At 72.8% G+C, this 57,181-nt stretch carries 44 protein-coding genes (2 of these 44 cut by a window edge); 16 read left to right on the top strand and 28 right to left on the bottom strand.

What is annotated here, in order from left to right; translation table 11 throughout:
• The 3 genes from P2H44_RS14495 to hisD form a co-directional block, all read right to left on the bottom strand.
• Positions 1-1,661, bottom strand: the 5' portion of a protein-coding gene (locus tag P2H44_RS14495; protein WP_275764493.1) for an AMP-binding protein. Its footprint begins 7 nt before the window's first position; the window shows 1,661 of its 1,668 coding nt (coding positions 1-1,661); its start codon is at positions 1,659-1,661; its stop codon lies beyond the left edge, outside the window.
• A gap of 202 nt (positions 1,662-1,863) precedes the next feature.
• A complete protein-coding gene (locus P2H44_RS14490) occupies positions 1,864-3,087 on the bottom strand; it encodes an aminotransferase class V-fold PLP-dependent enzyme (protein ID WP_275764492.1) in 1,224 nt (407 codons plus the stop codon).
• 8 nt (positions 3,088-3,095) lie between these two features.
• Positions 3,096-4,418, bottom strand: coding sequence for a histidinol dehydrogenase (gene hisD / locus P2H44_RS14485; RefSeq protein ID WP_275764491.1), 1,323 nt, complete (start codon positions 4,416-4,418; stop codon positions 3,096-3,098).
• Between the two features lie 191 nt (positions 4,419-4,609).
• On the opposite strand from hisD, the gene P2H44_RS14480 reads away from it, so the two are divergent.
• Positions 4,610-5,794 (top strand): serine hydrolase domain-containing protein, encoded by a 1,185-nt coding sequence (locus P2H44_RS14480; RefSeq protein ID WP_275764490.1) that lies wholly within the window; start codon positions 4,610-4,612, stop codon positions 5,792-5,794.
• A 376-nt stretch (positions 5,795-6,170) separates the two neighbouring features.
• Here P2H44_RS14480 and P2H44_RS14475 read toward each other — a convergent pair whose 3' ends face one another.
• The 4 genes from P2H44_RS14475 to P2H44_RS14460 form a co-directional block, all read right to left on the bottom strand.
• Positions 6,171-7,001 carry an enoyl-CoA hydratase gene (locus tag P2H44_RS14475; protein ID WP_275764488.1) on the bottom strand — a complete coding sequence of 277 codons (831 nt, stop codon included), beginning with the start codon at positions 6,999-7,001 and terminating at the stop codon, positions 6,171-6,173.
• Positions 6,998-8,179 (bottom strand): CaiB/BaiF CoA transferase family protein, encoded by a 1,182-nt coding sequence (locus P2H44_RS14470; protein WP_275764486.1) that lies wholly within the window; start codon positions 8,177-8,179, stop codon positions 6,998-7,000. The genes P2H44_RS14475 and P2H44_RS14470 overlap by 4 nt, the downstream gene beginning before the upstream one ends.
• Before the next feature lie 326 nt (positions 8,180-8,505).
• The gene (locus tag P2H44_RS14465) at positions 8,506-9,729 is read right to left on the bottom strand and encodes a CaiB/BaiF CoA transferase family protein (protein ID WP_275764484.1); all 1,224 of its coding nucleotides are present in this window, start codon (positions 9,727-9,729) and stop codon (positions 8,506-8,508) included.
• 5 nt (positions 9,730-9,734) lie between these two features.
• On the bottom strand, positions 9,735-11,471 hold the full coding sequence (locus P2H44_RS14460) for an acyl-CoA dehydrogenase family protein (RefSeq protein WP_275764482.1): 1,737 nt from the start codon (positions 11,469-11,471) through the stop codon (positions 9,735-9,737).
• Between the two features lie 134 nt (positions 11,472-11,605).
• Here P2H44_RS14460 and P2H44_RS14455 point away from each other — a divergent pair, with 134 nt between their 5' ends.
• Positions 11,606-12,514 carry a LysR family transcriptional regulator gene (locus P2H44_RS14455; RefSeq protein ID WP_275764480.1) on the top strand — a complete coding sequence of 303 codons (909 nt, stop codon included), beginning with the start codon at positions 11,606-11,608 and terminating at the stop codon, positions 12,512-12,514.
• A gap of 199 nt (positions 12,515-12,713) precedes the next feature.
• Here the strand turns inward: P2H44_RS14455 and P2H44_RS14450 are convergent, their stop codons facing one another.
• The 4 genes from P2H44_RS14450 to P2H44_RS14435 form a co-directional block, all read right to left on the bottom strand.
• Entirely contained in the window at positions 12,714-13,871 is a 1,158-nt protein-coding gene (locus tag P2H44_RS14450) for an acyl-CoA dehydrogenase family protein (RefSeq protein ID WP_275764479.1), read from the bottom strand.
• A gap of 14 nt (positions 13,872-13,885) precedes the next feature.
• Positions 13,886-15,079: an acyl-CoA dehydrogenase family protein gene (locus P2H44_RS14445; protein ID WP_275764478.1), complete on the bottom strand. Its 1,194-nt coding sequence runs from the start codon at positions 15,077-15,079 to the stop codon at positions 13,886-13,888.
• Positions 15,080-15,100: 21 nt separating this feature from the next.
• Positions 15,101-15,838, bottom strand: coding sequence for an enoyl-CoA hydratase/isomerase family protein (locus P2H44_RS14440; RefSeq protein ID WP_275764477.1), 738 nt, complete (start codon positions 15,836-15,838; stop codon positions 15,101-15,103).
• Positions 15,839-16,201: 363 nt separating this feature from the next.
• Positions 16,202-16,681 (bottom strand): Lrp/AsnC family transcriptional regulator, encoded by a 480-nt coding sequence (locus tag P2H44_RS14435; protein WP_275764602.1) that lies wholly within the window; start codon positions 16,679-16,681, stop codon positions 16,202-16,204.
• Positions 16,682-16,799: 118 nt separating this feature from the next.
• Between P2H44_RS14435 and P2H44_RS14430 the strand changes: the two genes are divergently transcribed.
• Entirely contained in the window at positions 16,800-19,184 is a 2,385-nt protein-coding gene (locus P2H44_RS14430; protein ID WP_275764475.1) for a transketolase, read from the top strand.
• Positions 19,185-19,202: 18 nt separating this feature from the next.
• Here P2H44_RS14430 and P2H44_RS14425 read toward each other — a convergent pair whose 3' ends face one another.
• The 4 genes from P2H44_RS14425 to P2H44_RS14410 all read right to left on the bottom strand — a co-directional run bounded on the left by P2H44_RS14425 (position 19,203) and on the right by P2H44_RS14410 (position 25,084).
• Positions 19,203-21,116 (bottom strand): calcium-binding protein, encoded by a 1,914-nt coding sequence (locus P2H44_RS14425; RefSeq protein WP_275764473.1) that lies wholly within the window; start codon positions 21,114-21,116, stop codon positions 19,203-19,205.
• A gap of 200 nt (positions 21,117-21,316) precedes the next feature.
• Positions 21,317-23,578: a xanthine dehydrogenase family protein molybdopterin-binding subunit gene (locus tag P2H44_RS14420; RefSeq protein WP_275764471.1), complete on the bottom strand. Its 2,262-nt coding sequence runs from the start codon at positions 23,576-23,578 to the stop codon at positions 21,317-21,319.
• Complete coding sequence (locus tag P2H44_RS14415; protein WP_275764468.1) at positions 23,571-24,581, bottom strand: FAD binding domain-containing protein; 1,011 nt, start codon at positions 24,579-24,581, stop codon at positions 23,571-23,573. Before P2H44_RS14415 ends, P2H44_RS14420 begins: the two co-directional genes overlap by 8 nt.
• Complete coding sequence (locus P2H44_RS14410) at positions 24,578-25,084, bottom strand: (2Fe-2S)-binding protein (protein WP_275764466.1); 507 nt, start codon at positions 25,082-25,084, stop codon at positions 24,578-24,580. The genes P2H44_RS14415 and P2H44_RS14410 overlap by 4 nt, the downstream gene beginning before the upstream one ends.
• Positions 25,085-25,346: 262 nt before the next feature.
• On the opposite strand from P2H44_RS14410, the gene P2H44_RS14405 reads away from it, so the two are divergent.
• The gene (locus P2H44_RS14405; RefSeq protein WP_275764464.1) at positions 25,347-25,988 is read left to right on the top strand and encodes a TetR/AcrR family transcriptional regulator; all 642 of its coding nucleotides are present in this window, start codon (positions 25,347-25,349) and stop codon (positions 25,986-25,988) included.
• A gap of 73 nt (positions 25,989-26,061) precedes the next feature.
• Here the strand turns inward: P2H44_RS14405 and P2H44_RS14400 are convergent, their stop codons facing one another.
• From P2H44_RS14400 to P2H44_RS14370, 7 genes are all read right to left on the bottom strand, one after another.
• A complete protein-coding gene (locus tag P2H44_RS14400; RefSeq protein ID WP_275764462.1) occupies positions 26,062-26,856 on the bottom strand; it encodes a hypothetical protein in 795 nt (264 codons plus the stop codon).
• 35 nt (positions 26,857-26,891) lie between these two features.
• Positions 26,892-27,458 carry a c-type cytochrome gene (locus P2H44_RS14395; RefSeq protein WP_275764460.1) on the bottom strand — a complete coding sequence of 189 codons (567 nt, stop codon included), beginning with the start codon at positions 27,456-27,458 and terminating at the stop codon, positions 26,892-26,894.
• A 51-nt stretch (positions 27,459-27,509) separates the two neighbouring features.
• On the bottom strand, positions 27,510-28,910 hold the full coding sequence (locus P2H44_RS14390) for an FAD-binding oxidoreductase (protein WP_275764458.1): 1,401 nt from the start codon (positions 28,908-28,910) through the stop codon (positions 27,510-27,512).
• Between the two features lie 223 nt (positions 28,911-29,133).
• The gene (locus tag P2H44_RS14385; protein WP_275764456.1) at positions 29,134-30,627 is read right to left on the bottom strand and encodes a GAF domain-containing protein; all 1,494 of its coding nucleotides are present in this window, start codon (positions 30,625-30,627) and stop codon (positions 29,134-29,136) included.
• Positions 30,624-31,127 carry a hypothetical protein gene (locus P2H44_RS14380; protein WP_275764454.1) on the bottom strand — a complete coding sequence of 168 codons (504 nt, stop codon included), beginning with the start codon at positions 31,125-31,127 and terminating at the stop codon, positions 30,624-30,626. The genes P2H44_RS14385 and P2H44_RS14380 overlap by 4 nt, the downstream gene beginning before the upstream one ends.
• Positions 31,128-31,301: 174 nt before the next feature.
• Entirely contained in the window at positions 31,302-33,398 is a 2,097-nt protein-coding gene (locus P2H44_RS14375) for an acetate--CoA ligase family protein (RefSeq protein WP_275764452.1), read from the bottom strand.
• Positions 33,395-34,576: an acyl-CoA dehydrogenase family protein gene (locus P2H44_RS14370; protein ID WP_275764451.1), complete on the bottom strand. Its 1,182-nt coding sequence runs from the start codon at positions 34,574-34,576 to the stop codon at positions 33,395-33,397. Before P2H44_RS14370 ends, P2H44_RS14375 begins: the two co-directional genes overlap by 4 nt.
• A gap of 107 nt (positions 34,577-34,683) precedes the next feature.
• Here P2H44_RS14370 and P2H44_RS14365 point away from each other — a divergent pair, with 107 nt between their 5' ends.
• The 4 genes from P2H44_RS14365 to P2H44_RS14350 all read left to right on the top strand — a co-directional run bounded on the left by P2H44_RS14365 (position 34,684) and on the right by P2H44_RS14350 (position 37,778).
• Positions 34,684-35,619 carry a LysR substrate-binding domain-containing protein gene (locus tag P2H44_RS14365; protein WP_275764450.1) on the top strand — a complete coding sequence of 312 codons (936 nt, stop codon included), beginning with the start codon at positions 34,684-34,686 and terminating at the stop codon, positions 35,617-35,619.
• A 151-nt stretch (positions 35,620-35,770) separates the two neighbouring features.
• Positions 35,771-36,148 (top strand): hypothetical protein, encoded by a 378-nt coding sequence (locus P2H44_RS14360; protein ID WP_275764448.1) that lies wholly within the window; start codon positions 35,771-35,773, stop codon positions 36,146-36,148.
• Positions 36,145-36,984 (top strand): alpha/beta fold hydrolase, encoded by an 840-nt coding sequence (locus tag P2H44_RS14355; protein WP_275764446.1) that lies wholly within the window; start codon positions 36,145-36,147, stop codon positions 36,982-36,984. The genes P2H44_RS14360 and P2H44_RS14355 overlap by 4 nt, the downstream gene beginning before the upstream one ends.
• Positions 36,985-37,004: 20 nt before the next feature.
• Positions 37,005-37,778: an SDR family NAD(P)-dependent oxidoreductase gene (locus tag P2H44_RS14350; RefSeq protein WP_275764443.1), complete on the top strand. Its 774-nt coding sequence runs from the start codon at positions 37,005-37,007 to the stop codon at positions 37,776-37,778.
• 230 nt (positions 37,779-38,008) lie between these two features.
• On the opposite strand, the gene P2H44_RS14345 is transcribed toward P2H44_RS14350, so the two are convergent.
• The 5 genes from P2H44_RS14345 to P2H44_RS14325 form a co-directional block, all read right to left on the bottom strand.
• On the bottom strand, positions 38,009-39,133 hold the full coding sequence (locus P2H44_RS14345) for a M20/M25/M40 family metallo-hydrolase (protein WP_275764442.1): 1,125 nt from the start codon (positions 39,131-39,133) through the stop codon (positions 38,009-38,011).
• 122 nt (positions 39,134-39,255) lie between these two features.
• On the bottom strand, positions 39,256-40,950 hold the full coding sequence (locus P2H44_RS14340) for a dipeptide ABC transporter ATP-binding protein (protein WP_275764440.1): 1,695 nt from the start codon (positions 40,948-40,950) through the stop codon (positions 39,256-39,258).
• The gene (locus tag P2H44_RS14335; protein ID WP_275764601.1) at positions 40,947-41,792 is read right to left on the bottom strand and encodes an ABC transporter permease; all 846 of its coding nucleotides are present in this window, start codon (positions 41,790-41,792) and stop codon (positions 40,947-40,949) included. Before P2H44_RS14335 ends, P2H44_RS14340 begins: the two co-directional genes overlap by 4 nt.
• Before the next feature lie 47 nt (positions 41,793-41,839).
• On the bottom strand, positions 41,840-42,784 hold the full coding sequence (locus P2H44_RS14330; RefSeq protein WP_275764438.1) for an ABC transporter permease: 945 nt from the start codon (positions 42,782-42,784) through the stop codon (positions 41,840-41,842).
• Between the two features lie 144 nt (positions 42,785-42,928).
• The gene (locus tag P2H44_RS14325; RefSeq protein WP_275764437.1) at positions 42,929-44,548 is read right to left on the bottom strand and encodes an ABC transporter substrate-binding protein; all 1,620 of its coding nucleotides are present in this window, start codon (positions 44,546-44,548) and stop codon (positions 42,929-42,931) included.
• Between the two features lie 250 nt (positions 44,549-44,798).
• On the opposite strand from P2H44_RS14325, the gene P2H44_RS14320 reads away from it, so the two are divergent.
• From P2H44_RS14320 to P2H44_RS14285, 8 genes are all read left to right on the top strand, one after another.
• The gene (locus P2H44_RS14320; protein ID WP_275764435.1) at positions 44,799-46,106 is read left to right on the top strand and encodes an ArgE/DapE family deacylase; all 1,308 of its coding nucleotides are present in this window, start codon (positions 44,799-44,801) and stop codon (positions 46,104-46,106) included.
• Positions 46,106-47,611, top strand: coding sequence for a M81 family metallopeptidase (locus tag P2H44_RS14315; RefSeq protein ID WP_275764434.1), 1,506 nt, complete (start codon positions 46,106-46,108; stop codon positions 47,609-47,611). Before P2H44_RS14320 ends, P2H44_RS14315 begins: the two co-directional genes overlap by 1 nt.
• 640 nt (positions 47,612-48,251) lie before the next feature.
• Positions 48,252-49,328: an ABC transporter ATP-binding protein gene (locus tag P2H44_RS14310; protein ID WP_275764433.1), complete on the top strand. Its 1,077-nt coding sequence runs from the start codon at positions 48,252-48,254 to the stop codon at positions 49,326-49,328.
• A gap of 5 nt (positions 49,329-49,333) precedes the next feature.
• Positions 49,334-50,272, top strand: coding sequence for an ABC transporter permease (locus P2H44_RS14305; protein WP_275764432.1), 939 nt, complete (start codon positions 49,334-49,336; stop codon positions 50,270-50,272).
• Positions 50,265-51,068 carry an ABC transporter permease gene (locus P2H44_RS14300; protein ID WP_275764431.1) on the top strand — a complete coding sequence of 268 codons (804 nt, stop codon included), beginning with the start codon at positions 50,265-50,267 and terminating at the stop codon, positions 51,066-51,068. The genes P2H44_RS14305 and P2H44_RS14300 overlap by 8 nt, the downstream gene beginning before the upstream one ends.
• A 41-nt stretch (positions 51,069-51,109) precedes the next feature.
• A complete protein-coding gene (locus tag P2H44_RS14295; RefSeq protein ID WP_275764430.1) occupies positions 51,110-52,138 on the top strand; it encodes an ABC transporter substrate-binding protein in 1,029 nt (342 codons plus the stop codon).
• A gap of 68 nt (positions 52,139-52,206) precedes the next feature.
• Positions 52,207-52,572 carry a hypothetical protein gene (locus tag P2H44_RS14290; RefSeq protein WP_275764429.1) on the top strand — a complete coding sequence of 122 codons (366 nt, stop codon included), beginning with the start codon at positions 52,207-52,209 and terminating at the stop codon, positions 52,570-52,572.
• 175 nt (positions 52,573-52,747) lie between these two features.
• The gene (locus tag P2H44_RS14285) at positions 52,748-54,367 is read left to right on the top strand and encodes an amidohydrolase (protein WP_462976296.1); all 1,620 of its coding nucleotides are present in this window, start codon (positions 52,748-52,750) and stop codon (positions 54,365-54,367) included.
• A 120-nt stretch (positions 54,368-54,487) separates the two neighbouring features.
• Here the strand turns inward: P2H44_RS14285 and P2H44_RS14280 are convergent, their stop codons facing one another.
• A protein-coding gene (locus P2H44_RS14280) for a calcium-binding protein (protein ID WP_275764426.1) crosses the window boundary here: on the bottom strand, positions 54,488-57,181 show its 3' portion. The gene runs 666 nt beyond the window's last position; 2,694 of the gene's 3,360 nt are visible here — the last part of the coding sequence; its start codon lies beyond the right edge, outside the window — the gene reads right to left on this strand; its stop codon occupies positions 54,488-54,490.

Below are 57,181 nucleotides of genomic sequence, written 5' to 3'. Positions count from 1 at the left end.
GCGAAGCGTTCGCCCTTCACCTGGATCCCCGCCGCCTCGCGGTCCCAGGCGCCCGCCGCGCCTTCCGCGCGCAGCTCGGTCTTCATCACCTTGGCGCTGGGGGTCTTGGGCAGGTCCGGCATCACGCGGATGTAGCGGGGGACCATGAAGTAGGCCATGCGCGCGCGGAGGAACGCCAGCAGCGCCTCGGGGTCGATCTCGCGCCCCGCGACCGGCGAGACCACCACCATCACGTCGTCCTCGCCATGCTCGCTGGGCACGGCGACGGCGGCGGCTTCGTTCACGTCGGGGTGGGCCAGCACCTCGACCTCCACCTCGAAGGACGAGATGTTCTCCCCCCGCCTGCGGATCGCGTCCTTCATCCGGTCGACGAAGAAGAAGTTCCCCTCCGCGTCCTGGCGGAAGGCGTCGCCGGTGTGGAACCAGCCGTTGCGCCAGGCCTTCGCGGTCGCCTCGGGGTTCTTGTAGTAGCCGGAGTTCATCGCCCAGGGCCGGTCGGTGCGCACCAGCATCTCGCCCACGGTTCCGCGCGGCACCTCGCAGTCGTTCTCGTCCACCAGGCGCACCTCGACATGGGCGCGGGGCTTGCCGCAGGCGCCCACGGCCGAGGGATTGGCCTCCGAGACGATGGGGGAGCTGATCTCGGTCATGTTGAAGATGGTGCGGATCTCGATCCCGAAGCGTTCGCCGAAGGTCGCCGCCTCCTCTCCCAGCGGCACCACGAGCGCGAGGCGCAGCGGGTTGTCGGCGTCGTCGGGCGCGGGGGGCCGCTTGATGAGGAAGGTCGCCATCACGCCCAGCAGGAAGCACACGGTCGAGCCGGTGCGCCGGACCGAGTCCCAGAAGGTCGCCGTGTCGAAGCGGTCGACCATGGCGAGCGAGCCGCCGCGGGCCAGCATCACGTACATCGGCCCCATGCCGCCGATATGGAACATCGGCGCGTTGATCAGGTAGCGGTCGTCCTCGCCCACGAAGGGCCAGGTCTCGGGCCCGGCGTTGGAGAAGATGTGCAGGTAGCTCGCGAGCACCCCCTTGGAGGGGCCGGTGGTGCCCGAGGTGTAGATGATCGCCATCGGGTCCCAGGGCTGGATCGGGCGCCCGGGCGCCGCCAGCTCGCCCTCCTGCGGGAGCAGGGCGTCCTCGTAGCGCAAGGAGGGCAGGACCGTCTCGGCGTCCGGGCCCAGGATCACCAGCCGCTCCAGCTTCGCGGTCGCGACCTCCGACAGGCGGGGGGCGAGGTCGCCGTGCACGACGGCGAGGCGGGCGTCGGAGACCTCGACCACGTGCTCCAGCAGCTTGCCGCGATAGGCGGTGTTGATGGGCACGTAGACGGCGCCGAGGTAGTTGATCGCGAAGTAGATCCTGAGCTGCTCGCGCCCGTTGGGGGCGAAGACCAGCACGTGGTCGCCCTGCGCGACGCCCAGCGACTGGAGGCCCAGCGCGGTCTGCACCACGCGGTCGCGGAAGGCGCGGTAGCTCCAGCTCTCGCCGTCGTCGTCGAAGACCACGAAGGTCTTGTCCCCGCGCTCGCGCGCCCAGCGGTCGATCAGGTCGCGGGTCACCACCCGGTCGATGGGCGGGATGCGCGGGTCGGCGGGCTGGGCCGCCTTCGGCGCGGGCTGCACGGCGATGCGGGCGGGCGCGGGGGTCGCGTCGTCCATGAAGATCCTCCCAGGGTCTCGCCCGTCTGCCGCGCGTCTTCGGAGGCGCGCGCGCGGGCCGTTGCCGACGAGTGAACCTGTCGGACGGCTGGAAAGCAACGCCCGGATGGAGGGCGCGCGCGAGCCGACGCCCGGACCGCGGGCGCTTCGGCGACGCCCGGTCGGCGGGCGCTTGCTGGCGCCCGGTCGACGGGCGGTCCCCTCAGACCGCCGCGCGCGCCCCCAGACGGCGGCCGAGCGCCTCGGCCAGCCGGTCCACGTCCTGCGCGTCCGCGTAGGGCGGGGCCGAGACGCGCAGGATCGCGCGGCCCAGGAAGGGCTGGAGGTAGACGACGATCCCCTCGGCCAGCAGCCCCTCGCGCAGGACGGCGACCTCGGCGGGGTCTGGCGAGACCAGCGCCGGGGGCATCAGGAAGGAGAGCATCCGCATTCCCGGCTCGAGCGGCGAGACCGGGACGGCCCCCAGCGCGCCCAGCGCCTCGCGCGCGGCGCCGAGCAGCATCGCGGCATGCAGGGCGGCGCCCTCCTGCCCCATCCGCTCGGCGAACTCGGCGCCCGCGGGGGCCGAGAGCCAGGCGGAGTAGTCGCGCGTGCCCAGGTAGTCGAAGGCGTCGGGGAAGCCGCTTTCGAGGAAATGGCTGACCGTGGGCGGCGAGAGGCGGGCCGCGGCCTCCTCCGAGGCGTAGAAGACCGCCGTCCCCCGCGGAGCGTAGAGCCACTTGTGGGCGTTGGAGACGTACCAGTCGGCGCCCATCGCGGCGGGGCGCGCCGGCAGGTGGCCCAGCGCATGGGCCCCGTCGACCAGCGTCGCGATCCCGCGGGCGCGCAGCTCGGGGACCAGCGCCTCGACCGGCCAGCGCAGCGCGCTGGCCGAGGAGATGTGGTCCAGCACCGCCAGCCGGGTGCGGGGCGTGACGGCGGCCATCAGGCGCTCGGCGGCCTCCTCCGGCGTCGTGGGCATCGGCACGTCGGCCACCACCGGCACGGCCCCGGTGCGCCGGGCGAGCGCCGCCACGGCGAGGCGGACGGCGGGGTACTGGTGGGAGGAGATCAGCACCTCGTCCCCCGGCTTCAGCTCCGCCGAGGCCAGCGCGGCGGTGACCCCGGCCGAGGCGTTCTCGACCAGCGCCAGCCGCTCCGCCGGCGTCTCCAGCAGCCCAGCGAAGACGCGGGCGACCTGCCGAAGGGGAGCGCCGGGTCCGCGGCGCTGCATCTCGGCGAAGAACAGGTCGGGCTCAGCCTCCATCCGCCGGCGATGCGCCTTCTGCCGGACCGCCACCGTCCAGGGCACGGCGCCGTAGGAACCGTGGTTGAGGAAGGCCGTCCCCTCCCGCAGCGCCCACAGCGGCCGCAGCGCGCGGCCGTAGACCCTGGGGCGAGGCGGAAGGGCCGCCGCATCGTCCGGCGTCCCGTGGGCAAGGGTCATGGCCGCCCTCAGCCCTCGACCGGCTCGGCCGCCGCGCCGAAGGGCACGTTGCGTTTGCCGTAGCGGCGCACGCGGACGTTGCACTGCTCGGCATGGGCGACGAAGCCCTCGAGCATGCACAGCCGCGAGCCGTATTCGCCGATCATCGCCGCCGCCTCGTCGGTCAGCACCTTCTGGTAGGAGTGGGTCTTGAGGAACTTGCCGACCCACAGCCCGCCCGTGTAGCGGCCGGCCTTCTTGGTGGGCAGCGTGTGGTTGGTGCCGATGACCTTGTCGCCGTTCGCCACGTTGGTGCGCGCGCCCAGGAACAGGGCGCCGTAGCTCCTCATGTTCTCCAGGAACCAGTCGTCGCGGTCGGTCATCACCTGCACATGCTCGGAGGCGACCTCCTCGGCGGCGGCCAGCATCTCCTCGTAGGTGTCGCACAGGATCACCTCGCCGTAGTCGCGCCAGGAGGCGGCGGCGGTCTCGGCCGTGGGCAGGATCTTCAGCAGGCGCTCGATCTCGGCCATCGTCCCCTCGGCCAGCGCGCGGGAGTTGGTGATCAGCACGCAGGGCGAGTTGTAGCCGTGCTCGGCCTGCCCCAGCAGGTCGGTGGCGCACAGTTCGGCGTCGGCGCCGTGCTCGTCGGCGATCACCAGCGTCTCGGTGGGGCCGGCGAAGAGGTCGATGCCCACCCGCCCGAACAGCTGCCGCTTGGCCTCGGCCACGAAGGCGTTGCCGGGGCCGACGAGCATGTGCACCGGCTCGATCGTCTCGGTGCCCAGCGCCATGGCGCCGACGGCCTGGATGCCGCCCAGCACGTAGATCTCATGCGCGCCGCCCAGGTGCATGGCGGCGATCACCGCGGGGTTCGGCTCGCCCTTGAACGGCGGCGTGCAGGCGATGATGCGGGGCACGCCCGCGACCGAGGCGGTGGCGACCGACATGTGCGCCGAGGCGACCATCGGGAACTTGCCGCCGGGCACGTAGCAGCCCACCGACTGCACGGGGATGTTCTTGTGGCCCAGGATCACGCCGGGGATCGGCTCGACCTCGACGTCGGTCATCGAGGCGCGCTGGGCCTGCGCGAAGCCGCGGACCTGGGCCTGGGCGAACTTCAGATCCTCCATGTCGCGGGGGGAGACGCGCGACATCAGCCCCTCGATGTCGGAGGGCGAGAGGCGGAAGGCGGGCGGGGAGTAGTTGTCGAACTTCTCCGACAGCTCGCGCACGGCGGCGTCGCCGCGCGTCTCGATCTCGGCCAGCGTCGCCTCGACCGCGGCGCGGACCTTCGCGTCGTCGTCCTGGCGCTCGGCGGCGGAACGGGCGGTCTTGAGGTGGGTGATCACGGGGCGGTCTCCTCGGGCAGGCCTGGCGGGCGGCCGTCTGCGCGGCCGACCCTGCAAGGGATAGAGCGGTTGCGCGCGCCGGTCGATGATCCTGCGCCCCGATCCTGCGCGTTGATCCTCTCTCCGGGCGCGGTCTATGCAGGAGGCCGAACGCCCGGCCGCCAAGAGCATGGGCGAGCCGGGAGGATTTCATGACCGACGCCGCCGCCCCGATCCACGGCCATTGCGCCCCCGGCTTCGAGCCGGTGCGCGACGCCTTCGCCCGCAACTTCGCCGAGCGGGGCGAGGTCGGCGCCTCGGTCTGCGTCACGGTGAAGGGCGAGACGGTCGTGGACCTGTGGGGCGGCCTCGCCGATCCCGCCGCGGGCCGGGCGTGGGAGCGGGACACGGTCTGCGTGGTCTTCTCCTGCACCAAGGCCGCCACCGCGCTGGCCGCCCACCGGCTGGTCGAAAGGGGCCTGCTGGACCTCGACGCCCCCGCCGCCGACCTGTGGCCGGAGTTCGCGGCCGCCGGCAAGGGCGGGGCGACGCTGCGGATGATGCTCGACCACACCGTCGGCCTGCCCGCGCTGCGCGAGAAGGTGAAGCCCGACTGCCTGCTGGACCCCGACTACATGGTCGAGCGCCTCGCCGCCGAGACGCCCTTCTGGGAACCCGGCGAGCGCACCGGCTACCACGCCCTGACCTACGGTTTCCTGATCGGCGAGATGATCCGGCGCGCGACCGGCAAGTCCCTCGGCCAGGTCTTCGCCGAGGAGGTGGCCGGCCCCCTCGGCCTCGACTTCCACATCGGCCTGCCCGCGTCGGAGGAGCCGCGGGTGGCGCCGATGATCCTGTTCCGCCCGCCCAGGGACGCGCCCGAGACCGCCTTCTCGCGCGAAGCGAAGACGCCGGGCACGATCCCCAACCTGTTCCTGTTCAACCACGGGACCTGGGCGAGCGGCGGGGTGAACACGCCCGAGGGCCGCGCCGCCGAGATCGGCGCCGCCAGCGGCGTCGCCAACGCCCGCGCGCTGGCGGGCATGTTCGCCCCCCTGGCCTCGTCGGCCGGCCCCCGCCTGCTGGCGCCCGAGACCGCGGCCGCCTTCGCCCAGGCCAGCTCCGCCGGCCACCTCGACGCGACGCTGAAGATCCCGACCCGCTTCGGCCCCGGCTTCATGCTTGCGATGGACAACCGGGCGCGCGGCCTCGACAGCCTGGTGATCGGCCCGCGCGCCTTCGGCCATGTCGGCGCGGGCGGCAGCCTCGGCTTCGCCGACCCGGATCTCGAGATGTCCTTCGGCTACGCGATGACGAAGATGGGCCCCGGCCTGCTCCTGAACCCGCGCGGCCAGTCCCTCGTCGACGCCGCCCGCGCCTGCGCCCGCGCCGCCTGATGCCGCCCGCCCGGCGATCCCGCCCGCCGCCCGCCCCACGCGCCCCGGCGCGATGCGCGGAGGTCCTCGCAAAGCGCCTGTTCTTCGGAGCCGTCTCTCGCTGATGCCGTAAAGAGCGACTCGTTCGCCGGGGTCCAGGATCGCGAAGCGACCCCGCGCTTGCGCGGGGCTTGTCCTTGACCCCGGCGGGCGAGTCGCTCAGGCATCTTCAGCGAGAGACGGATCCGAAGGACAGGCGCGGCCCCCTGTTCTTTGGTGAGTCAGGAGCCCGCCGGAGGCTCCCGCCCTTCGCAAACAAAGGCGCGCCCCCAGCCGCAGGCCCAAGCCCGCCCGCAGGGCGCCCCCTCTCCCCCTCGCCCGGAACGCCTGCCCCGTCTCAGCGCCCCTGGAACTTCGGCGCCCGCTTCTCCTTGAACGCCGCGCGCCCCTCCGCGTAGTCGGCGCTGTCGAAGCAGGTCTGCACCGCCGCGTCGATCGCCTGGATGTCGGCGGGGTCGTCGCTCGCCGTGGCGCCGCGGATCGCCATCTTGGCGGCCTTCATCGTCAGCGGCGCGTTGCCCGCGATGGCGGCGAGGTAGCGCGCGGCCGCCTCGTCGAAGTCCTCCATCGGCAGGACGCGGTTGATCAGGCCGATGCGCAGGGCCTCCTCGGCGTCGTACTGTCGGGCGGTGAAGAAGATCTCGGCCGCGTGGGAGGGGCCGACCAGGTCCACCAGCGTCTTCACCCCCGGATAGCGGTAGCCCAGCCCCAGCTTCGCGGCGGGGATGGCGAAGCGGCTGTTGGCGTCGGCGATGCGCAGGTCGCAGCCCAGCGCGGTGCCCAGCCCTCCGCCCACGCACCAGGTGCGGATCACGGCGACGGTGGGCAGCGGGCAGCCCGAGATCGCCTCGCCCGCCGCGCGGCCGGCCTGGTCGTAGGCGGCGACCTGCTCGGGCGTCGAGCGCAGGCGGGCGAACTCGGTGATGTCGGCGCCCGAGACGAAGCTCGCCTCGCCCTCGCCCCGGATCGCCACCACGCGCACGGACGGGTCGGCGGTCAGCTGCGCCATCGCGCCGGGGATCTGGCGCCACATGTTGAGGGTCAGCGCGTTGCGGCGGCGGGGGTTGGAGACGATCATCCAGCCCACGCCGTCCTCGACGCGGACGATGATCTGCGGCGTGTAGCCGTCGGCCTCGGGGATCGGCTCGGGCATGGGGACGGCGGTCATGTGATCTTGCGCTCCTTGAGGTCGGCGATCTCTTGGGGGGCGAGGCCCAGCTCTTCCAGCAGGGCCTCGGAATGCTCGCCGGCCTCTGGCGCGGGGGCGCGCAGCACCGGCTCTGCGCCCGACATCTTCACGGGCTGGTTCAGGACCTTCAGGGGGCCGCGGGTCGGGTGCTCGACCTCGCCCACCAGCCCCATGGCCTGGACCTGGGGGTCGGCGAAGACCTGGTCGACGGCGTTGATCGGCCCGCAGGGGATGCCGGCGGCGAGCAGGGCGTCGGTCCACTCGGCGATGGTCCGCGTGGCGGTGATCCCGCCGATGAGGGCGTTGAGCGCGGGGCGGTTGCGCAGCCGGTCCTTGGGCGTCGCGTAGTCGGGATGGTCGACGAGGTCCGGCCGGCCGATCACGTCGCAGAAGTCGCGCCACATGCGCGCGCCGGTGACGGCGATGTTCAGGGCGCCGTCGGCGGCGGGGTAGACGCCCATCGGCGTGGCGGTGGGGTGGTCGTTGCCGGCCTGGCCGGGGACCACGCCGTCGATCAGCCAGCGCGCGGCCTGGAAATCCAGCATCGCCACCTGCGCCTGCAGCAAAGAGGTCTGCACCCAGCGTCCCTCGCCCGTCACCTCGCGCTCGAGCAGCGCGGCCATCATGCCCATGGCGCAGAACATGCCGGCGGTCAGGTCCGCGACGGGGATGCCGGCGCGCACCGGCCCCTGGCCGGGCAGGCCGGTGACCGACATCAGCCCGCCCATCCCCTGCGCCACCTGGTCGAAGCCGGGGCGCGAGGCGTAGGGCCCGGTCTGCCCGAAGCCGGAGATCGAGCCCATCACCAGCCGGGGGTTGCGGGCATGCAGCGTCTCCCACCCCAGACCGAGCCGGTCCATCACGCCGGGGCGGAAATTCTCGACCAGCGCGTCGGCCCCGTCGACGAGGCGCAGCAGCAGCTCCCGCCCCTCCGGCGCCTTCAGGTCCAGCGTCAGGGACCGTTTGTTGCGGTGCAGGTTCTGGAAATCGGAGCCGGAGCGGTCGGCGTAGCCGGAGGCGTCCTCGGGCGGCTCGATGCGGATCACGTCGGCGCCCCAGTCCGCGAACTGCTTCACGCAGGTGGGGCCGGAGCGGATGCGGGTGAGGTCCAGGATGCGGAAGCGCGCGAGCGGGCCGGAGGCGACGGGAGCTCTCACGGCAGGTCTTTCGGGGCGGTCACGGGCGGGTCTCCTGCGGCGCGGGGAGCCGCAGCCTATCCAGCGCGGGCGCCGCGCGTCGAGGGCGAATGCGGCGGCCGCGGTGCGCGGCCCCGGCCGGCGGCCGGCCGAAGCCTCCGCGCCCCCGGGCGCCGTCCTGCCCGGTCGGAGACCCGCGCGGCGCGCGCGGCGCCTGCCGAGCGCCGCGGGCGAGACGCGGGGACCGGGCGCCGCGGCCGACGCGGCGCCCGGGTCGGGCCCGGCGCCCGCGGCGCAGGGCGGGCGTCGCGCCCGGGCCCGGCGCGCCCGGACGCGGGCCGCGCGCCTCAGCCCTTCGCGGCGGGGACCACGCCGCTGTCGAGCAGCGCCGCGATCTCGTCGTCGGAATAGCCGGCCTCGGCCAGGATCTCGGCGGTGTGCTCGCCGAAGGCGGGCGGCTTGCGGCGGAAGTTCGCCGGGGTGCGGTCGAGCTTCGCCGGCGCGCCGAGGCCCTGGTAGCCGTCGATCTCGACCCGCATGCCGCGGTGACGGGCATGGGGCTGCTCCAGCGCCTCGGCGACGTCGAGCACGGGGCCCGCGGGCACGCCGCCCTCGATCAGCTTCTGGGCGAGCGGACCGCCGTCCTGGTCGGCCATCGCGGCCTCCAGCACCACGCGCAGATCCTCGCGGTTGGTCACCCGGTCGCCGTTGGTGGCGAAGCGGGGATCCTCGGCGATCTCGGGCGCGCCGATCAGGGCGCAGAGGCGCTGGAACTGGCGGTCGTTGCCCACCGCCAGGTAGACCGGGCGGGTGGCGGTGGCGTAGGCCGAGTAGGGGCTGATGTTGGGATGGTCGTTGCCGGTCAGGCGCGGGGTCTTGCCGTTAAGCACGTAGTTCGCCGCATGCGGATGCAGCAGCGACAGCGCGGCGTCGAAGAGGGAGCTCTCCACGAACTGGCCCTTGCCCGTCTCCTCGCGGTTGCGCAGCGCCAGCATCACGGCGAGCGTGGCGTTCAGCCCCGCCACCATGTCCACCACCGGCAGGCCGACGCGGGTCGGGCCGCTCTCGGGCGTGCCGTTGACCGACATGATGCCGCCCATCGCCTGCAGGATCGCGTCGTAGCCGGGCAGGCCGCCCAGCGGGCCGTCGGCGCCGAAGCCCGAGACGCGGCAGTGGATCAGCTTCGGAAAGCGCGGGGCGAGCACCTCGTCGTAGCCCAGGCCCCACTTCTCGAGCGTGCCGGTCTTGAAGTTCTCCAGCAGCACGTCGGCGCCGTCGAGCAGGCGGAACAGGACCTCGCGCCCCTCGGGCTTCGTCAGGTCCAGCGCCATCGCGCGCTTGTTGCGGTTGAGGCCGAGGAAGTAGGAGGCCGTCCCCTCCAGGAACGGGGGGCCCCAGGCGCGGGTCTCGTCGCCCGCGGGCGGCTCGACCTTGATCACGTCGGCGCCGTGGTCGCCCAGGATCTGGCCGCAGAACGGGCCGCCCAGCACGCGCGAGAGGTCCACGACCTTCAGGCCCGCGAGGGCCCCGGTCGGGGCGAGGGCGGGGCTGGCTTCAGGGGCGTCTTTCATTCGCGTCACTCCGCGGCGAGGGCGTCGGCGCCCGGCCCGTCGGCCAGGGCGCGCTCGAGGATCGAGGCGGCATCGGCCTCCTCGTCGGCGGTCCCGCGCAACGGATCGCGCGCGGCCAGCTTGTGGGCGATCACCGCGTCCGACAGGCGCGCGCGGTCGCCGGCATAGGCGTTGGAGCGCTCGCGCAGGCGGGCGTCCTCCCAGCACATCACCACGGCCGAGGTCGCGTTGTAGACGGCCGAGGCCGCCTGGCGGGCGTCCGCCTCCCGCGCCCGGTCGTGGGCCACGCCGTCGAGGAACTCGGCGGCGCGCAGATAGGCCTCCCGCGCCCGGCCCGCCGCGGCGGGATCGCCGTCGGACTGGGCGGAGAGCTCGTCCATATACGCGCTCAGGTGGGTCAGCGCATCCTCGCGCTTCACCGCGCGGGAGACGTCGAGCGCCACGATGTTCGAGGTCCCCTCCCAGATCGAGCCGAGGTGGCTGTCGCGCAGCACGCGGGCGTCGGACCATTCCTCGATGTAGCCGCAGCCGCCGCGCACCTCCATCGCGTCGCCCGCCACCTTGCGCGCATCGCGGCAGGTGCGGAACTTCAGGAGCGGCGTCATGATCCGCAGGACCTTCGCCATGCGCGCGTCGCCCGTGTCGGAGGCCTCCAGCGCGCGGGCGGTCTGGAACACCATCGAGCGGCCCTGCTCGGCCGTGACCAGCATCTTCAGGATCTGCCGGCGCATCAGGGGCAGGTCGATCAGGCGTTTTCCAAACGCGGTGCGGTTGCGCGCGATGAAGAGCGCTTCATTCACCGACCGCCGCATCATCCCCGCGGAGCGAACCCCGTTCGCCAGCCGCGAGTTGTTGATCATGTCGGTCATCTGCTTGAAGCCCTGGCCGGGGTCGCCGACCATGTAGGCCGTCGCGCCCTCCAGCGAGATCTCGCCCGAGGCCATGGACTTGGTGCCCAGCTTCTCCTTCAGCCGCAGGATCCGGTAGGCGTTCTTCTTGCCGTCCGGCAGGTGGCGGGGCAGCAGGAACAGCGACAGCGCCTTCGTGCCTTCGCCCGCGCCCTCGGGCCGGGCCAGCACCATCGCCAGCGCCGCGTCGGGGTTCGAGCAGAACCACTTGTCGCCGTAGAGCTTCCAGGCCTCGCCCTCCCGCCGGGCGACGGTGTCGATGGCGCCGACGTCGGAGCCCGCCACCTGCTCGGTCATGAACATCGCGCCCTGGAAGAGCTGGTCCATGTCCTGGGAGGTGAGCTGGTCGAAGTAGCGGTCGACCAGCTCCCGGTCGCCGAACTTCACCAGGGTGCGGGTCAGGCTGTCGGTCATCGACAGCGGGCAGCACAGGCCGAACTCCGCCTGCACGAAGAGGTAGACGAGCGCGTATTTCACCAGCGGCGGCAGCTTGTCCCCGGCGCCGAAGACGCCCGCGCGGTGGGACATGGCGGCGAGGCCGAACTCGGAGAACGCCACCCGCTCCAGCTCCCGGTAGGCGGGGTGCTTCTCGATCCGCTCGTCGTCGGCGCCGTTGCGGGCGCGGATGTGCAGGACCGGCGGGTTCTTGTCCGCGCTCAGCGCCAGTTCCTCCAGCGCGCCGCCGGCGAGGGCGCCCATGCGGTCGACCTGGGGCATGATGCGGGCGTGGACGGCGGGGTCGAGATAGACCTCCAGCAGCGCCGACATCGCGGGATCGGCGCGCAGGACGTTCAGCCCCGCGCTGTCGGGAATGTTGCGGTGGATGCTCGCCATGGCGTCGTCTCTCCCGGTCTCTCTCGCCCGATCCAGGGTCGGGCGGGGCCGGGGCGGAGACTGCCCTGTGGGCGATTGCCGATCCAATACCGATTTTCTATTGAACGATATCGCATTTGATATGGACCGCCGCCATGGCCATCACCTTCCGTCAGCTCCAGCACTTCCTCGCCCTGTCGGAGGAGCTGCACTTCGGCCGCGCGGCGGCGAAGCTGAACATCTCGCAGCCGCCGCTCTCGGCCTCGCTGCGCCAGCTCGAGGAGCAGCTGGGCTGCGCGCTGATGGAGCGCAGCTCCAAGCAGGTGCGCCTGACCGAGGCGGGGGCGGTCTTCGCCGCGCAGGCGGCGCGGATCCTGGGCCAGCTCGACCATGCGCAGGCGCTGACGAGCCGGGCGGCGCGCGGGGCGGGGGGGCGGCTGACCGTCTCCTTCGTGCCCTCGATGCTGTTCCGCCGCCTGCCCGAGACGCTGAAGGGCTTCGAGGAGGGGTTTCCCGACGTCGAGTTGGCGCTGCACGAGGTCAACACCTCCGGCCAGGTCGAGGGGCTGCTGCAGGCGCGCTTCGACGTGGGCTTCCTGCACGAGGCGCCCCTGCCCGAGGAGCTCGCCAGCCACCTGATCGAGACCGAGCGGCTGGTCTGCGCCCTGCCCCGCGGCCACCGGCTGGCGGGGCGCAGCCGGATCTCGCTGGACCAGCTGGCGGGGGAGCGGGCGCTGCTGTTCTCGCGCGAATACGCGGCGGCGAACCACGACCGCATCGCGGGGCTGCTGTCGGAGGCGGGGGTGGCGGCGCATGCGCCCTGGCAGATCCGCACCTGGTTCACGATCGTGGCCCTGGTGGCGCAGGGGATGGGCGTGGCGCTGGTGCCCGCCGCGCTGAGCCGCAAGGGCTTCGGCGATGTGGCCTATGTCGAGGTCGACGGGGCGGGCGCGGAACAGGGCATCCTGATGTGCTGGCGGCGCGAGGGGCTGAGCGCCGCGGCGCGCGAGTTCGTCGGCCACGTGCGCGGCAACGGCCTCGGCCGACCGCTGGACGCGGGCTGAGCCGGGCCCGAGGCTCCGCCCTGCCGGCGCAAGACGGCGCCCGAGGGCGCGACGCCCGCCCCGCGCCGCGGGCGCAACCGGGGCGCAGGCGCCGCGTCGGCCGCGGCGCCCGGGTCCGGCCGCCCGCCCGCGGCGCGGGGCCGGCGGTGCGCCTGCCCCCCGGGGTCCGGGAGGCCTGCGTCGCGCGGAGGCCCGGCGGCTAGAGCGCCTCGACCGCGTTGCGGCTGCGGCCCATCGCCTGGCCGACCAGGCGGCGGTGCTGCTGGTCGGTCCCGAACAGGGTTCCGGCCGCGAGGATGCGCTTCACGTGGTGGCCGACCTCGAGCTCGTCGGTCGTGCCCATGCCGCCGTGGACCTGGACGGCCGAGGCGCCCAGCTCCCGCCCCAGCCGGCCGACCTGGGCCTTGAGGATCGACAGGTGCCGCGGGCGCGCCTCGCCCGCGTCCAGCATCGCCGCGGTGACCAGCAGGCTCGCCCGGCAGCGCTGGTGGGCCATGTACATGTCCGCGATGCGGTGGCGCAGCGCCTGGAAGCTGCCGATGGCCACGCCGAACTGCTTGCGGCCGTTGGCATAGTCCGCCGTCGCCGCCAGCAGCGCCGCCATCGCGCCCACCGCCTCGGCGCAGAGCGCCAGCATCCCGCGGTCGAGCGCGTGGCGCAGCAGCGCGAAGCCCGCCTCGCCCTCGGCCAGCAGCGCCTCCGGCCCCAGCTCGACGTCCGCGAGCGCCAGGTGCGCCCCGGTGCGGCCGTCGATGGTGCGATAGGCGCGCGACGACAGGCCCGGCGCGTCGGCGGGGACCAGGAACAGGGCGAGCCCGTCCTCGTCCCCCGGCGCGCCGGAGACGCGGGCGCTGACCACCAGCCAGCCCGCGATGTCGGCGCCCAGCGCCAGACGCTTCTCGCCCGCCAGGCGCCAACCGGCGCCCGAGCGGGTCGCGGCCAGCGCCACGCGCGCGGGGTCGGGCGTGCCGTGCCCTTCCTCATGCGCCAGCGCCAGGTGCTCGGTCCCCGCCGCGACCTCCTCCAGCAGGGCGTCGCGGGCGGGGGTGGAGGGAGCGCCGGCCAGCGCCAGCCCGCCCAGCACCACGGTCGAGACGTAGGGCTCCACCGCCATGCGCCGGCCCATCACCTCGCAGACCGCGGCGAGATCGGCGGCCGAGCCGTCCATGCCGCCGCGCGCCTCGGGGAAGGGCAGGCCCAGCAGGCCCATCTCGGCGAAGGCGGACCAGACCGCCTTCGAATGCGGCGCGCCCGCGGCCAGCAGCTTCTGGCGGGCGGCGAAATCCATCTCGCGCGCGAGGCAGCGCTCGACGCTCGTGCGGAAGAACTCCTGGTCCTCGGTGAAGGCGTATCCCATGGCGTCCGTCCCCCTCAGCCCAGCACCCGGCGCGCGATCAGGTCGCGCTGGATCTCGTTCGAGCCGGCGTAGATCGTCGTCGCCCGCGCGTTCAGCCAGAACGGCATGGCGAGCATGTCGAAGTCCGAGCTCAGCGGATCGACGCCCGAGCCCACCTCCAGCGCCTCGAGCTGGCGCGGCAGGCCTTCGGTCCCCGCCACCTCGATCATCAGCGCGGCGATGGACTGGCCGAGGTCGGCGCTCAGCGTCTTCATCATCGAGGGGAAGGCGGGGTCCATCTCGCCGCCGCCGGCGCGGGGCGAGCAGACGCGGAACAGGTGATCGAGCCCCTCGACCTCCGCCGCCAGCAGGCCCAGGCGCTCCTGGAAGGCGGGATCGTCGGCGAGCCTGCGCCCGAAGCCGTCGTCGCGCGCCTCGGCCGCGGCCTGCACCTGGATCAGCTTGCGCCGCAGCCCGGCCGTGGGGGAGGCGCCGCCGCGCTCGTATTTCAGCAGGTGCTTGGCGACGGTCCAGCCGTCGTTCTCGGCCCCCACCACGTTGGCGCGGGGCACGCGGGCGTCGGTGAAGAACACCTCGCACTGCTCGGGGAAGCCGTCGAGCGCGATGATCGGGCGGACCTCGATGCCGGGCGTCTTCATGTCGTCGATCAGCAGGAAGGTGATCCCCTGCTGGGGCTTGCCCTCGAAGCGCGTGCGCACCAGCAGGAACATGCGGTTGGCGTGGTGGGCGTAGGTGGTCCAGGTCTTGGAGCCGTTCAGGACGTAGTCGTCCCCGTCCGCCACCGCCGCGCATTTCAGCGAGGCGAGGTCGGAGCCCGAGCCCGGCTCGGAATAGCCCTGGCACCAGAAATCCGTGCCCGAGTAGATGCCGGGCAGGTATTTCGCCTTCTGCTCGGGCGTGCCCAGGTCCAGCAGCAGCGGGCCGATCATCTTGAGGTTATGGGGCAGCAGCGCCGGCGCGCCGGCGGCCTGGAGCTCGGCCTCGAAGACGTCGTGCTGGGCGTCGGTCCAGTCGCAGCCGCCCGCCTCCAGCGGCCAGCGCGGCGCGGCCCAGCCCTTCGCCGCCAGCGCCTGCTGCCAGGCCATGCAGGGGGCGAAGGGGGTGAAGACGCTGGTCGACTTGGCCGCGGCCTCGCGCATCTCGTCGGTCAGTTCGGCCTCGAGGAAGGCGCGGACCTCGGCGCGGAAGGCCTCCAGATCGGTGCTCATGCGGGTCAGCCTCCGGTCGGACTATTTCTTGAGGAAACGGGCGATGCGTTCGGCCGCGTCGGGGCCGCGGCCCTCGCTCTCCTGCCATTCCCAGGCGAGGCCGGCGTCGAGCGGGCGGGCGTCGGTCGCCTCCAGCAGGCGCTTGGCCGCGGCGTGGGAGAAGGGGGAGTTGTCGGCGATCTTCCGCCCCAGCTTCTCGATCTCGGCCTCGAAGGCGGCGAGGGGGACGACGTATTCCGCCAGCCCGATCCGCAGCGCCTCGGAGGCCTGCACGGTGTCGGCGGTGAAGGTCATGCGCTTGGCGGTGGCGATCCCGACCCGGCGCGGCAGGCGCTGGCTCATCCCCCAGACGGGCGACAGCGCCCAGCGGCCGTGTGTGTCGGCGAACTTGGCGTCCTCGGCGGCCAGGATGAAGTCGCAGGCGAGCGCCACTTCCAGCGCGCCGGTGTAGCAATGCCCGTGCACGGCCGCGATCACCGGCTTGGGCATCTTCTCCATCATCCGCAGGGTTTCGGAGTGCCACCCGCGCGAGGGCGGCTTGGCGCCCGCGCCGATGTCGGCCAGGTCGTTGCCGGCCGAGAAGCACTTGCCCGCGCCCCGCAGCACCACGCAGCGCACGCTCTCGTCGTCGGTCAGCGCCTCGACATGGTCGCGCAACTCCTGGAACAGGGCGATGGTCAGGGCGTTGAGCTTCTCCGGGCGGTTCAGCGTCAGGATCGTCAGTCCGTCGCGGTCGTCGCGCAGCACCAGCTGGGTCATGGTTTCCTCCCGGCCTCCCCGGCCATCTCGTCGGTCCGGGACGCGCGCCCCGGCCCACCCGTTAACCGGGCGATTGAATTGTTCCCTACGCCATCGCCGCGCCCCGGTCGATGGGCTGGCGCCGCGGGCGGGCGGAGCGGCCCGGGCGCCGGGCCGAGCCCGGCCCCGCAGGGCGACGGCGCGGAGCGCCAGATATTAACTGCGCGCTTGAATTTCACCCCCTCGGCGCGCGGCGCGCCGTCGGATCGGACGAGCGGACAAGCGCGACGACCTGCCGCGCGGGCCGGGCGCGGCGCGAGGGGGGCGCGACCGCCGCCTGTCCCGCGATTCCAGGCCGCCGCCGGCCGCCCGGAGGCGGCGCCCTCAGCGCCCCGCGGGCCGCGTCGCGCCGCCCTTCACCCGGCGCAGCGGAATCGAGCTTTCGATCGAGGCGACGCCGGGGACCTTGGTCAGGCGCCCGACGAGGAAGGCCTCGAACTCCGGCAGGCCGGCGGTGGCGATGCGCATCAGGTAGTCGCGGTTGCCGGTCATCAGCCAGCAGTCCACCACCTCGGGGAAGGCGGCGACGGCGGCCTCGAACCTCGCCAGCGCGTCGTCCACCTGCCGGTCGAGCTTCACCGAGACGAAGACCGAGAAGCCGCGCCCCAGCGCCCCCTCGTCCACCTGCGCGGCGTAGCCCGCGATCACGCCCGAGGCCTCGAGCATCCGCAGGCGGCGGGCGACGGGCGAGGCGCTGAGCCCCACCCGCTCGGCGATCTCGGCCACGGGGGCGCGGCCGTCGCGCTGAAGCTCGCGCAGGATCGCGCGGTCGAAATCGTCGAGCGCGGCGGTTTCAGCCAAGATTTCCCCTCCTTGCGATGGAATCCACCAATATCGCGGCGGGAGGCGGCGAGAAAGACGGAACCTGCCGCGGCGTCCGCGCTATGCTCGCGCGATCGACCTCCAGCGCCCGAGTCCGCCCATGTCCCGTCCCGACGCGCCCTTCCTGAAGACCATCGAGCAGCGGCTGCTGTGGCTGTCGCACTGGATGATCCACCATGCGAACCACGTGCGCCCCAAGGTGGACGGGATCAAGGTGGGCGGGCACCAGGCGAGCTCGGCCTCGATGGTCTCGATCATGACGGCGCTGTATTTCTCGGCGCTGCGGCCCGAGGACCGGGTGGCGGTGAAGCCCCATGCCTCGCCGGTGTTCCACGCCATCCAGTACCTGATGGGCAACCTCAGCCGCGAGAAGATGGAGGCGTTCCGGGGCCTGGGCGGCGTGCAGTCCTACCCCTCGCGCACCAAGGACGTGGACGACGTGGATTTCTCGACGGGCTCCGTCGGGCTCGGCGTCGCCATCACCGCTTTCGCCTCGCTGGTGCAGGACTACGTGCAGGCCAAGAACTGGGGCGAAGGTCTGCCCACGGGCCGCATGATCGCGCTGGTCGGCGACGCGGAGCTGGACGAGGGCAACGTCTATGAGACGTTGCAGGAGGGCTGGAAGAACGACCTCCGCAATTGCTGGTGGATCATCGACTACAACCGCCAGAGCCTCGACGGCATCGTCCGCGAGGGCCTGTTCGAGCGCATCGAGAAGATCTTCGGGGCCTTCGGCTGGGACGTGGTGCGGGTGAAGTACGGCGCCCTGCAGCGCGCCGCCTTCGAGGAGAAGGGCGGCGACAAGCTGCGCGGCTGGATCGACGCCTGCTCGAACCAGGAATACTCGGCGCTGACCTTCATGGGCGGCGCGGTGTGGCGCAAGCGGCTGCTGGACGACCTGGGCGACCAGGGCGACGTCACCGCGCTGATCGAGCGCCGCTCGGACCGCGAGCTGGCCGCGCTGATGGAGAACCTGGGCGGCAACTGCGTGGAGACGATGGCCGACGCCTTCGCCGCCGTGGACCATGACCGCCCGACCTGCTTCCTCGCCTACACCGTGAAGGGCTGGGGCACCCCCATCGCCGGCCACAAGGACAACCACGGCGGCCTGATGACCGCCAAGCAGTTCGCCGCCTGGCAGGAGCACATGGGCGTGCCCGAGGGGCAGGAGTGGGAGCCCGACGCCACCGTGCGCGACGTGCCCGCCTTCCGCGCCTTCCTCGACCGCGTCCCCTTCTTCCGCAAGGGGACCCGCAGGCTGGAGGACGCCCGCGTCGCCGCGCCGGCCATCGACGCCGCCACGGACCGGGAAATCTCGACCCAGATGGCGTTTGGAAAAATCCTCGACGGGATCGCCAAGGGCGGGGGCGAGCTGGCGGAGCGGATCGTGACGACCTCCCCCGACGTGACCGGCACGACCTCGCTCGGCCCCTGGGTGAACCGGCGAAAACTGTTCGCCCGCAGGGCCCAGTCCGATGCCTTCATCGAGCATCGCATCCCCTCCACCGCGAAGTGGGAGTTCACGCCCGAGGGCCAGCATATCGAGCTCGGCATCGCCGAGATGAACCTGTTCCTGCTGCTGGGCGCGGCGGGCCTGTCGCATTCGCTGTTCGGCAAGCGGCTGATCCCCATCGGCACGCTCTACGACCCGTTCGTGAACCGCGGCCTCGATGCGCTGAATTACGCCTGCTACCAGGACGCCCGCTTCATCGTGGTCGGCACGCCCTCGGGCGTGACGCTGGCGCCGGAGGGCGGCGCCCACCAGTCCGTCGGCACGCCCCTGGTGGGGATGAGCCAGGACGGGCTGGCGGCGTTCGAGCCCGCCTTCGCCGACGAGCTGGGCGTGATCCTGGAATGGGCCTTCGACTACCTGCAGCGCGACGGCGACCATGAGCCCGACGCGCGGACCTGGCTGCGCGACGCCACCGGCGGCTCGGTCTACCTGCGCCTGACCACCAACCCCATCGAGCAACCCACGCGCGAGATGACCCCCGCGCTGCGCCAGTCGATCATCGACGGCGCCTACTGGCTGCGCGAGCCGGGGCCGAACTGCGAGGTGGTCATCGCTTTCCAGGGCGCCGTCGCGCCCGAAGCCATCGCCGCCGCCGGCATGCTGGCCGAGGGGCGGCGCGACATCGGCGTGCTGGCGGTGACCTCCGCCGACCGGCTGCATGCCGGCTGGAGCGCCGCCCAGAAGGCCCGCGCCGCCGGAAGGGCCGAGGCGCGATCCCATGCCGAGAGCCTGCTCGCCGCCCTGCCCCCGCATTGCGCGATGGTCACCGCCATCGACGGCCACCCCGCCACGCTGTCCTGGCTGGGCGCCGTCCACGGCCACCGCACGATCCCGCTGGGCGTCGAGCATTTCGGGCAGACGGGCACCATCGGCGACCTCTACCGCCTGCACGGGATCGACCGACGCTCCATCGCCCAGCGCGGGGCGGCGCTGACCGCGGGGCGGCCGACGCTGGCCTGGTCGCGGGGCTGACGCCCCCGGCGCGGGGGGCTAGAGCAGGAAGTCCCCCGCCCGCAGCGTCGCGTCGGCCTCGACCCCGAGGGTGAAGTCGGCGCGCCCGTCGCCATCCACGTCGGCCAGCACGAACTGGCCCCCGTCGTCGAGGATCTTCAGGCGCAGCTCGCCCGCCCGCTCCGAGAACGCGGCCTTGCCGATGAACTTGAAGGCGTCGTCCTTGTCCGTGCTCTCGCGCGCGTCGATGCCGGTCAGGTCGATCCGGTCGCCCTCGCGGCGCGAGAAGTCGTCGATCAGGTCCAGCTCCTGGCCGGCGGGGCTGTCCTCGACCGACAGGAACACGAAGCGGTCGGCCGCCTTGCCGCCGTGCAGCAGGTCCGAGCCCAGACTCCCGACCAGCCGGTCCTTGCCGCCGCCGCCGTCCAGCAGGTCGTCGCCGTCGCCGCCGTCGAGCGCGTCCTTGCCGCCCCCGCCCAGCAGCCGGTCGACCCCGAACCCGCCGTTCAGCGTGTCGTTCCCGCCCCCGCCGTCCAGCGCGTCGGAGCCCTCGGCGCCCTCCAGCAGGTCCGCGCCGCCGGCGCCCTCCAGCTTGTCGGCGCCCTCGCCCCCGTCGAGCTGGTCGCTCCCCGCCTCGCCGAACAGCTTGTCGCGGCCCGCGTCGCCCGAGATCAGGTCGGCGCCGTCGCCGCCCTCGATCCGGTCGTCGCCGTCGCCGCCGAACAGGAAGTCGCCGGCGCCGTGGCCGAAGATGAGGTCGTCGCCGCGGTCGCCGCGGATCGCGTCCTCCTTGTCGAAGCCGGTCAGGAAGTCGTCCAGCACCGTGCCGGTCACGTCGATCTGGGGCTGCAGGTCGACCGTCGTCGCGGTGGAGGCGTCGCGGCTTCCGTCGGCGGTGTTCTCCAGGGCGATGGAGGCGATCAGCAGCCGCACCCCCTCCCCCGGCGCCTGCGGCAGCGAGACGACCCGCAGGGCCGTGGCCGCGCCGGAGACCGCCCCCGGGGCGACCGCCGTGGCGATCAGGTCGCCGTCGAAGTCGACCAGCTGCACCTGCGCCTCGCCGCTGAAGGTCGAGGCCATGGCGACCGCGTAGCCCACGCCCGCGATCTCGACCGCGCCGGCCGCGGGCAGCAGGTCCGCGCCGGCGAGGAAGTCGAGCGCCGCCTCCTCCGCCGCGCCCGCATCGGGCTTGGCCACCGCCAGCCGCAGCCCGCCGAAGGTGATCAGCGCCGCGGCGGTGTTGCCCGCCGAGGAGAAGGTCGGCGTGAAGGGCGTGGCGACGTTGAGGAAGTCGAGGTCCACGTCCGATCCCGTGCCCGCCACGCTCTCGAGCGTGAAGCCGGAGGCGAAGTTCGCCGGATCGAACAGCGAGGGCGTGCGCACCAGCGTGCCGTCGTCCAGCGCCAGCACCCGCGCGTCGGTGGGGACCGACTGGTTCAGCGCCAGCATCCGGCCGGTCTTGAGGTTGAAGCCGAACAGCTCCCCGGTCCCGGCCATGAACACCGTCGGCTGCGCGCCCTCGTCCGGCGCGCCCCGCTCCAGGAACGCCGAGGGCGAGATCTGGCCGTCGAACTTCTCGGAGCGGCTGGCGACCTGCCGGCCCTCGTCGTCGAAGAGGCGCGCGGTGAAGCGGGAGACCGGCGTCTCGACCCCGTTCAGCCGCCGGCCGAGGAACAGGATCCCGCCGTCGTCCGTCGGCGCGATCCCCGCGACCAGCGAGAGGTCGGAGGGGTTCTCGGACTCGATCACCTTCGGCGCGCCCGCCGCCGCCAGCCCGCCCGAGCCGTCGGGACGGAAGAAGGCGAGGCACAGGCGGTCGATCTCGGAATCGTCCTCCCTCTCCAGCGAGAGGTTGACGAAGAGCACGGCCGCGCCCCCGTCCGAGGTTCCCACGATGTCGAGGATCTGGGCGTCGTTGCGGAGCGATCCGGAGATCAGGTTGAAATCGGGCATCGGGACGGGTCCGGGAATGAAGGCCGGCCGCCAGTTGACCCGGCGGCCGCTTCCCGTCCAACGCCGGCGAGGCTCCGGCGTTCATCTCGCCTCGCGCAGCGGCGTCGGCGCCACATCCGGCCGATAATTCAACAGCATAAATGAAGACGCCCGCCCCCGGTCCGCCGGGGACGGGCGCGCGGTTCCGCCGGGCGGCGGCGTCAGTCGATCAGCGTCTCCAGCCGGATCGGGAAGCGCCGCGGGCGCTTGCCGGTGGCGTGCCAGACGGCGTTGGCGATGGCGCCGACCGCGCCCGAGATCGCCAGCTCGCCGACGCCCTTCACCCCCAGCGCGTTCACGAAGGCGTCGTCCTCGTGGACGGTCAGGACCTTCAGCTCGGGAATGTCGGCATGGACCGGGACGTGGTAGCCGGCGAGGTCGGCGTTGGCGATGCGCCCGGTGACGGGGTCGTGCACCGCCTCCTCGTGCAGGGCGAAGCTTAGGCCCCAGATCATCCCGCCCTCCAGCTGGCTGCGGGCCAGCTTGGGGTTGATGATCCGCCCCGCCGCGAAGGCGCCGACCATGCGGGTGACCCGCACCTGCCCCAGCTCGGGGTCCACCGCCGTCTCGGCTAAGATCGCCCCGTGGGAGAAGAAGGCGTGCGCCTGCCCCTCGGACTCGGGGCGCGAGGACGAGCCCTCGCCCACCACGACCTCCTGCCCGGCGCGGGCGAGGATCTCGGCGTAGCTTTCCGAGCGGCTCTCGTCGTCGCGCCGGTGCAGGCGGCCGTCGCGGGCGACGACGCCGGAGTTGCCGGCGCCGAAGAGGGGCGACTCGGGGTCGTTGGTCGCCAGCTCCGTCAGCCGCCCAATCGCGTCCGAGCCTGCGGCATGAAGGGCCGAGCCCGCGGTCGCGGTGTGGCCCGAGCCGCCGGCGATGCCCGCGTCGGGCAGGTTCGAGGCGCCCGAGTGGAACTCCACCTGGTCGATGTCGAGCCCCAGTCCGTCGGCCGCGATCTGGGCGAGCGCGGTCCACGCCCCCTGCCCCATGTCGACGCCCGAGGTCTCGACCAGCGCGGTGCCGTCGGCGCGAAGCGTGGCCCGGGCCTGGGCGGCGAAGAAGGTGGCGGGGAACTGGGCGGTGCCCATGCCCCAGCCCAGCCGCCGCCCCTGCGCGTCGGTCATCGAGCGCGGCTCCAGCGGCCGCCCCGCCCAGCCGAAGGCCTCCGCCGCCTGGGCGTAGCACTCCCGCAGGGCCTTGGAGGAGAAGGGCAGGCCGGTGGCGGGGTCCACCTCCGCGTAGTTGCGCAGCCGGAACTCCAGCGGGTCGAGGCCCAGCGCATAGGCCGCCTCGTCCACCGCGCATTCCAGCGCGGCCGAGCCCGAGGCCTCCCCCGGCGCCCGCATCGCCATGGGCGTGCCCTTGTCCACCCGCACGCCGCGGTGCGTCACCTTCAGGTTCGGCGCGGCGTAGAGGTTCTTGGAGACGTTGGCCGCCGGCTCCAGGAACTCGTCGAAGCTGGAGGTGAAGCTGTCGGCGTGATGCAGCAGGGCCGAGAGCCGCCCCTGCGCGTCCATCCCCATCTTCAGGGTCTGGCGCGTGGCGCCGCGATGGCCGGTGGGGCCGTACATCTGCTCGCGCCGGAAGACGTATTTCACCGGGCGCCCCAGCTCCCGCGCCGCCAGGATCGCCAGCACGTAGGGCCCCGTGGGAATGGCCTTCGACCCGAAGCCCCCGCCCAGGAAGGGCGTGCGGATCAGGATCCGGTCGGGCGCGATCCCGAAGAAGCGGGCGAACATGGCCCGCGCCATCACCGGCGCCTGGTTGGGCACGTCGAGCGTCAGGGCGTCGCCGTCCCACCGGGCCACCATCGCGTGGGGCTCCATGGCGTTGTGGTACTGGTCGGGCGTGTCCCAGGTCCCCTCGAAGGTCCGCTCGGCGGCGGCGAGCGCCGCCTCGGCGTCGCCGACCACGTGGGTCGGGGGCGCGCCGACGCCGACGCTCTGGGGCTCGTAGGCCTCGCCGCCCGCGTGCCCCAGGCGCGGGGCCTCGGCCTCCACCTGCGGGTTCAGCAGGCGCGCGGCCTCGGTCGCGGCCTCCAGCGTCTCGGCCACCACCAAGGCGACGGGCTGGCCGGCGTAGCGGACCCGGTCGTTCTGCAGCGCGTCGATCTTGAAGGCGAAGGGGAAGGGCGTGGAGTCGGGATCGTCCGCGAGCGGGGGGCGGTTCTCATGCGTCCAGACCGCGACCACGCCCGGATGGGCGCGGGCGGCCTCGACGTCGAGCCCGACCAGCCGGCCGCGGGCCACGGGCGCGGTGGCGGTGACCGCGTGCAGGCAGCCGTCGGGCAGGTTGTCGGCGGCGTAGGTGGCGGCGCCGGTCACCTTCAGCACGCCGTCGCGGCGGCTGAGCGGCTGGCCGGCGTTGGAGCCGAGGCGCGTCGGCGTGGCGGGCGCGAGGCCCGGAGCGGTCGTGTCAGACATGGGCGGGCGCTCCGTATTCGGCGTCGAAGGGGGAGGCCGGCAGGGCCGGCATCCGCGCGGGCGTCCCCGCCGCGGCCAGCGCCAGGGCGCGGGCGGCGGTGCGGCGGGCGAGCTCGATCTTGAAGGCGTTGTCCCCGCTGGGCTTGGCCTCGGCCAGCGCCAGGGCGGCGGCCTCGGCGAAGGCATCCGGGCCGGGCGCCTTGCCGACGAGCGCGGCCTCCGCCGCCTCCGCCCGCCAGGGCCGGTGCGCCACGCCGCCGAGCGCGAGGCGGGCGCGGGCGATCGCGCCCCCCTCGATCTCCAGCGCCGCGGCGGCGGAGACGAGGGCGAAGGCGAAGGAGGTCCGCTCCCGCAGCTTCACGTAGCGGGCGTGGGCGGCGAGGCCCGCGGCCTCCGCCGGCAGGATCAGCGCGGTGACCAGCTCGCCCGGGCGCAGGTCGGCGACCGCCTCGGGCGCGCCCTCGGGCAGGGAGAAGAAGGCGGCGAGCGGCGTCTGCCGCCGCCCGTCCGGCCCCGCGATCTCCAGCACCGCGCCCAGCGCGGCGAGCGGCACGGCGAAGTCGGAGGGGTGGACCGAGCGGCAGGCCTCGGTCCAGCCCAGCACCGCATGTTCGCGCGGCTCTCCGGCGAGCCCGCCCGACAGCGCGGCGCGGGGACGCTGGAGGATGTTGCCCCCCACCGTGGCGGCGTTGCGCAGCTGGGCGGAGGCGCCCGAGAGCAGCGCCTCGGCCACCATCGGGAAGCGGGCCAGGACCGCGGGGGCGCGGGCGACGTCGGAGTTGCGGACCATCGCGCCGATGCGCAGGCCGCCGTCCGGCAGGTCCTCGATCGCGTCGAGGCCGGGCAGGCGGGTCACGTCGACCAGCGTCGAGGGCGAGGCCGCCCCCACCTTCATCAGGTCGAGCAGGTTGGTGCCGCCGGCCAGGTAGGCCGCGCCGGGGGCCGCGGCGGCGGCGACCGCCTCCTCGACCGTGGCGGGGCGCAGGTAGTCGAAGCGGTTCATGCCGCGGCCTCCTTCTCGTCGGACGCGCGGCCCTCGAGCTTCGCCTGCGCGTTCAGCACCGCCTCGACGATGCCCTTGTGCGCGCCGCAGCGGCAGAGGTTGCCGCTCAGCCCCTCGCGGATCCGCTCGGGGTCGGCGCCGGCCTCGCCCTCGGCGATCAGGGCGACGGCGGACATGATCTGGCCCGGCGTGCAGAAGCCGCACTGGAAGCCGTCATGGTCGATGAAGGCCTGCTGGACGGGGTGCAGGGCGCCGTCGAGGGCGAGCCCCTCGATCGTGACGACCTCGGCGCCGTCCAGCGTGGCGGCCAGGGTCATGCAGGCGTTCACCCGCCGGCCGTCGACGATCACGGTGCAGGCGCCGCACTGGCCGCGGTCGCAGCCCTTCTTGGTTCCGGTCAGGCCCAGCCGCTCGCGCAGCAGGTCCAGCAGGGTGACGCGGGGATCGTCCAGCGCGATCTCGCGCCGCTCTCCGTTCAGGGTGAAGGCGGTCGGATGGGTCATGGGGGGCTCCCGTTGGCCTGGAGGCGGTCTGGTTTCGAGTCGACCTTGGGGCGGGGCTGTGCCACGGAAGGGATCGGGCCCCGTCCGCGTCGACCGCGGACGCGGCCTTGGCGAGAATATGCGGAGGCACCCTCCGCTTTTCAAGGGCGACCGGCGCAGGTCGTCTCGGAGAGGCATGGGCGACGGCGGAAGACATGGGGCGAAGGCCCCCGGGATCGAGCGCGCGCCGGCCGGCGACGCGACGGCCGGCGCGGCGAAGAGCGTGGACGCGAAGACCGTGGACGCGAAGACCGTGGACGCGAAGTCCGGGGACTCGAAGTCGGGGGCCGCCCGCGCGCCCCGCAAGCCGCGCGCCGACAGCCTGCGCAACCGCGAGCGTCTGCTGACCGCCGCGCGGGAGATCTTCGCCGCCGGCGGTCCCGACGCCAGCCTCGAGGCGGTGGCGCGCCGGGCGGGGGTGGGCATCGGCACGCTCTACCGCCACTTCCCCACGCGCGAGACGCTGTTCCTGGCCGTCTACCGCCGCGAGGCCGAGGAGCTCTCGGCCCTGGCCGCGAGCCTCGCGCAGGCCAACGACCCGGTCGAGGCGCTGCGCCGCTGGCTGCGCGCAGCGGTGGGGATGGTGGCGACCAAGAAGGGGATGGTGGCGGTGCTGTCGCCCGCGCTCGACACGTCCGAGCCTCTGTTCGCCGAGGTCCGGGTGATGCTGCTCGACGCGGTGGACGCGCTGGTGGGCCGGGCGGTGGAGGCCGGCGCGATGCGCGCCGACGTGCCCCCCGCGGACGTGATGCGCGCCCTCTTCGGCTTCTGCTACACGATCGACGCCGAGGACTGGCAGCCCGCCGTGCTGCGCCTGCTCGACGTCTTCGTGGACGGCCTGCGCCCGCAGCCTGCCGCCGAGTGACGCCTCCGCGCGCGAAGCCGCCCGCCCCCCGGGGAGAGGGGCGGGCGGGGCCGCGCGGCGACGAGAGGGGGGATCAGGCCGCGCGGCGTCGGCGGGCGGCGAGGCCCAGCGCCCCGGCCGCGGCGCCCAGCAGCGCCAGCGCGGGGGGCGCCGGCGTCGCAACGACCTCCGAGGGCGGGATCTGCGCCCCCTCCGCCGCGTAGACCGCCGCCGAGACCGAGGCGACCACGCGCAGGTGCACGACCTCGCCCGGATCGACCTGCATCGAGGCGTAGAAGGCCGCCTTGCCGCTGGCGGGAAAGCGGGAATCGCCCTCCAGCCCGTAGTCCACGGAAAGGCTTCGGGGGGTGTAGAAGGCGCTTTCCGCGAAGCCCCCGTCATCGGTCGCGTCCAGGCGCAGGAAGCTGATCGCGGCCTGCGCGCGGCCGACCTCGCCGGTCGCCACGTCGCCCGAGACGCCGCCCCAGACGTCGCCGAGGACCGAGGCGGTCAGCGCGTAGTCCACCCGCAGACCGAAGCTGCCCACGTAGGGCGTGGGATTGACCAGGGTGAAGGTGCGCACCAGCTCGACCCGGTTCTCGCCCAGATCGATGGGGGCGCCGGTGCGGGCGTCGACGCCTGCGCTGGCGGCGATGATCGAGCGGTTCTGCGCCTGCACGATCGAGCCTTCGCTCGCCCAGCCGCCGCCCAGCGCGCGGCTGGACCGGACCTGCGGCTCCTCCCCCTGCGACCAGGAGACGAAGCTGGACGAGAAGTTCGACAGCGTCACGTCCAGCGCGGCGTCGGCGACGGTGGTGGCGAAGGCCGGCGTCCCGCCCAGCGCCAGCGCGAGCGCCGCGGCGGCCCCGCGCCTGAGGATGCGTTTCATAGCGGACTCCTTGCTGGAATCGCGCCCGGCCGGGGTCATTGCGGCAGGGCGACGGTGAAATAGGGGGCCGGGGCGGGGGCGCCCTCCTCGACCGGGTCCGGGGTGCGGTTGGCGACCGCCGGCAGCGCGCGCAGGCCGGCGATCAGGGCGGCGAGGTCCGCCTCGTCCAGCCCCGCGTAGGCGGGCCAGGGCATCACCGGCGCCAGCGTCCGCCCGTCGGGGCGCCGCCCGGCGGTGAGGGCCTCGGCGATCTCCGCGTCGCTCCACCCGCCGAGGCCGGCGGCGTCGGGGGTCAGGTTCGGCGGCCAGACGATGCCGTAGCCCGGCATCGCGAAGCCGATGTCGCCGCCCGCCAGGGCCGCGTCCTCGCGCGGGGCGCCCTGGGCGTCCCGCGGGGTGTGGCAGCCGCCGCAATCCATGATCCGCAGCAGGTAGGCGCCCCGCGCCTGCAGCTCGGCCTCGCCGCCCGCGGCGGGCGAAGCCGCCTGCGCCCGGGGCGCGAGATCGGGCGCCCAGAGCGTCAGCAGCGCGACGGCGGAGACGGAGAGGACGGCGCCCAGGCGCACGGCCAGCAGGGACAGGGGGTTCGGTCGCTCGCTCATCGCGGCGCTCCTTTGGTCTTGAGACAATGAAAAGGGGGGAGGCGGCCGCGCTCAGGCGGCGGCCGTCTCCTCGCAACCGGGCTCCGCGAACTCGCGGCGGAAGCGGTTGCGGGGGTCGTGGCGGGCGCGCAGGGCCGCGAGGCGGCTCAGCGCCTCCGGCGTCCAGGCCTGGGCGAGGCGGCCGGGGGCGGCGAGGTCCGCCTCGCCCACGTAGACGCCCTTCACCGCCGGCGCGGCCTCCCGCGCGACGCCGCGGACCCAGGCGCGGCCGGCGGCGTCCCCGGAGGGGTCGCGCCACATGGCGTAGAGCGCGCCGAACACCGGGCCGATCATCGAGAAGGCCGCCGCCCCCGCCGGGGGAACCGGCGCGAGGGGGGAGCGGACCACCCCCAGCCCGAAGCATTCGGCGTCCGGCGCCCGGGCGACGCCGCGGGCGATGGCGCCGAACAGCGCCGAGGGCGCCGCGTCCGACCACATCGCGTCCACCGCCATGCGCCGCCCGCGCGGGAAGCCCGCGTCGATCAGGTCGTAGAGGGCGGGGATCGGCGTCGGCAGGCCGACCTGCGCCTCCAGCGCCCCGGCGGGCGCCGCGGCGCCGATGCGCGCGAGGATCGCGTCGCCGGCCTCCGCCGCGTCCTCGAAGACGGTGGCGATGGCCATCACGACCTTGGCCGAGACCAGCGCCAGCGGCGGCGGGGCGGCGCAGAACTTGGCGGTGAACTCCACCGAGGCGGGCGCCCAGGCCATGGTCGCCTGCATCCAGGCGGCCACGTCCTCATGCGCCTCCAGCGGCCAGGTCCAGACGCCGGTGCGGATCGCCCTGGGCGCCGGCGCGAGGCGCAGGCGGTAGCCCACGACCACGCCGAAGAACAGCGGCCCCGCCCCGCGGGCGGCCCAGAACAGGTCGGCGTTGCGCTCGGCCGAGGCGGTCAGCAGCGCGCCGTCGGCGGTCACCACCTCGACGCTCTCGACCCGCATGCAGGCCACGCCCCAGCGCCCGGCGTTCCAGCCGATGCCGCCGCCCAGCAGGTAGCCCGACATCGGGACCGAGCCGCAGTGGCCGACGGGGAAGCCCAGGCCGTGGGGCTCCAGCGCCGCGACGAGGGCGCGGTTGGTGGCGCCGGGGCCGACCTCGGCCGTCATCGCGGCGGCGTCGACCCGGATCTCGTCCAGGCCGGCGAGGTCGATCACCACGCCGGCCTGCTGGGCGGCGCCCGACCAGTTGTGCCCGGCGCCCCGGGGGCTGACCGTCAGCCCGTTGGCCGCGGCGTAGCGCACCGCGTGGCGCACGTCCTCGACGTCGGCCGCGCGCACGATCGCCGCGGGGCGCCGGGCGGGCTTGCGGCCGTTCCACAGCAGGGTCTCCAGCGCCAGCTCCCAGCCGGGCTCTCCGGCGGCCAGCACGATGCCGCGCACCTGGGCGCGGAGCGTCTCGATCTGCATCTCGTCCATCCTTGCGGGATCCCGGCGCGGGGCCGGGCCCGGCGTCCTCGCGGGCGGCTCCTCGGCGCGGCGGCGAGCGCCAGGGGGAGGAGCGGTTTCGATGCGACGGGGATAGGCCCGCAGGGGGCGAGAGGCTTGCTAAACGTTCCCGCACGGAACGCTAAAAGAATAGTAAGCGCACAAATGAAATCGGCGGGATGGGAGAGGGGCGCCGCGCGGCGAGGCCTTCGGCTCAGACCGCGGGCGGCTCCGCGCTCTCCAGCTCGACCGGCACGGCGATGGCCAGGCGGAAGCGGCCGCGGCCGCTCTTCATCAGGCGGATCGGCGCCTCGCGCTCGTCCAGGCGCTTGCGCAGCAGGACCAGGCGGGCGTCGAGGTTCTCGGCGTGCTCGGGCAGGCGCAGGGAGGGGTCGAGGCGCAGCTCGCGCGTGTTGAACTCCACCCGGCCCGTCGCGGCATGCTCCCGCAGCAGGCGCCACAGGATCGCGCCGGCGACCCCCTTGATGAGATAGTCGTTGTCGAGGAACACGCTGTCGTCGAAGGCGAAATGGCGGACCGTGACGGCCGGGGGGCAGGCGTCCTCGCCGGTGCAGGCGGGGGCCGGGGCGCCCTCCGGCGCGTGGCCCGCCTGGGGCAGCAGGGCGGCCAGCGCGCCCAGGTGGTCCGCGATCAGGGCCAGCGCGTCCTCGTCGTCGTGGCAGAAGCGCAGCATCCGGGGGCTCTCGCACAGCAGCACCCCGAACAGGCGCCCGTCGCGCAGGATCGGCAGGGCGAGCTGGCTGGCCGGCGCCGCGAGCCCCGGGAAGGGGATCGCGGTGCGCGCCTCCCAGTCGAGCCCGGCGCTGCGGGCGCTGTCGCGGATCGCGGCGACGTAGCCATAGGCCGCGGTCATGTGGCTGATGCGGATCGGCGCCCGCTCCCGCGCGCAGACGCCCACCACCCCCTCGCCCAGCGCCACCTCCGAGCCGACGCCCGAGGCCGGATAGCCCCGCGTGGCGATGGCGTAGAGGCGCCCGCCCTCCCCCTCGCCGGGATCGTCGTCCTGCAGCAGGATCATCGCGTGCTCGACGCCCAGGTCCGCCTCCAGGCAGGCGAGCGTGCGGTCGAAGAGCTCCCCCAGCTCGCGGCACTCGGCCATCGAGGCGAAGACCCGCCGCGCCACCGCCATCAGGTTGCGATGGGGCGCGGGCGGCGGCAGGACCGGGGGGCGCACCACCTCGACCGCCTCGACGCGGAACACGTCGGCGCCGCGCAGGCGGAACACCCGGTCCATGCCGGAGTGGGAGGCGATGCCCATCAGCTCGGCGCGCATCTGCTCGAACAGGGGGCCCTCGGTGCGGGTCTCCTCGTAGACCAGTTCCAGCCGGTGCTGGGCCACCGTCTCGGGGTCGGTGATGACCACCGAGGCGCGCCCCGTCGCCAGCAGGTTGCGGCGGGTCTTGTTGAAGAACTGGTAGCTCAGCGCCACCCGCTGCGGATCGACGTAGTGGACCTGCGAGATGATCGAGATGTTGACCATCCCCTGCGGATCGCAGGTGGCGAGGGCCGAGGCCGACACCCCCTCCATCGCGTTGCGCAGCAGGTCCATCGAGGGCACGGGCGCATCGGGCGCCGGGGCGCCCACGCCGCCGGCATGGGCGACGCCGGGCCAGAGGGCGGGATCGGGCGCGGGCAGCGGCGCCTCCCGCTCCGCCGCCGCGCCGGAGGCCGAGGCGCGCGGGCTCATCGCGGCGCCTCCGGTCGTCGGGGGGCGGAGGAGACCGGGATCGCCTCGCCCGCGCCCGGACCGGGGGTCTGGTGGAAGACCTGCTCGGGCGCGAAGACGATCATCACCGCGTCGCTCTCCTCGACGTCGCTGAAGGCGTGGCAGAAGCCCGGCGAGAAGCCCGCGGTCGCCAGCCACTCGGCATGGCCGCGGACCTGGCGGCGGTACTCGGCATGGTCGCGGGCGGTCGGCGGCTCCAGCCGGGCGCGGGCGCCCTTGGCCTGGATCGAGCGGTGGGAGAGGTCGGTGAAGCTCGCCCCCACCGTGCCGCCCGCGCGCACCGCCGCCAGCAGGCGCGCGGCGCCGGGACCGGCGGCGTCGACGTAGAGGCGCAGCTCGCCCGCCTCGGGGTCCGGCACGCAGGCGCCGGCGACGGCGGCGATGGGGCGGCCGGCGATGTCGCCCACCCCCAGCAGCACGGTCACGCCGCTGGAGGCGAAGGCCGCGAGCTCGGCCGACATCGGGCCCACGTCCCGCGGCGCGGCGCCGGACGGCGGGTTCGGAACGGAAACGGCGTCCGCATCGCTGGACATGCGCGAAGGCCCCGGCCCCCTCCGACCCGTGGGAGGGGTTTCCGCTTTTCGATACTCCCGCAGGGCGGCGTCGGCAACGGGGGCGCGGCGCGCCAGAGCGGCTCAGCCCAGCCGCACCAGCGCGTCGAGCAGTACGACGCCGTCAGTCCCCACGAGGACGGGGTTGATCTCGGCCTCCTCCACCCGCGGGTGCAGGGCGATGCGCGAGACGTCGGCGACCAGCCGCGCCAGCGCCTCGAGGTCGCCCGCGGGCGCCCCGCGGAAGCCGCGCAGGAGGGCGAAACCGCGGACTTCGGCCAGCATCTCGCGCGCGATCTCGACCGTGACGGGGGCGGGGCGCACGGCGGCGTCGCGGTAGATCTCGGTCAGCACGCCGCCCTGCCCGACGGTCACCACCGGCCCCGCCAGCGGATCGCGGGAGACGCCGACGATCGCCTCGCCGAGCCCGCGGCGCATCTCCTGCGCCAGCAGGCCGCGCAGGCGGGCGCCCGGCGCATGGGCCCTGGCGGCGGCGCGCATCTCGGCCGCGGCCGTGCGCAGGGCCGGCAGGTCGGGGACGCCCACGCGGATCGCGCCGGCCTCGGTCTTGTGGGGCAGGTCGGCGGAGACGAGCTTGGCCACCACCGGCCAGCCCAGCCCCGGATCGACGATGGGCAGGTCAAGGTCGAACAGCGCCTGCCGCGGCCGCGGCGCGCCCAGGGCCGCGAAGACCTCGCCCGCGTCGAGCTCGTCCATCACCCCCGCCGGCGCGCGGTCCAGCAATGCGGCGGCGCGAGGCGGCAGGGGGCCGTCGGGGACCGGGGCGGGGGCGCAGGGGGCGAGCAGCATGGCCGCCGTCTCGGCGCAGACCTCGACCGAGCGGAAGGTGGGCACGCCGCCGGCCTCGAGCATCGCGAGCGCGTCGGTCGCCTCCGGCAGCGGGAAGGCGATGACGGGGGCCGCGCCCTCGGGCGCCTCGGCCACGGCATCGACGATGGGCTTCACCGCGAGGTCCGGCTGGAACTGGGCGGAGGAGCCGATGCAGACCAGCAGCAGCCCCGTCTCGGGGTCCGCGGCGAGCGTCGAGACGACCTCCTTCATCGTGGCGTAGTTCGTGCCCGCCAGCGTCACGTCCACCAGCTTGCCGTGACCCATCGGGATCGCCTGCGCCTGGAGCTTCGCGCGCGCCGCGTCGCCTGGGCCGGCGATCCGCGCGCCGCGCGCGGCCATCTGGTCGATCAGCATCGCCCCGCCGCCGCCGGTGGTCGAGACCACCGTCACCTGGCGCGGCCGCGCCGCGGGCAGGCGCGCGCGGGCCAGCGCCGGGGGCGCGTCGAGCAGCGTCTCGAACTGTTCGGCCTGCCGGATCCCCAGCCCCCGCAGCAGCGCCGCGCAGGCCGCGGAGGATCCGGTCAGCGCCCCGGTATGGGAGACGGACAGCGCCTGCCCCTCCTCCGAGGCGCCGATCATGTAGGCGACCACCGGCTTGCCCTGCGCATGGGCCGCGCGGGCGAACTCGGCCAGCGCCTCGCGGTCGCGGATGGTTTCGAGGAACAGGAGGAACGCGTCGGTGTGCGGGTCGTCGAGCAGGAGGGAGCCGAGCTGGCCCACACCGGCGCCCGCCTCGTTCCCCACCGAGATCAGCGTCGAGAACCCGCGGCCGCGGGCCTCGCCGCGGGAGAGGAGCGTGCCGATCAGACTGCCGCTCTGCGACAGCACCGCGAGCCGGCCGCGGCGCAGCGCGTCCAGCCGGAAGGCGGCGTTGGTGGTGCAGGAGAAGCCGGAATGGGTCGCCACCACGCCGGTGGAGTTGGGGCCGATCAGCAGGATCCCCGCCTCGGCGGCGAGGGCGGCCAGCCGGTCCTGGCGGGCGCGCCCCTCTGGCCCCGCCTCGGCGAAGCCGTCGGCGAGGAGGCTGACCACCTTCACCCCCGCGCTCGCGCAGTCGCTCAGCGCGCTCTCGGCCGCCTCGGCGCCGACCAGCAGGTAGGCGTGGTCCACCGGCTCGGGGATCGCGCTGACCAGCGGATAGGCGCGGGCGCCCGCCACCGTCTCGCGCCCCGGGTTGACCGGGTGGACCGCGCCGCGGAAGCCGTGGCGGCGCAGAAAGTCCATCGGCCGCGCCTGGAGCTTGGCGGGGTTGTCCGAGGCGCCGACGATGGCGACCGATGCCGGATCGGTCAGCGCGCGCAGCAGTTCGGCGCGGGCGGGCGCGGTCATTCGGCGGCCGTCCCTTCCAGCGGCACGGGCTTCGGCGCGCGCTGGGAGAAGCGGCGCCCGAAGACGCCCTCGGCGATGCGGTTCTTGAGGATCTCGGTCGAGCCCCCCGCGATCTGCCAGCCGCGGGTGCGGCGGACGCAGTACTGCACCGTGCTCTCCTCGGAGAAGCCGTGGCCGCCCATCACCTGCAACGCCTCGTTGGCGGCGAAGAAGCCGGCCTCGTTGCAGGCGAGCTTGGCCATAGCGGTCTCCTGCGCCGAGGGCAGGCCGTCGGCCGCGTTCACCGCGGCGCGCATCAGCAGCAGCTGGGCGGCGTCGAGGCGCATCGCCATCTCGGCGAACTTCCATTGCAGGCCCTGGAACTCGCAGATCGGGCGGCCGAACTGGCGCCGCGTCAGGGCGTAGTCGCGGGCGACCTCGAAGGCGTGGCGGCCGCAGGCGACGGCGCGGGAGGAATTGCCCAGCCGCTCGACGTTGAAGCCGGCGATCTGCTTCTTGAAGCCGCAGGGGCCCAGCAGCGTGTTGGCCTTGGGCACCTTGCAGTCGTGGAAATACAACGGCGCCCAGTCCTCGCCGTTCATGAAGGCCGACGGCTTGCCGATCTCGAACCCCTCCGTCCCCTTCTCGATCAGGAGGGAGCCGATGCCGTCCACCCCCGGCCCGAAGCGGACGTAGACGAGGAACAGGTTCGCCTCCGCCGAGTGGGTGCCGAAGATCTTCTGGCCGTTGACGATCCAGTGGTCGCCGTCGTCCTTCGCCGAGGTCTTCAGCTCGGTGACGGCGGAGCCGGCGTCCGGCTCGGTCATGCCCAGCGAGATCGCGGCGCGGCCGCCCAGCAGGTCGGGCAGGAACCGCTCCTTCTGCTCGGGCGTCGCGTATTCCCAGAAGGTGCGGATCGGGCCGAAGTTGCCGGCCTGCACCACGTCGCCGGAGCGGGGGCAGACTTCGGCCACCGCCTGGATGGCGAGGATCGCGTCGACCAGCGTGCCGCCCTGCCCGCCGTCCTTCTCCGCGAGCGTGATGCCCAGCAGGCCGGCCTCGGCGAAGCGGCGGGCGACGGCCCAGGGGTAGTCATGGCTGCGGGCGCGTGCGGCGGCGCCCTCGGCAAGCTCGGCGCGGGCCAGGCGCTGAACGCTCTCGCGGAACATGCGCTGGTCGTCGGTCAGGTTGAAATCCATGCGGACGCGGAGCTCCGGTGGCGGAAGGGGATTGATCGGGCGCGGAGCCTAGCCCAAGCATCGGTTCTGGAAACCCCGCATATCTCAGCCTCGGGAAACCGCAGCTTATGGATCGCCCCTACCGCAACCTGCCGCTGAACCCGCTGCGGGCCTTCGCGGTCGCCTCGCGCCACCGCACCTTCACGGCGGCGGCGCAGCACATGGGGGTCAGCCAGGTGGCGATCAGCCGGCAGATCGCGATCCTGGAGAACTGGCTGGAGGTGAAGCTGTTCGAGCGCGGCTCGCGCTCCGTGAAGCTGACCGAGGCGGGGCGCGCCTTCGGGCACGAGATCGCGGGCCTGTTCGACCAGCTCGAGGCCGCGACCGCGCGGATGCTGGCGGACGAGGGGCGCGACACGGTCAACCTGCGCCTCTATCCCAGCTTCGCCCACCACTGGCTGCTGCCGCGCCTCAAGGGCTTCACCGACGCGCATCCGGAGGTGCGCATCCGCCTCGACACCAAGGTCGAGCCGCTGGATTTCCGCGGCGCGCATCTCGACGCCGCCCTGCAGCTGGGCCACGGGGCCTGGCGCGACGCCCGGGCGCGGAAGCTCTTCGACGAGGTGGTGGACGTGGTCTGCGCCCCCGCCTACCTCGCCCGCTTCGGCGGCGCCCTGACGCTGGCCGACCTGCCGCGGGCGGAGCTTCTGCATTCCAAGTACCGCCGGCAGGAGTGGGAGCTGTGGGCGCGCGAGGCGGGCGTCGAGATCGACCCCCACGCGGGAACGGAGTTCGAGAGCTCCCTGCTCACCTACTCCGCCTGCCGGCAGGGGTTCGGGCTGGCGGTCGGGCAGCTCGACCTGCTGGAGGCGGAGCTGGCCGCGGGCGAGCTGGTGCGCCCCTTCGACCGGCCCTGGCGCACGGGCGCAGCGTTCTGGGTGGCCTGGCCCACGATGACCTCGGCCGCGGCCTCGACCCGGCGCTTCGTCGACTGGCTGCTGACCACCGCCGGAGAGGCGCCGGAGTTCTTTCCCGGCGCGGCGCGCAAGGCGGCGGGGGCCTGAGCGCGGCGGGGGTCTCGGCGGCGCGGGCGATAAACTGAGGTTATGGCGCCCTGCGCACCGGCCGCTCGCCCGGCGCGGGCGACGCCGCTAGGAAGGGGGCGCCGCGCATCCCGATGCGCGGCCAAGGCACGGCCAGGTCCGGGGAGGACGCATGTTCGCCGAACTTCAGCGAACCGGAGGCGAGGGCACGGCCCTCGCCGCCCGCGCGCGCGGGCTGAACGCCCGGGTGATGCTGCGCGCCGACCAGGCGGAGACGCTGGTCGTGATCCGCGGCGGCGCGGTGGTCTCGGTCGAGGCCGGGCCCTTCGTGATGCCGTCGTGGGACGTGGCGCTGTCGGCGCCGGCCGACGAGTGGCGCCGCTTCCTCGAGGCCGTGCCTCCGCCCGGCGCCCACGACCTGATGGCGCTGGTGCGCCGGGGGGTGATGCGCTTCGAGGGGAACCTGCATCCGCTGATGGCGAACCTGATGTATTTCAAGCTGCTGCTCGCCTCGCTGCGCCCCCGGACCGACGGCGGGCCCGCGGCATGAAGGTCGAGCCCATCACAGGCCGCTACGGCCATGTCGAGATCGAGGGCCGCCCCCACCGCGTCTACTGGGAGGAGGCGGGCGAGGGCATTCCGCTCCTGTGCCTGCACACCGCCGGCGCGGATGGGCGGCAATGGCGCGCGGTGCTCAACGACCCGGAGGTGACGCGCCATTTCCGCGTCATCGCCTACGACATGCCCCGGCATGGCAAGAGCTCGCCAAGCCCCGGCACGGTGGACGAGGACTATCGCCTGACGGCGGACGGCTACGTGGCGCAGATCCTCGCCATGTGCGACGCGCTGGAGCTGGAGGCGCCCGTGGTCATGGGCTGCTCGATCGGCGGCCGCGTGGTGCTGCACCTGGCGGAGCGGGCGCCGGAGCGGTTCCGCGCCCTGATCGGGCTGCAGAGCGGGGCGGCGGTGCCGCCCTACTACGACACCTCCTGGCTGCATCGGGCCGACGTGCATGGCGGCGAGGTCTGCGGGGCCATCGCCTACGGGCTGATGGCGCCGAACAGTCCGGAGGCGGAGCGCGACGAGACCCGCTGGCACTACATGCAGGGCGGCCCGGGCGTGTTCCGCGGCGACCTGTTCTACTACACCGTCGACGGCGATTTCCGCGACCGGGTGGCCCGCATCGACGTCTCGAAGTGCCCGATCCACCTGCTGACCGGCGAATACGACTACTCCTGCTCGCCCGAGGACACCCGCGCGCTGGCCGAGGCGCTGGGGATCGAGTGGACGCTGATGGAGGCGATGGGCCACTTCCCGATGAGCGAGAACCCCGCCGCCTTCCTCGACCACCTGCGCCCGGTCCTCGACCGGATCCGCGCCGCGTAAGACCTGACAGGAGCGCCCCCATGCGCATGAAGAACCGCGCCGGCATCGTCACGGCCGCCGCCTCCGGCATGGGCCGCGCGGGGGCCGAGATGTTCGCCGCCGAAGGCGCGGCCGTCGCCGTGGTCGACCGGGACGAGGCCGCGGCCCAGGAGGTCGTCGCCGGCATCGAGGCGGCGGGCGGGCGCGCCGTCGCCATCTCCGCCGACCTGCGCGACGTGGCCGCCGCCAAGGCGATCGTGGCGCAGGCCGAGGAGGCGCTGGGGCGCATCGACTTCCTGTGGAACCACCTCGGCCACCCCGGGCCGGGCAAGGTGGAGGGGATGGCGCAGGAGGACCTGAGCCTCGCCTTCGACCTCAACCTGCGCTCGGTGATGGCGACGACCGAAGCCGCGATTCCGCGGATCCGGGCGGCGGGGGGCGGCTCGATCCTCTACACGTCGTCGACGGCGGGGCTGATCGGCTCGCGCTACTCGCCGGTCTACTCGGCGATGAAGCACGGGGTGATCGGCTTCGCCAAGGCGCTGGCCCTGCGGCTGGCCGACGATAACATCCGGGTCAACGTGGTCTGCCCCGGGCCGGTGATGACGCCGATGTTCCACACCTTCGGCTCGCGCCCCGACGCGGCGCAGAAGACGCTGGAGGAGGTGACCGAGGCGACGCTGGGCGTGGTCCCCCTCAAGCGGGTCGCCGAGCCGCGGGAGATCGCCGCCGCGGCCCTGTTCCTGCTGTCGGACGAGGCCTCCTTCGTCACCGGGGCGGCGCTGCCGGTCGACGGCGGCATCACCGCGCGCTGAGACCGGTCCTTTTCGAGAAACGGACGACCGGCCCCTGCTGTCGGGTTGGGCTGCGTCGCGCCTTTTGCGTCGGCGCCCCCCCTCCTGCAACCGGCGCAGGCGGCAGGCGTCGGGGCGCGCCCCGCGCCGGGGGCCCGAGCCCGCCCGCAGGGCGCCTGCGGGCTCGGCCCCCTCCCCCGCGGGGGGAGGGGAAGTCTCGTCCCGGGCGCGGCGGCCCGGGGCGCGAGGAATCACGACAGCGTCGCCAGCAGCCCCGCCATCACCTTGCCGCGCGTGGCGAGCGTGGGGACGATGATGTGCTCGTGCAGCGTGTGGCCGCCCTCGCCCTCGGTGCCCAGCCCGTCCAGCGTCGGCACGCCCATCGCGCCGGTGAAGTTGCCGTCCGAGCCGCCGCCCGACGGCGCGTGGGAGAAGCCCATGCCCACCTGCTTGTGGAAGTCCTCGGCCATCGCCAGCAGCTCGCGGGTGCCGTCGTCGAGGGTCCAGACCGGGCGGGTGACGCCGCGGGTCACCTCGAAGAGGCCCGGCTCGTTGAGCGCCAGCATCGCCTCGACGCCGCGGTCGAGGTCGGCCTGCTCCTTGGCCATCGACAGCGCCTCGCCGAAGGCCGAGGAGCTGACGCAGTTCACCCACTGGCCGCCCTTGATGACGCCGACCGAGAAGGTGCAGTCGTCGGTGGTCATGTTCTCGATCTGCTCGATGCGCCGGCAGAGCTCGCGGATCGCGGACTTGCCCTCCTTCAGCCGGGCGCCGGAATGGGACGGGATTCCCAGCGCCTTGAGGTTGAAGCGCGCGATCGCGTAGCGGCCCGAGGTGACGCCGCCGCCGGTCTTGCCCGGCTCGGGCACCAGCACGGCGCGGGCGCGCGACGCCTCGGCCTCGATGATGCCGCGGGCGGCGGGGGTGCCGATCTCCTCGTCGGGGGTGAACAGGACGGTGATCGGCAGGGGCGTCTCGATGCCGGCCTTCTTCAGCTGGCGGATCGCCTCCAGCGACAGGTAGTTGCCCGACTTCATGTCCCAGATGCCGGGGCCGTAGGCCTTGTCGCCCTCGCGCCGGATCGGCAGGTCCTTGAGCGTGCCGACGGGGTGGACGGTGTCCATGTGGCCCGCGATCAGCACGCCCTTCTCGCCGGCCCTGGGGTGGTTGGGCTGGGTCGCGCGCAGCACGTCGCCCAGGCCCATCGAGCCGGGGATGCGCTCGATCATGAAGCCGAGCTCGGCGAGCTCGCGGCTGGCGATGTCCAGCATCCCGTTCACCGCGCCGGCGTCCCAAGTCGGGCTCTCCTGCGCCACCCAGGCGTTGAGTCCCTTGAGCATCGCGTCGGCGTCGAAGGGAAGCGCGTCGATATCCATGTCGGTCGTCCTGTGGTCTTTCTCGGGGGGCTGCCGGGGCCACGGCGCTCGCCGCGCGCGCGCGCCCCGCGCAACATGAAAACGCCGCCCCGGTGGGGGCGGCGCGAAGGGGGATCGGCGGATCAGCCCGCGGCGGCGATGGTCTCCGACACCGGTCTGAAATTGGCGAAGTCCCAGTGGCGGCCCGGCGCCGCCTCGATCAGGGAGCGGGTGTACTCGGTCCGGGGATGGGCGAGCACCTCGCCCGCCGGCCCGGCCTCGACCACCTGCCCCTTCCGCATCACCATCACCTCGTCGCAGATCTGGGCCGCGACGCGCAGGTCATGGGTGATGAAGAGGATCGCGATGCCCATCTGCTCCTGGATCTCGTCCAGCAGCTTCAGCACCTGCGCCTGCACCGACACGTCGAGGGCCGAGACCGCCTCGTCCGCGATCAGCAGGTCCGGCTTCATCGCCAGCGCCCGCGCGATGGCGATGCGCTGGCGCTGACCGCCGGAGAACTGGTGCGGGAACCGGTCGATGGCCGAGCGCGGCAGGCCCACCAGCTCCAGCAGGCGCTTGGCGTCCTCCAGCGCCTGCTTGCGCGAGACGCCGAAGTTCAGGGGACCCTCGATGATCGACTCGCCGACCTCGATCCGCGGGTTGAGCGAGCGGAACGGGTCCTGGAAGACGATCTGCACCCGCTTGCGATGCGGCTTCAGCTTGGCGACGGGGACGGTCGCGATCTCCTCGCCGGTGATCTTCACCGAGCCCGACGTCGGGTCTATCAGGCGCACGATGCAGCGCGCCACCGTGGACTTGCCCGAGCCGGACTCGCCCACGATGCCCAGCGTGCGGCCGGGGGCGAGGGTGAGGTTCACCGCGTCCGCGGCCCGCGTCTCCTTCGCCTTCCCCAGCAGGGTCTTGGTCGAATAGACCTTGGTCAGCGCCTCGGCCGACAGGGCGGGCGTCGCCTTGTGCGGATCGGGGCGCGGGGCGCGCGGGATCAGCGAGGGGACGGCCGACAGCAGCTCCCGCGCATACTCGGTCTTGGGGCCGCGCAGCAGGGCGTCGACCTGGCCCCGCTCCACCGCCTCGCCCAGGCGCAGCACGGTCACGTCGTCGGCGATCTCGGCCACCACGCCCATGTCGTGGGTGATGAACAGGACCGCGGTGCCCAGCTCCTCGCGCAGTTCGCGGATCAGCTTGAGGACCTGCGCCTGCGTGGTCACGTCGAGCGCGGTCGTCGGCTCGTCCGCGATCAGCAGCTTGGGCCGCAGCACCAGCGCCATGGCGATCATGATGCGCTGACGCTGGCCGCCCGAGAGCTGGTGGGGGTAGGAGCCGTAGATGCGCTCGACGTCGGGCAGGTGCACCTGCTCCATGATCTCGAGCACGGCCTTCTTGCGGTCGCCGCGGGACTGGCCGTGGGCCTCCATCACCTCGGCGATCTGGTCTCCGACCTTCATCACCGGGTTCAGGGCGGTCATCGGCTCCTGGAAGATCATCGCCATCTGGGTGGCGCGCATCTCGCGGAGCTTGTTGGGCGACTGCTTCAGCACGTCCACGCCGTTGACCAGGATCTCCCCGCTCACCGGGCGCAGGGCCTTGGGCAGCAGGCCCATGGTGGCGAGCGAGGTCAGCGACTTGCCCGAGCCGGACTCGCCCACCAGGCACATCGTCTCGCCGGGGCGGATCGACAGGCTGAGGTTCTTGACCACCTTCGCGTCGTCGTTGCCCTCGAGCGCGATCGACAGGTTGCGGATCTCGAGGACGTTCTCCCCGGCCGCGGCGCGGGCCTCGGGGGCGGTCTGGGCGGCGGTCTGGGTCGCGCTCATCGGTCGATCCCCCTCTTGGCCATGCGCGGATCCAGCGCGTCGCGCACGGTGTCGCCCACCAGGTTCACCGACAGGATCGCCAGCGACAGCACCAGGCCGGGCCACAGGATGATGCCGGGGTTGATCACGAAGTAGACGCGCCCCTCGGCCATGATGTTCCCCCAGGTCGGGGTCTCCGGGTTGATGCCCGCGCCCAGGAACGACAGGATCGCCTCGGTCAGGATCGCGGCGGCGCAGATGTAGGTGCCCTGCACGATCAGCGGCGGGATGGTGTTGGGCAGCAGGTGCCGGGTCAGGATCTTGGAGGTCGGCGTGCCGACCGAGATCGCGGCTTCCACGTAAGGCTCCTCGCGCGCCGACAGCACCACCGAGCGCACCAGGCGCACCACGCGCGGCACCTCGGGGATGACGATGGCGAGCAGCACGGTGCCCAGCGTCGCGCCCGACAGCGCCACGATGGCGATGGCGAGCAGGATCGAGGGGATCGCCATAAGGCCGTCGACGATGCGCATCAGCACCGCGTCGAGGCCCCGGAAGAAGCCCGAGACCAGGCCGATGGCCAGCCCGATCACGACCGAGAGGATCGCGGCGCCGATGCCCACGGCGAGCGAGATGCGCGCGCCGTAGATGATGCGGCTCAGCAGGTCGCGCCCGTAGGCGTCGGTGCCCAGCAGGTACTCGTCGGAGGGCGGCTTTAGGCGCATCGCCGGGTTCAGGCGGATGGGATCGTGCGGCGCGATCAGCGGCGCGAAGATCGCCATCAGCACGATCAGGATCATCACGATCGTGGCCAGCGAGGTGACCGGGCCCGCGAAGAACATCGCGCGGGCCTGCTTCCACATCAGGGCGCCGCGGGAGGGCGCGGGGGCGGAAAGGTCCGGTGCGGTCGTCATGCGTAACGGATCCTCGGGTCAAGGATGACGTAGGCGATGTCGATCAGCAGGTTGATCGCCACGTAGAGCAGCGAGGCCAGCAGGATCACGCCCTGGATCACCGGGTAGTCGCGCGCCAGCACCGCATCCACGGTCAGGCGGCCGATCCCCGGCAGGTTGAAGACGGACTCGGTCACCACCACGCCCGAGATGATCAGCGCGAAGCCGATGCCGATCACGGTCACGATGGGCACGGCCGAGTTGCGCAGCGCGTGCTTCATCAGCACCCGCCGCTCGGCCAGGCCCTTGGCGCGCGCGGTGCGCACGAAGTCCTCGCCCAGCGTCTCGAGCATCGAGGTGCGGGTGATGCGCGCGATCAGCGCGATGTAGAGCGAGGTCAGCGTCAGGGTCGGCAGGGTTATCCGCTGGGCGAAGGTTCCCGGATCGTCGAAGATCGAGGTGAAGCCCTGCACCGGCAGCCATTTGAGCTCGATCGCGAACAGCTGGATCAGCACGTAGGCGATCACGAACACCGGCACCGAGAAGCCCAGCACCGAGATCGCCATGACCACGCGGTCGATGATCGTGCCGTGCTTCCACGCCGCCACCACGCCCAGCGGCACGGCGATGACGATGGACAGGATGATGGTGGTCAGCGCCAGGCTGATGGTCGGCTCCATGCGGTCGGCGATCATCGAGGTGACCGGCGTGCCCGACAGGATCGACTCGCCGAAGTCGCCCTGCAGCAGGCGCCAGCCCCAGTCGGCGAACTGGATGTAGAGGGGGTCGTTCAGGCCCAGGCGTTCGCGGATCTGCTCGAGCTGTTCGGGCGTCGCGGTGTCGCCTGCGATGATCGCGGCGGGGTCGCCGGGCGAGAGGCGCAGCAGCAGGAAGACGAAAAGGGCCACGAAGATCATGACCGGGATCGCCGCCAGCACGCGCCGGAGGATGTAGGAGAGCATGGGGGAGAACCTCGCTCGCAGCCGCGGCGTCTTCAGCGGACGTTCCGGGCGGGGCATCGGGTCGGCCGCACCGCGCGCCGCCCGGGCGCGCGACGCGGAGGGGAAGGCCCGGCCCCGCGAGGGGGGCCGGGCCGGTGGATCAGGTCACTCGGACTTCGAGATGTTCCAGAAGAACGGCGCGGGGCCGTCCAGGACGCCCTCGATCTTCGAGGTCCACACCTGCGGGGCGGTGAACTGGCCCAGCGGGATGTACATCGCGTTCTCGTAGGCGAACTTCTGCAGCTTCTCGGCGGCGGCCTTCTGGGCGGCCGCGTCCGGGGCCTTGGCGTACTCGTCGCGCAGGGCCTCGGCCTCGGGCATGTCGGGCCAGCCGAACCACCCGCCGTTCTTGCCCTTGCCGTTCACCATGTTGTTGGCGATCGGGTTGAACACGTCCGCGCCCACCCAGGTGGTGAAGAACATGTTCCAGCCGTTCTCGGACAGCGGCGCCTGCGACGCGCGGCGGCCGACCAGGGTCTGCCAGTCCATCGCCTGCAGGTCGACGTTGAAGCCCGCGTCGCGGAACGCCTGCGCCGCCACCACCGGCTGCGTGCGCAGCGAGCCCACGTCGGTCGGGTGCATGATCACCAGCGGCGAGCCGTCGTAGGAGGACTCGGCCAGCAGGGCCTTGGCCTTGTCGAGGTCGTCCTTCTCCATCACGCCCTCGGCGCCCACGTCGGACTCGAGGGGCGTGCCGCACATGAACATGGCGCCGCAGATCGTGTAGTAATCCGGGTTGCCGATCATGGCGTCCATGACGTCCTGCTGGTTCATGGCGATCATCGCCGCCTGGCGAACCTTCAGGTCATCGAACGGAGGGTTGAGGAAGTTGAACCGACCGATGGTGGTCGAGCCCATCTTGTTCTGGACGTGGATGGTCAGGTCCGGGTTGGTCTCGAGCACCGGCAGCAGGTCGTAGGGGGGCTGCTCCCAGTAGTCGATCTCGCCCGACATGATCGCGTTCATCGCGGTCTGGGCGTCGGCCATCACGATCCACTCGACGCGGTCGACCTTCACCACCTTGCCGCCCGAGGCCCAGGAGGGGGGCTCGTCGCGGGGCACGTAGTCCTCGAACTTCTCGTAGACCGCCTTCACGCCGGGCTGGAACTCGTCCTGCACGAACTTGAAGGGACCCGAGCCGATCTGCTCCGGCACGCCTTCGGTCGAGGGGGTCTCGGCCAGGCGCTTGGGCATGATGAAGGGCACGTTGGAGGACGGCTTGGAGATGGAATCCATCAGCAGGCCGTAGGGCTCCTTGAGCGTGATCACGACGGTCTTGGCGTCCGGCGCGTCCCAGCCCGAGATCTCGGACATCAGCTTCTGGCCCATGCCGTCGCGCTCGCCCCAGCGCTTCAGCGAGGCGATCACGTCCTCGGCGGTCACGTCGGCGCCGTCGTGGAACTTCAGCCCGTCGCGCAGCGTGATCGTGTAGGTGAGCTTGTCGTCCGAGACCGTGTAGCCCTCGGCCATCTGCGGCTTGATGTTGAAGTCTTCATCCAGCGCGAACAGCGTGTCGAACACCATGTAGCCATGGTTGCGCGACATGTAGGCGGTGGTGATGATCGGGTCGAGCACGCGCAGCGACGAGTGCATGACCACTTTCAGGGTCTGCGCCGAGAGCGGCGTCGCCAGCAGGGCCGAGGCCGCGGCGGCCGCCATCAGCGCGGCCGCGGCGCGGCGGCGCGGCGCCGCGCGGCGTCCCGTCTTTGCGAGGAAGTCGAACATTCTCGTCTCCTGTCGGATGGCCGGCCGTGGGCGCCGGCGTTCCCTCCACCCCCGGAGGATTCGAACGCCCGGCTCCGGCTTTTTGTCTTTGCGCAGCGAGCCACGGCACGTCCCGCTGCGATCTCGCGCACCCCTTTCGCGGGTGCGAGAGAAAGGTTGCGTCGTGGGTTCGCACGTTGTCAATCTATGTCCGCACCAATAGCTCCGTATCGCTGTCCGAATTGCGCGGAGATGCCAAGGAGAGGCCCAGATGACCCCCTCGCTGCCTATAGATGATGCAGATCGCAACGCGATCGTCGCGGCGGTCGCAGAAAATTTCGAGGCGGAGACTTCGTTTCTGGCCGACTTCGTCAGGATTCCTTCCCAACGTTTCGAGGAAGGCCCGGCGCAGGACTTCATCGCCGCGGCGCTTCGTGAGCGCGGCTACGAGGTCGACGACTGGAAGATCGAGCTCGACGACCTGAAGGACCTGAAGGGCTTCGGCCCGATCGAGGGCGACTTCTCCCGCGCCCGCACGGTGGTCGGCGCGCATCGTCCCGCGACCGTCAAGGGCCGCTCGCTGATCCTGCAGGGCCACCTGGACGTGGTGCCAACCGGCCCGCTGGAGATGTGGGAGACGCCCCCCTACGAGCCCGCGATCAAGGACGGCTGGATGAACGGCCGCGGGGCGGGCGACATGAAGGCCGGCACGGTCTGCGCCCTCTTCGCCCTCGACGCCCTGCGCAAGGCCGGGTTCGAGCCCGCCGCGCCCGTCTTCTTCCAGTCGGTGATCGAGGAGGAGTCGACCGGCCTCGGCGCCCTCTCGACCCTGCAGCGCGGCTACCGCGCCGACGCGGCGCTGCTGCCCGAACCCACCGGCCACAAGTTCTCCAACGCCCAGGTCGGCGTGCTGTGGTTCAAGCTGAAGGTGCGCGGCAAGCCGGTCCACGTCTCCGTCGCAGGCGAAGGCTCGAACGCGATCATGGCGGCCTACGAGGTGCTCAAGAAGCTCCACGCCCTGCAGGAGGAGTGGAACCTGCGCAAGGGCGACGACCCGGCCTGGAAGGACGTGCCGCATCCGCTGAACTTCAACGCCGGCAAGATCAAGGGCGGCGACTGGGCCTCCTCCGTCCCCGCCTGGTGCGACGTCGACTGCCGCATCGGCGTGCTGCCGGGCTTCGACCTCGACAAGTGCAAGCAGGAGATCCTGGACTGCGTCGCCGCAGCCGCGCGCGACAACCCGTTCCTGGCCAACAACCCGCCCGAGGTCGTCTGGAACGGCTTCCAGGCCGAGGGCTGGGTGCTGGAGAACGGCGACGAACTGCACGGCGTGCTCTCGGACGCCTACGCGGACGTCTTCGGCGACGAGATGATGGAGCTGCGCTCCTCCACCGCGCTGACCGACACGCGGTTCTACGAGCTCTACTACGACATCCCCGCCGTCTGCTTCGGCCCCAAGGCCCTGAACGTGCACGGCTTCGACGAGAAGGTGGAGCTGGCCTCGATGCTCAAGGTCACCGAGACCATCGCCCTGTTCATCGCCCGCTGGTGCGGGCTCAACAAGATCGAGGCCGCGTGATGCCCGCCCCCGAGCGCAAACCCCGCATCGTCTTCGGCGGGTTCCTGCACGAGACCAACACCTTCGGCCCGTCGCTGGCGACCTACAAGGACTTCGTGGGCGGCGGCGGCTACGGCCGCATGTCGGAGGGCGAGGAGCTGCGCGCCAAGGTGCGCGGCGTCAACGCCGCCATCGCCGGCGCCATGGAGATCGGCGAGCAGGAGGGGTGGGCGTGCATCCCCACCCTCTACTGCATGGCCTCCCCCTCCGCCCACGTGACCGAGGACGCGTTCGAGCGGATCTCGGCCCGCCTGCTGGAGCTGATCGCCCAGGCCGGCGAGATCGACGGCATCTGCCTCGACCTGCACGGCGCGATGGTCACCGAGCATCTCGACGACGGCGAGGGCGAGTTCCTGCGCCGCGTGCGCGACCTGGTGGGGCCCGAGCTGCCGATCACCGTCAGCCTCGACCTGCACGCCAACGTCACGCCCCTGATGGTCGAGATGGCCGACGTGCTGGAGAGCTACCGCACCTATCCGCACGTGGACATGGCCGAGACGGGCCGCCGCTCGGCCCGGATGATGGCCCGGCTGCTCGCCGGCGAGAAATTCGCCAAGGCCTTCCGCCAGATCGACTTCCTGACCGCGATCAGCTGGCAGTCGACGTTCGAGGACCCCGCCCGGGCCCTCTACGCGAAGCTCGAGGAGCTGGTCGCCGACCCGCGCTGCCCGTCGCTCAGCTTCAACATGGGCTTCCCGGCGGCCGACTTCCCCGACTGCGGCATGGCGATCACCGCCTACGGCCCCGGCGCCGAGATCGCGGCCGAGCAGCTGGCGGCGGCCGTCGAGGCGGCGGAGGCCGACTTCAAGGGCCCCGTCTGGTCGCCCGAGGACGGCGTGCGCGAGGCGATGCGCATCGCCGAAGGCGCGACGAAGCCCGTGGTGATCTCCGACACCCAGGACAACCCCGGCGCCGGCGGCGACAGCGACACCATGGGCATGCTGCGCGCGCTGGTCGCCTGCGGGGCCTCGGGCGCCATCGGCAACATCTTCGATCCCGAGAGCGCGGCGGCCTGCCACGCGGCGGGCGAGGGCGCGACGATCCGGCTGGCGCTGGGCGCCAAGTCGAAGATCCCCGGCGACGCCCCGTTCGAGGCGGAGTTCGTGATCGAGCGCCTGACCGACGGGCGGTTCCTGGCCAAGGGCGGCTACTACTCCGGCCGCCAGATGGACATGGGCCCCTCGGCGCTGCTGCGCATCGGCGAGGTGAAGGTGGCCGTGGTCTCCTCCAAGGCGCAGATGGCGGACCGAGAGATGTTCCGCTCGCTCGGCGTGCCGCCGGAGGAGGAGAAGGTGCTGGTGGTCAAGAGCTCGAACCACTTCCGCGCCGACTTCCAGCCGATCGCCGAGACGATCCTGGTCTGCGCCGCCCCCGGCCCGATGGCCGTGGACCCCGCGACCCTGCCCTGGACCCGCCTGCGCCCCGGCCTGCGCACCTCGCCGCTCGGAACCCCGTTCCAGCCCTGAGCCCGCGCCGACCCGATCCCTGCGCGGAGCGTCGCCCGACCGCGGCGCTCCACGCAACCCCGTCCCGGCGCCGCCCGCACGCCGGGCGTCTCTCGCCGCCATCCGCCCCCCGCGCCCCGGCGCCACGCCCGAGCCCGCCGCAGAGCGCCTGTTCTTCGGAGCCGTCCGTCGCTGATGCCGATCAGAGCGAGTCGGGGGGAGGGGTCAGGGATCGCGAAGCGACCCCGCGCTCTGCGCGGGGCTTGTCCTTGACCCCTTCCCCCGACTCGCTCAGGCATCGTCAGCGACGGACGGATCCGAAGGACAGGCGCGGCCCCTGTTCTTTGGTGAGCTCCCGAAGCGGCCTTCCGCGGGCCCCCGGCCCGCGCGCGCGGCCCGCGCGCCCGCCAGGCCCGCCCGCAGGGCGCCTCCTCTCCGCCCCCTTTCCGTTTGCGTTCTTGCTTCGCACACGAACGAAGCTAGGCTTTGGACATGCCCTCTCCCGCCGCCCGCGACGGAGACGAGACTTGAGCCATTGCCCGCCGCCCCGTCCTGCGGCCGATCCTTCCCCCGACCCGCGCGCCCGCTCCGCGAGCCCGAGGCGCACCCCCAGCCACGACGCCGCCCCGCGCGGCGCGAACACGGAGGCGCGCCCGCCCCGATGATCGAGATCGACCACGTCAGCAAGGTCTTCGGCGCCGGCCCAAGCGCCTTCACCGCCCTCGACGACGTCTCGGTGACCATCCGAGACAACGAGTTCTTCACCCTGCTCGGCCCCTCCGGCTGCGGGAAGACCACGCTCCTGCGGGTGATCGCGGGGTTCGAGGATCCGACCTCGGGGCGCGTCTCGCTCGACGGGCGCGACGTGCTGGGGCTGCCGCCCTACCGCCGGCCGGTGAACACCGTGTTCCAGAACTACGCGCTGTTCCCCCACATGACCGTGGCCCAGAACATCGCCTTCGGGCTCGAGATGCTCAAGCGTCCCAGGGCCGAGGTGAAGGCGACCGTCGAGGAGATGCTGGCGCTGGTGCGCATGACCGCCATGGCCGACCGGCGCACCTCCGAGATCTCGGGCGGCCAGCAGCAGCGCGTGGCGCTGGCCCGCGCGCTGGCCCCGCGGCCCAAGGTGCTGCTGCTGGACGAGCCGCTGTCGGCCCTCGACTTCAAGCTGCGCAAGGACATGCAGCTCGAGCTCAAGCGCCTGCAGTCCGAGACCGGCATCACCTTCGTCTTCGTCACCCACGACCAGGAGGAGGCGTTGACCATGTCCGACCGGATCGCGGTGATGAGCGCGGGCGAGATCCGCCAGATCGGCGGGCCGCGCGACATCTACGACCATCCCGCCGACCGGTTCGTCGCCGACTTCATCGGCGACACCAACTTCCTCGAGGTCGAGCTGATCTCGGTCGAGGGCGAGAGCGCCCGCGTGCGCCTGCCCTCGGGGGTCGAGGCGCTGGCCCGCGCGCCGCAGGGCGACGCCTCGCCGGGCCCCGCGACGCTCGCCATCCGGCCCGAACATGCGACGCTGGTGGGCCCGGACCAGGGGCTGGTCGCCGGCGCCCTGACCGACGTGGTCTATTTCGGCACCGACACCCATTTCCACGTGGTCCTCGACGGGGCCGAGACCCGCTTCGTCCTGCGCCAGCAGAACCAGCCGGGCATGACCTCGGCCTTCGCGCCCGGCGACCGGGCGGGCGTGCAGTTCGCCGCCCAGGTCGGCCAGGTGCTGAGGGGCTGACGGGCATGGCCGTTTCCGCGCCAGACGCGCCCCGCCCCGACGCCCCCCACGACGCCGCCCGGGCCGCCGCCCGCCGCCGCTGGCTGCTGCTGGCCCCGGCGCTGGCGGTGCTGGTCTTCGCCGCCTCCGGCCCGCTGCTGATCGTTCTGGTCTACTCGTTCCTCGCGCCCGGGGACTACGGGGGCGTGGTGTGGAACTTCTCCACCGACGGCTGGTTCTCGGTGATCCTCGAGCGGGACTTCTTCTCCGAGGAGCTCAGCTTCGCCGACGCGCACCTGTCGATCTTCTGGCGCTCGATCAAGCTGTCGCTGCTGACCGCGCTGATCACCTTCGTCTTCGGCTTCCCCACGGCCTATTTCATCGCCACGCGTCCGCGCGGGCAGCGGGACATGTGGATGCTGCTGATCATGATCCCGTTCTGGACCAACCTCCTGATCCGGACCTTCGCGATCATGGAGCTGATCCGGGCCGAGGGCACGGTGAACATGGTCCTGATGGGCCTGGGCATCATCGACGAGCCCATCCAGATGCTGTTCACCGAGTTCGCGATCCTGCTGGGCATGGCCTACGTCTACCTGCCCCTGATGGTGCTGCCGATCTACGCCTCGATGGAGCGGCTGGACTTCTCCCTCGTCGAGGCCGGCTACGACCTCTACGCCTCCCGCCTCCAGGTCCTTCGCCGGGTGATCTTCCCGCTGGTGAAGCCCGGCGTGATCGCCGGCTCGATCCTCGTCTTCGTGCCCTCTCTCGGCGCCTACGTCACCCCGCGGGTGCTGGGCGGCGGCAAGCAACTGATGCTGGGCAACCTGATCGAGCTGCAGTTCGGCCAGGGCCGCAACTGGCCGCTGGGGGCCGCGCTGTCGCTGACCCTGCTGCTGATCGTGACGGTGGCGCTGCTGTTCTACGTGCGCGCCGCCGGGGCGGAGGAGAAGCCCCATGGCTAGGGATCATTTCGACGTCCGCCGCCAGACCGGCTTCGCCACGATCGCGACCGCCTGCTTCGTGATCCTCTACCTGCCGATCGTGCTGCTGGTGGTCTATTCGTTCAACGCCGGCTCCTCGATCGCGATCTGGGAGGGGTTCTCGTGGCGCTGGTACATCTCGGCCTGGCAGAACGAGCAGGTGCAGGAGGCGACGGTCCGCTCGCTGGTGATCGCGGCCTTCGCCTCGGCCATCGCCACGGCCTGCGCGGTGCCCGCCGCGCTCGCCACCACCCGGCAGGGGAGCTTCCGCGGCTACACCACCGTCTTCGCGCTGATCAACCAGCCGCTGATGGTGCCCGAGATCGTCACCGCCGTGGCGCTGCTGATCTTCTTCGCGATGATCAAGGTCGCCACCGGCTACACGGGCCTGTTCTACCTGATCATCGCCCACTCGGCCTTCTGCATCCCCTTCGCCTACATGCCGATCCGCGCCCGCCTGCAGGGCATGGACCTCAGCCTCGAGAAGGCGGCGATGGATCTCTACGCCTCGCCCTGGATGGCGTTCCGGCGGGTGACGCTGCCGCTTCTGTGGCCCGGGATCCTGGCGGGGGCGATGCTGGCCTTCGTGATCTCGCTCGACGACGTGGTGATCACCGAGTTCGTCAAGTCCGCCGGCCAGGACACGCTGCCGACCTACATGCTGGGCCAGATGCGTCGGGTGGTGACGCCCGAGGTCAACGCCATTTCGACCGCCCTCCTGGCGATCTCGATCGCCATGGTGGTCGTGTTCTTCTTCCTGAATCGGCGCAGGAAGTGAACCGACATGAAACAATCGCCGATGACCGACAGGAGCATTCGATGACTCATCTGAAGTCCACCGTCGCGGCGCTGGCCGTGCTGGCGGCCGGCCCGGCCTTCGCGGCGGGCGAGCTGAACATCTACAACTGGGGCAACTACACCAGCCCCGAGATGATCGAGAAGTTCGAGAAGGAGTTCGACGTCAAGGTGACGATCACCGACTACGACTCGAACGACACGGCGTTGGCCAAGATCAAGGCCGGCGGCCACGGCTTCGACATCGTGGTCCCCTCGGGCACCTACGTGCCGATCTTCGTCGCCGAAGGCCTGCTGATGGAGAGCCGGCCCGACCAGATGGAGAACTTCAAGAACATGGACCCGACCTGGGTCGACGTCGAGTTCGATCCCGGCCGCCGCTACACCGTGCCGTGGCAGTGGGGCACCGTGGGGGTGACGGTGAACACCTCGGTCTACGGCGGCGACATCAACACCGCCGCCATCTTCCTCGACCCGCCCGAGGAGCTGAAGGGCAAGATCAACGTCGTGCCCGAGATGATGGACGTGATGTCGACCACCATCTACTACATGGGCGGCGAACAGTGCACGACCGACAAGGAGGTGCTTAAGAAGGTTCGCGACAAGCTGGTCGAGGCCAAGAAGTCCTGGCTCTCGATGGACTACGGCAACATCGAGAAATACGCCAAGGGCGACCTCTCGGCCGGCGTGAACTGGAACGGCGCCAGCCTGCGCGCCCGCCTGCAGAACCCCGACATCGCCTTCGGCTATCCCAAGACCGGCTACCCGGTGTGGATGGACAACGCCGCCATCCTCGCCGACGCGCAGAACGTCGAGAACGCGAAGGCCTTCCTGAACTTCATCATGGACCCCGAGAACGCGGCCATGCTGTCGAACTTCGCCCGCTATGCGAACGGCATCAAGGGCTCGGAGGCGTTCATGGACGAGGAGATGGCCAAGGCCCCCGAGGTCGTCGTGCCTGAGGAGCTGAAGGCGGCCGGCATGGTCGCCAAGACCTGCCCGCCCGAGGCCCAGAAGATCTACACCGCGATCTGGACCGAGCTTCAGAAGTGAGCTGACCCGCGCCCGGACGGTCCTCCGTCCGGGCGCCCCTCTCCCGCTCGCCGGAAAGACCCCAGCCGATGCCCCGCGCCCGCCGCCTCCTGACGTCCCTCGCCCTGTGTCTCGCGCCCGCGGCGGGGATCGCGCAGTCGGGGCCGGATCCGATCTCCTGCCCCTCGCTCACGCTCTTCGCGCCCTATGACCAGGCCGCCGTGCAAGGCGCCTTCGCGGGCGTCTACGACAAGAGCATGCCGGTCCCGGAGGACTTCTACGACGATCCCGAGATCGACCCTGTGCGGCTGATGGGTTTCCTCGCCTACGCGTTTCCGGACCGGGTCGAGATTTTCCACAAGCGCTACTCCGACCTCGACTCGGTCCTCCTCATGGTCGCCGTTCGGAGCGACCAGGTCGTCGCCTATCACTGCGGCCAGATCGTCACGCCCTGACCCCCTCGCCCTGGCCGCGGCCGCAGGCCGATCCCGCCGCGAAGCGGCGCTTGCCCGCCCCCGGCGAAGCCGATACGCCGCGAAGCGGCGCCCCTCTCGCCTTTCGCGCCGACCCAACGACGGAGCCTCTGCCGTGACCCCCGATCTCGTCATCCTCAACGGCCGCCTGATCACCATGGACCCCGCCCGCCCGCGGGCCTCGGCCCTGGCCATCGCCGCGGGCGTCATCGTGGCGGTGGGCGAGACGGCCGAGATCCGCGGCCTCGCCGGCCCCGCGACCCGCGTGGTGGACGCCGGCGGCGCCACCGTCCTGCCCGGCTTCATCGACAGCCACGTGCACCTGTTCCAGGGCGCCATCGAGCTCGACTACCTCGACCTCTACGGGACCGAGGGGATCGAGGCGCTGACGGCGAAGGTGCGGCCCTACGCGGAGGCCAACCCCACGGACGCGGTCGTCTTCGCCATCCAGGGCGACTATTCGATCCTCGGCCCCCGGCGCCACACCACCCGCCAGGACCTCGACCAGGTCCTGCCCGACCGTCCCTTCGCCATGTTCGCGCCCGACCACCACACCGTCTGGGCGAACACGAAGGCGCTGGAGCTCGCGGGCCTGCTGCACGGCGGCGAGACGGACATGGGCTCCGAGATCATGATGGCCCCCGACGGGACCGCGACCGGAGAGCTGCGCGAGCCCGGCGCCTACGCCCCGATCCTGAGCCACACCCGCTATGGCGGGCGGGACATGTTCGGCCTCGTCACCGGCGCCGACCCCGTGCCCGCGCCCACGGCCGAGGAGCGCGCGATCGACGCGAAGGTGATGGCGCGCGGCCTGAAGCACGCCGCCTCCCACGGCATCACCGGCCTGCACAACATGGACGGCAACTTCTACACGGCCGAGCTGCTGAAGGCCTGCGAGGAGGCCGGCGACCTCCTCTGCCGCACCGAGGTGCCGTTCCATTACAAGAGCTTCGACAGCCTCGACCGGTTCGAGGAGGCGGAAGAGATGCGCCGCCGCTTCACCGGCGACTGGGTCTGGTCGAACCGCGTGAAGATGTTCATGGACGGCGTGGTCGAGAGCTCGACCGCCCTGATGATCGAGCCCTACCCCGGGCTCGAGACCACCGGCGACGCGGTGTTCGAGCCGGAGCATTTCAACGCGGCCTGCATCAAGGCCGACGGGCTGGGCTTCCAGATCGCGGTCCACGCCATCGGCGACCTGGCGGTGCGCCGCACGCTCGACGGCTACCAGGCGGCGCGGGAGGCGAACGGCGTGCGAGACTCCCGCCACCGGATCGAGCATATCGAGGTGCTGGACCCCGCCGACCTGCCCCGCTTCGTCGAGCTGGGCGTGGTCGCCTCGATCCAGCCGGGCCACGCGCCCTTCGGCGGCGTGTTCCCCCCCGACGGCGCCGGCAAGATGCTGCATGAGCGCCAGATCCCCTGGTCCTACGCCTGGCGCAGGATCCGGGATTCGGGGGCGCGGGTGATCTTCTCGACCGACTGGCCGGTGATGCCGGTGGACGTCACCACCAACCTCAAGGCCGCCGTGGCGCCGATGGACCTCGGGAGCCCCTGGGCGGACAACACCCAGACCCTGATGGAGACGCTGGAGAGCTACACCGCCGGCAACGCCTGGATCGAGTTCAACGAGGCCCGCAAGGGCCGCCTCGCCCCCGGCATGATGGCCGACGTCGCGGTGATGTCCCACGACCTCGAGGCGCTGCCCCCGTCCGAGATCGACCGGGCCCGCGCCGCCCTGACGATCTGCGGCGGCCGCGTCACCTGGGAGGCCTGAGCCGGGCGCGGCGCGCCTGGCCCGGGCCGCCCCCCTCCGACGGCCGCCGGCGGAGAGGCGGACCGCGCGGGGCCCCGGGTCGAGCCCGGGGCGCCGGGCGCCCGGCCCCGGGGCGGGACCTCAGGCGAAGAGGAAGTCGCCCGGGGTCAGCTCGTCGGCGTCCACGCCCTTGAGCTTCAGCAGGTCGCCCTTGCCGCCGTAGTCGACCAGCGCGGCCTTGCCCTTGTCGCGGATCTCGAGGTCCTTGAAGCGGTCGGCGCCGCCGTCGAAGACGATCCGGTCGCGGCCGTCCTGCCAGTCGAGCAGCAGGTCCTTGCCGTCGCCCTGCGCGAAACGGAAGCGGTCGCCGCCGCCGCCGCCGGCGAGCTTGTCCCGCCCGGCGCCGCCCACGATCTCGTCGCCGCCGCCGCCGCCCTTCATCCGGTCGTTCCCCGCGCCGCCCAGCAGCAGGTCGCCGCCGGCGCCGCCCAGGACCTTGTCCTTGCCGCCCGCGCCCTCGACCTGGTCGTCGCCGTCGCCGCCCTTGAGCTTGTCCTTCCTGCGGTCGCCGAAGATCAGGTCGTCGCCCCCGCCGCCGTCCACGATGCCCGGCCGGGCGCCCGCGAACACCAGGTCCGGGGCGTCGTCGCCGGTGAAGCGGAACTTCGGGTCGTCCTTGCCCGGCGCCCCGTCGTCCGGCGCCGCGTCCGAGACCAGCAGCGCCCACAGCCCGCCGACCTCCGCCACCCCGATCGCCTTGGCGCCGGCGAGGGCCGCGGCCGCGTCGGGATCCTCGAGGAAGGCCTCGGCCACGCCCCTGGCCTTGCCCGCGGCCGGCAGCGCGAAGAGCTGGGCGCCCGCGAGGCCCCCGAAGCCGCCCGCGGCCCCGGCCAGCGCCTCGGCGAAGGCCCGGCCGTCGCCCAGGACGTCGGCCCAGCCGGCGGCGCCCCCCTCCTGCGCGGCCTCGTGCCACTCGGCCCGGCGGTTCAGCACCCAGTCGCGCGCGATGCGGTTGGCCGCGGCGAAGAGGCCGACGGACAGCTCCCGATCCCCCGCCGCCGCCTCGGCGAAAAGGGCGGCGACCTGCCCCTCCAGCTTGCCGCGGCCGTCGCCGACGTAGTCGCCGAAGGCGACCGCGCGGACGGCGAGGTTCACCTCCGCCGCCGGCGCCAGCGCCTTGAGCTTCATCGCGACGTCGCGCGCCTCGATCGGGCCCGCCCCCGCGCTCGGCGCATGGCCCTGCTTCAGGCCGCGGTCGAGGAACCAGGCCAGCAGGCTGGAATGCTGGCCCGCGTTCACCGCCGCGACCGCCTCGGGATGGCGCTCGGCGTACCACTCGGGATCGAAGAGGGGCGCCCCCCCGTCCTCCGCCGCCGCGAGGAAGGCCTTCGCCGAGGCGCCCCCGCCGCCCGAGGTCTCGCCGTTGATCTTGTCCTCGACCATCTTGCGGACCGAGGCGGAGTAGCCGTTGGTGTAGACCAGGCCCGCCAGGAACCCGCCCCCGACCGCGCCGACCGGCCCCAGCGTGGCGCCCCCGGCCAGGCCCGCCGCGCCGGTCGCGACCATGCCGGCGATGAAGTCGGTGATCTCCACCGCCGCCTGCTTGGCGCCCAGCGCCGCGCCCCCCTGGTTGAGGGCCGAGCCGATGTTCTGCAGCCGCCCCGCCACGTCGAAGACCTTCGCCGCCGCGCCGAAGCGCGCGGCCCAGGTCCCCAGGAAGGCGACCACGTCGTCGCCCGCCTCCAGCGCCGCGTTGATCTTCTCGAACAGCTCCAGCCCGAAGCCTTCCAGGTCCACCACGCCCAGCTGCAGCAGCGACAGCTTGGTGTCGTCCAGCAGGTCCTCGACGTCCGAAAGCAGCGGCGTGCGCTCGGGCGCGAAGGTGAAGGTCACGTTGTACCACTGCGGCACGCCGTCGAGCTTCGGCGGCTTCAGCGTGACGAGGTGGCCGAGGTAGTCCTGCCCCGCCCCCAGCTCGAAGCTCAGGTGGCGCACGTCCATCGGGCGGCCCGACAGCGCCGGCCCCTGGGTGCGGTGGATCACGACGTCGAGCTCCCCGCCCAGCTTGGCGGTGGTGTGGAAGGTCACCACGTCGTGCTGGTTGGCCTTGTCGAGGTAGCCCCAGATCCGCCAGGGGTCGTCGGTGATGAACGGCCCCTTGTGGTGGGCGTCCCGCGGGAACGATCCCGGCGGCGCCCAGGGCGGAGCCTCCGGCGAGCCCAGCAGCAGGTCCGCCGCCCGCCGGTCCCCGTCGGTGAAGACGATCTGCGGGTTGCGCAGGCCGTAGGAGATCTCGTGGTCGAGGTCGCGCACGTCCTCGATCCCGGCGAAGTCGAGGGTCACGTCCTCCTCTCCCGGCCGCTCCAGCACCAGGCGCTGGGCGCCCAGGGTCACGCGGACCACCGCCCCCTCGTCCAGCGAGGCGAGGGGCAGGTCGAGCACGTCGAACCCCGCGCCGCCGTCGATCTCGGGCGCGGGTTCGTCGGCGAGGTCGAGGCGCACGCCCTCGAAGACGTCGTCGCCCGCCCCGCCGTTCATCACGTCGCCGCCCGGCTGCTCGGCGTCCGCCGGCCCGCCGCGGCTCCAGTGCAGGCGGTCGTCATCGGCGCCCCCGAAGAGCCAGTCGCGGGAGCTGTGCTCGCCCCGCAGCTCGTCCTCCCCCTCCCCGCCGAAGAGGGAGCCGCCGTCGTCCTTGTTGAACAGGATGAAACCGGAGGGGCCGGCGTAGAGGCGGTCGTCCCCCGCGTCGCCGTAGATCTCGTCGAAGCCGTAGCCGCCGTAGAGCCGGTCGTTCCCGGCCCCGCCGTGGACCTCGTCCGAGCCCTTGCCGCCGTC

This window comes from Albimonas marina (genome assembly GCF_029223255.1).
Classification (GTDB): domain Bacteria; phylum Pseudomonadota; class Alphaproteobacteria; order Rhodobacterales; family Rhodobacteraceae; genus Albimonas.
Note: the sequence above shows the minus strand (reverse complement) of the source record. Positions and strands in the feature narration are given on the sequence as shown.

Bases quoted from the DNA above. Each gene is read 5' to 3' on its own strand.
- P2H44_RS14410 (WP_275764466.1), bottom strand. From the start codon at position 25,084: ATGACCCATCCGACCGCCTTCACCCTGAACGGAGAGCGGCGCGAGATC.
- P2H44_RS14370 (WP_275764451.1), bottom strand. From the start codon at position 34,576: ATGGATTTCAACCTGACCGACGACCAGCGCATGTTCCGCGAGAGCGTT.
- P2H44_RS14365 (WP_275764450.1), top strand. From the start codon at position 34,684: ATGGATCGCCCCTACCGCAACCTGCCGCTGAACCCGCTGCGGGCCTTC.
- P2H44_RS14390 (WP_275764458.1), bottom strand. From the start codon at position 28,910: ATGGACGAGATGCAGATCGAGACGCTCCGCGCCCAGGTGCGCGGCATC.
- P2H44_RS14290 (WP_275764429.1), top strand. From the start codon at position 52,207: ATGCCCCGCGCCCGCCGCCTCCTGACGTCCCTCGCCCTGTGTCTCGCG.
- P2H44_RS14480 (WP_275764490.1), top strand. From the start codon at position 4,610: ATGACCGACGCCGCCGCCCCGATCCACGGCCATTGCGCCCCCGGCTTC.
- P2H44_RS14285 (WP_462976296.1), top strand. From the start codon at position 52,748: ATGGACCCCGCCCGCCCGCGGGCCTCGGCCCTGGCCATCGCCGCGGGC.
- P2H44_RS14345 (WP_275764442.1), bottom strand. From the start codon at position 39,133: ATGGATATCGACGCGCTTCCCTTCGACGCCGACGCGATGCTCAAGGGA.
- P2H44_RS14440 (WP_275764477.1), bottom strand. From the start codon at position 15,838: ATGACCCAGCTGGTGCTGCGCGACGACCGCGACGGACTGACGATCCTG.
- P2H44_RS14295 (WP_275764430.1), top strand. From the start codon at position 51,110: ATGACTCATCTGAAGTCCACCGTCGCGGCGCTGGCCGTGCTGGCGGCC.
- P2H44_RS14455 (WP_275764480.1), top strand. From the start codon at position 11,606: ATGGCCATCACCTTCCGTCAGCTCCAGCACTTCCTCGCCCTGTCGGAG.
- P2H44_RS14320 (WP_275764435.1), top strand. From the start codon at position 44,799: ATGACCCCCTCGCTGCCTATAGATGATGCAGATCGCAACGCGATCGTC.
- P2H44_RS14300 (WP_275764431.1), top strand. From the start codon at position 50,265: ATGGCTAGGGATCATTTCGACGTCCGCCGCCAGACCGGCTTCGCCACG.
- P2H44_RS14465 (WP_275764484.1), bottom strand. From the start codon at position 9,729: ATGAAAGACGCCCCTGAAGCCAGCCCCGCCCTCGCCCCGACCGGGGCC.
- P2H44_RS14420 (WP_275764471.1), bottom strand. From the start codon at position 23,578: ATGTCTGACACGACCGCTCCGGGCCTCGCGCCCGCCACGCCGACGCGC.
- P2H44_RS14360 (WP_275764448.1), top strand. From the start codon at position 35,771: ATGTTCGCCGAACTTCAGCGAACCGGAGGCGAGGGCACGGCCCTCGCC.
- P2H44_RS14305 (WP_275764432.1), top strand. From the start codon at position 49,334: ATGGCCGTTTCCGCGCCAGACGCGCCCCGCCCCGACGCCCCCCACGAC.
- P2H44_RS14450 (WP_275764479.1), bottom strand. From the start codon at position 13,871: ATGGGATACGCCTTCACCGAGGACCAGGAGTTCTTCCGCACGAGCGTC.
- P2H44_RS14315 (WP_275764434.1), top strand. From the start codon at position 46,106: ATGCCCGCCCCCGAGCGCAAACCCCGCATCGTCTTCGGCGGGTTCCTG.
- P2H44_RS14350 (WP_275764443.1), top strand. From the start codon at position 37,005: ATGCGCATGAAGAACCGCGCCGGCATCGTCACGGCCGCCGCCTCCGGC.
- P2H44_RS14425 (WP_275764473.1), bottom strand. From the start codon at position 21,116: ATGCCCGATTTCAACCTGATCTCCGGATCGCTCCGCAACGACGCCCAG.
- P2H44_RS14380 (WP_275764454.1), bottom strand. From the start codon at position 31,127: ATGTCGGCCGAGCTCGCGGCCTTCGCCTCCAGCGGCGTGACCGTGCTG.
- P2H44_RS14325 (WP_275764437.1), bottom strand. From the start codon at position 44,548: ATGTTCGACTTCCTCGCAAAGACGGGACGCCGCGCGGCGCCGCGCCGC.
- P2H44_RS14385 (WP_275764456.1), bottom strand. From the start codon at position 30,627: ATGAGCCCGCGCGCCTCGGCCTCCGGCGCGGCGGCGGAGCGGGAGGCG.
- P2H44_RS14400 (WP_275764462.1), bottom strand. From the start codon at position 26,856: ATGAAACGCATCCTCAGGCGCGGGGCCGCCGCGGCGCTCGCGCTGGCG.
- P2H44_RS14375 (WP_275764452.1), bottom strand. From the start codon at position 33,398: ATGACCGCGCCCGCCCGCGCCGAACTGCTGCGCGCGCTGACCGATCCG.
- P2H44_RS14415 (WP_275764468.1), bottom strand. From the start codon at position 24,581: ATGAACCGCTTCGACTACCTGCGCCCCGCCACGGTCGAGGAGGCGGTC.
- P2H44_RS14330 (WP_275764438.1), bottom strand. From the start codon at position 42,784: ATGCTCTCCTACATCCTCCGGCGCGTGCTGGCGGCGATCCCGGTCATG.
- P2H44_RS14430 (WP_275764475.1), top strand. From the start codon at position 16,800: ATGTCCCGTCCCGACGCGCCCTTCCTGAAGACCATCGAGCAGCGGCTG.
- P2H44_RS14475 (WP_275764488.1), bottom strand. From the start codon at position 7,001: ATGACCGCCGTCCCCATGCCCGAGCCGATCCCCGAGGCCGACGGCTAC.
- P2H44_RS14310 (WP_275764433.1), top strand. From the start codon at position 48,252: ATGATCGAGATCGACCACGTCAGCAAGGTCTTCGGCGCCGGCCCAAGC.
- P2H44_RS14355 (WP_275764446.1), top strand. From the start codon at position 36,145: ATGAAGGTCGAGCCCATCACAGGCCGCTACGGCCATGTCGAGATCGAG.
- P2H44_RS14340 (WP_275764440.1), bottom strand. From the start codon at position 40,950: ATGAGCGCGACCCAGACCGCCGCCCAGACCGCCCCCGAGGCCCGCGCC.
- P2H44_RS14335 (WP_275764601.1), bottom strand. From the start codon at position 41,792: ATGTGGAAGCAGGCCCGCGCGATGTTCTTCGCGGGCCCGGTCACCTCG.
- P2H44_RS14490 (WP_275764492.1), bottom strand. From the start codon at position 3,087: ATGACCCTTGCCCACGGGACGCCGGACGATGCGGCGGCCCTTCCGCCT.
- P2H44_RS14445 (WP_275764478.1), bottom strand. From the start codon at position 15,079: ATGAGCACCGATCTGGAGGCCTTCCGCGCCGAGGTCCGCGCCTTCCTC.
- P2H44_RS14460 (WP_275764482.1), bottom strand. From the start codon at position 11,471: ATGGCGAGCATCCACCGCAACATTCCCGACAGCGCGGGGCTGAACGTC.
- P2H44_RS14395 (WP_275764460.1), bottom strand. From the start codon at position 27,458: ATGAGCGAGCGACCGAACCCCCTGTCCCTGCTGGCCGTGCGCCTGGGC.